Annotated in this window: 61 protein-coding genes and 1 pseudogene (2 of these 62 only partly in view); 24 read left to right on the forward strand and 38 right to left on the reverse strand. The window is 70.6% G+C overall.

Translation table 11 applies throughout. The features are described 5' to 3' along the window. The 3 genes from OHU35_RS19615 to OHU35_RS19625 form a co-directional block, all read left to right on the forward strand. Nucleotides 1–460, forward strand: partial view of a DUF2269 family protein gene (locus OHU35_RS19615; protein WP_405506181.1) — the 3' portion only. It extends 65 nt beyond the left edge of the window; the window shows 460 of its 525 coding nt (coding positions 66–525); the start codon falls outside the window, past its left edge; it ends in the stop codon at nt 458–460. 69 nt (nt 461–529) lie between these two features. Further along, nucleotides 530–1,117, forward strand: a complete 588-nt coding sequence (locus OHU35_RS19620) for a TetR/AcrR family transcriptional regulator (protein WP_405506182.1) — start codon at nt 530–532, stop codon at nt 1,115–1,117. Between the two features lie 4 nt (nt 1,118–1,121). After that, nucleotides 1,122–2,303: a GDSL-type esterase/lipase family protein gene (locus OHU35_RS19625; protein ID WP_359893152.1), complete on the forward strand. Its 1,182-nt coding sequence runs from the start codon at nt 1,122–1,124 to the stop codon at nt 2,301–2,303. A gap of 15 nt (nt 2,304–2,318) precedes the next feature. On the opposite strand, the pseudogene OHU35_RS19630 reads toward OHU35_RS19625, so the two are convergent. The 6 genes and pseudogenes from OHU35_RS19630 to OHU35_RS19655 form a co-directional block, all read right to left on the reverse strand. Then, nucleotides 2,319–2,570 (reverse strand): annotated as a pseudogene (locus tag OHU35_RS19630) (RraA family protein); the annotation flags it as partial. Between the two features lie 36 nt (nt 2,571–2,606). Then, complete coding sequence (locus OHU35_RS19635) at nt 2,607–4,628, reverse strand: HelD family protein (RefSeq protein WP_405506184.1); 2,022 nt, start codon at nt 4,626–4,628, stop codon at nt 2,607–2,609. Nucleotides 4,629–4,669: 41 nt separating this feature from the next. Then, nucleotides 4,670–5,293: a TetR family transcriptional regulator gene (locus OHU35_RS19640; RefSeq protein ID WP_189729468.1), complete on the reverse strand. Its 624-nt coding sequence runs from the start codon at nt 5,291–5,293 to the stop codon at nt 4,670–4,672. Between the two features lie 39 nt (nt 5,294–5,332). Continuing rightward, nucleotides 5,333–6,418 carry an aminoglycoside phosphotransferase family protein gene (locus OHU35_RS19645; protein ID WP_229873371.1) on the reverse strand — a complete coding sequence of 362 codons (1,086 nt, stop codon included), beginning with the start codon at nt 6,416–6,418 and terminating at the stop codon, nt 5,333–5,335. Between the two features lie 192 nt (nt 6,419–6,610). Beyond that, on the reverse strand, nt 6,611–7,324 hold the full coding sequence (locus OHU35_RS19650) for an HAD family hydrolase (RefSeq protein ID WP_189729470.1): 714 nt from the start codon (nt 7,322–7,324) through the stop codon (nt 6,611–6,613). Nucleotides 7,325–7,353: 29 nt separating this feature from the next. After that, nucleotides 7,354–8,232 carry a winged helix-turn-helix domain-containing protein gene (locus OHU35_RS19655; RefSeq protein ID WP_189729471.1) on the reverse strand — a complete coding sequence of 293 codons (879 nt, stop codon included), beginning with the start codon at nt 8,230–8,232 and terminating at the stop codon, nt 7,354–7,356. A 146-nt stretch (nt 8,233–8,378) separates the two neighbouring features. Between OHU35_RS19655 and OHU35_RS19660 the strand changes: the two genes are divergently transcribed. Further along, nucleotides 8,379–8,567 carry a hypothetical protein gene (locus OHU35_RS19660; protein ID WP_189729472.1) on the forward strand — a complete coding sequence of 63 codons (189 nt, stop codon included), beginning with the start codon at nt 8,379–8,381 and terminating at the stop codon, nt 8,565–8,567. Here the strand turns inward: OHU35_RS19660 and OHU35_RS19665 are convergent. The 3 genes from OHU35_RS19665 to OHU35_RS19675 all read right to left on the reverse strand — a co-directional run bounded on the left by OHU35_RS19665 (nt 8,562) and on the right by OHU35_RS19675 (nt 11,700). Then, nucleotides 8,562–9,473, reverse strand: coding sequence for a FadR/GntR family transcriptional regulator (locus tag OHU35_RS19665; RefSeq protein WP_189729474.1), 912 nt, complete (start codon nt 9,471–9,473; stop codon nt 8,562–8,564). The two genes, OHU35_RS19660 and OHU35_RS19665, sit on opposite strands and share 6 nt — an antisense overlap. 264 nt (nt 9,474–9,737) lie before the next feature. Beyond that, entirely contained in the window at nt 9,738–10,991 is a 1,254-nt protein-coding gene (locus tag OHU35_RS19670) for a GNAT family N-acetyltransferase (RefSeq protein ID WP_405506188.1), read from the reverse strand. A gap of 76 nt (nt 10,992–11,067) precedes the next feature. Next, a complete protein-coding gene (locus OHU35_RS19675) occupies nt 11,068–11,700 on the reverse strand; it encodes an aerial mycelium formation protein (protein ID WP_189729478.1) in 633 nt (210 codons plus the stop codon). A gap of 212 nt (nt 11,701–11,912) precedes the next feature. Here OHU35_RS19675 and dtd point away from each other — a divergent pair, with 212 nt between their 5' ends. Continuing rightward, on the forward strand, nt 11,913–12,338 hold the full coding sequence (dtd, locus tag OHU35_RS19680) for a D-aminoacyl-tRNA deacylase (protein ID WP_030242984.1): 426 nt from the start codon (nt 11,913–11,915) through the stop codon (nt 12,336–12,338). A gap of 19 nt (nt 12,339–12,357) precedes the next feature. Here the strand turns inward: dtd and OHU35_RS19685 are convergent, their stop codons facing one another. The 3 genes from OHU35_RS19685 to OHU35_RS19695 are packed head-to-tail and all read right to left on the reverse strand — an operon-like array spanning nt 12,358 to nt 14,362. Then, nucleotides 12,358–13,323, reverse strand: coding sequence for a folate-binding protein YgfZ (locus OHU35_RS19685; protein ID WP_189729479.1), 966 nt, complete (start codon nt 13,321–13,323; stop codon nt 12,358–12,360). A 10-nt stretch (nt 13,324–13,333) separates the two neighbouring features. Beyond that, a complete protein-coding gene (locus OHU35_RS19690) occupies nt 13,334–13,771 on the reverse strand; it encodes a Fur family transcriptional regulator (protein WP_184599315.1) in 438 nt (145 codons plus the stop codon). 15 nt (nt 13,772–13,786) lie between these two features. Then, on the reverse strand, nt 13,787–14,362 hold the full coding sequence (locus OHU35_RS19695; RefSeq protein ID WP_405506189.1) for an FABP family protein: 576 nt from the start codon (nt 14,360–14,362) through the stop codon (nt 13,787–13,789). 216 nt (nt 14,363–14,578) lie between these two features. Here OHU35_RS19695 and OHU35_RS19700 point away from each other — a divergent pair, with 216 nt between their 5' ends. Then, nucleotides 14,579–14,941 carry a DsrE family protein gene (locus OHU35_RS19700; RefSeq protein ID WP_189729483.1) on the forward strand — a complete coding sequence of 121 codons (363 nt, stop codon included), beginning with the start codon at nt 14,579–14,581 and terminating at the stop codon, nt 14,939–14,941. A gap of 13 nt (nt 14,942–14,954) precedes the next feature. Here the strand turns inward: OHU35_RS19700 and OHU35_RS19705 are convergent, their stop codons facing one another. The 8 genes from OHU35_RS19705 to OHU35_RS19740 all read right to left on the reverse strand — a co-directional run bounded on the left by OHU35_RS19705 (nt 14,955) and on the right by OHU35_RS19740 (nt 20,215). After that, a complete protein-coding gene (locus OHU35_RS19705; protein ID WP_189729485.1) occupies nt 14,955–15,212 on the reverse strand; it encodes a DUF3099 domain-containing protein in 258 nt (85 codons plus the stop codon). A gap of 85 nt (nt 15,213–15,297) precedes the next feature. After that, nucleotides 15,298–15,585 carry a DUF1416 domain-containing protein gene (locus OHU35_RS19710; protein WP_003991226.1) on the reverse strand — a complete coding sequence of 96 codons (288 nt, stop codon included), beginning with the start codon at nt 15,583–15,585 and terminating at the stop codon, nt 15,298–15,300. A 41-nt stretch (nt 15,586–15,626) separates the two neighbouring features. Then, nucleotides 15,627–16,472 (reverse strand): sulfurtransferase, encoded by an 846-nt coding sequence (locus tag OHU35_RS19715; protein WP_189729487.1) that lies wholly within the window; start codon nt 16,470–16,472, stop codon nt 15,627–15,629. 137 nt (nt 16,473–16,609) lie between these two features. After that, nucleotides 16,610–16,690, reverse strand: a complete 81-nt coding sequence (locus OHU35_RS19720) for a putative leader peptide (RefSeq protein ID WP_350310325.1) — start codon at nt 16,688–16,690, stop codon at nt 16,610–16,612. Nucleotides 16,691–16,894: 204 nt separating this feature from the next. Further along, a complete protein-coding gene (locus OHU35_RS19725; protein ID WP_189729489.1) occupies nt 16,895–17,632 on the reverse strand; it encodes a DUF2993 domain-containing protein in 738 nt (245 codons plus the stop codon). A gap of 384 nt (nt 17,633–18,016) precedes the next feature. Beyond that, the gene (locus OHU35_RS19730; protein ID WP_405506192.1) at nt 18,017–19,069 is read right to left on the reverse strand and encodes a hypothetical protein; all 1,053 of its coding nucleotides are present in this window, start codon (nt 19,067–19,069) and stop codon (nt 18,017–18,019) included. Between the two features lie 2 nt (nt 19,070–19,071). After that, nucleotides 19,072–19,326, reverse strand: a complete 255-nt coding sequence (locus OHU35_RS19735; RefSeq protein WP_189729493.1) for a MoaD/ThiS family protein — start codon at nt 19,324–19,326, stop codon at nt 19,072–19,074. A 37-nt stretch (nt 19,327–19,363) separates the two neighbouring features. Further along, on the reverse strand, nt 19,364–20,215 hold the full coding sequence (locus OHU35_RS19740; RefSeq protein ID WP_189729495.1) for an alpha/beta hydrolase: 852 nt from the start codon (nt 20,213–20,215) through the stop codon (nt 19,364–19,366). Between the two features lie 172 nt (nt 20,216–20,387). Between OHU35_RS19740 and OHU35_RS19745 the strand changes: the two genes are divergently transcribed. From OHU35_RS19745 to OHU35_RS19780, 8 genes are all read left to right on the forward strand, one after another. After that, nucleotides 20,388–21,167, forward strand: a complete 780-nt coding sequence (locus OHU35_RS19745) for a response regulator transcription factor (protein ID WP_189729497.1) — start codon at nt 20,388–20,390, stop codon at nt 21,165–21,167. 128 nt (nt 21,168–21,295) lie between these two features. Continuing rightward, entirely contained in the window at nt 21,296–22,318 is a 1,023-nt protein-coding gene (locus OHU35_RS19750) for a LacI family DNA-binding transcriptional regulator (protein ID WP_189729498.1), read from the forward strand. A 118-nt stretch (nt 22,319–22,436) separates the two neighbouring features. Next, the gene (locus OHU35_RS19755; RefSeq protein ID WP_189729500.1) at nt 22,437–23,444 is read left to right on the forward strand and encodes a S1C family serine protease; all 1,008 of its coding nucleotides are present in this window, start codon (nt 22,437–22,439) and stop codon (nt 23,442–23,444) included. 28 nt (nt 23,445–23,472) lie between these two features. After that, complete coding sequence (locus OHU35_RS19760) at nt 23,473–23,655, forward strand: hypothetical protein (RefSeq protein WP_359893127.1); 183 nt, start codon at nt 23,473–23,475, stop codon at nt 23,653–23,655. A gap of 105 nt (nt 23,656–23,760) precedes the next feature. Next, nucleotides 23,761–24,498, forward strand: a complete 738-nt coding sequence (locus OHU35_RS19765) for a response regulator transcription factor (RefSeq protein WP_189729503.1) — start codon at nt 23,761–23,763, stop codon at nt 24,496–24,498. Beyond that, nucleotides 24,495–25,952 carry a cell wall metabolism sensor histidine kinase WalK gene (locus OHU35_RS19770; RefSeq protein ID WP_189729505.1) on the forward strand — a complete coding sequence of 486 codons (1,458 nt, stop codon included), beginning with the start codon at nt 24,495–24,497 and terminating at the stop codon, nt 25,950–25,952. The genes OHU35_RS19765 and OHU35_RS19770 overlap by 4 nt, the downstream gene beginning before the upstream one ends. Nucleotides 25,953–26,079: 127 nt before the next feature. Then, entirely contained in the window at nt 26,080–26,298 is a 219-nt protein-coding gene (locus OHU35_RS19775) for a hypothetical protein (protein WP_189729507.1), read from the forward strand. Nucleotides 26,299–26,313: 15 nt separating this feature from the next. After that, a complete protein-coding gene (locus OHU35_RS19780; protein WP_405506196.1) occupies nt 26,314–28,191 on the forward strand; it encodes an HEXXH motif domain-containing protein in 1,878 nt (625 codons plus the stop codon). Here the strand turns inward: OHU35_RS19780 and OHU35_RS19785 are convergent. The 5 genes from OHU35_RS19785 to OHU35_RS19805 all read right to left on the reverse strand — a co-directional run bounded on the left by OHU35_RS19785 (nt 28,161) and on the right by OHU35_RS19805 (nt 31,068). Continuing rightward, entirely contained in the window at nt 28,161–29,075 is a 915-nt protein-coding gene (locus OHU35_RS19785) for a hypothetical protein (RefSeq protein ID WP_189729511.1), read from the reverse strand. The genes OHU35_RS19780 and OHU35_RS19785 overlap by 31 nt on opposite strands. Before the next feature lie 137 nt (nt 29,076–29,212). Further along, nucleotides 29,213–29,611: a hypothetical protein gene (locus tag OHU35_RS19790; RefSeq protein WP_359893117.1), complete on the reverse strand. Its 399-nt coding sequence runs from the start codon at nt 29,609–29,611 to the stop codon at nt 29,213–29,215. Next, entirely contained in the window at nt 29,608–29,895 is a 288-nt protein-coding gene (locus OHU35_RS19795) for a hypothetical protein (protein ID WP_359893114.1), read from the reverse strand. Before OHU35_RS19795 ends, OHU35_RS19790 begins: the two co-directional genes overlap by 4 nt. A gap of 52 nt (nt 29,896–29,947) precedes the next feature. Further along, nucleotides 29,948–30,148 carry a DUF397 domain-containing protein gene (locus OHU35_RS19800; RefSeq protein ID WP_405506198.1) on the reverse strand — a complete coding sequence of 67 codons (201 nt, stop codon included), beginning with the start codon at nt 30,146–30,148 and terminating at the stop codon, nt 29,948–29,950. Next, nucleotides 30,145–31,068, reverse strand: coding sequence for a helix-turn-helix domain-containing protein (locus OHU35_RS19805; RefSeq protein ID WP_405506200.1), 924 nt, complete (start codon nt 31,066–31,068; stop codon nt 30,145–30,147). The genes OHU35_RS19800 and OHU35_RS19805 overlap by 4 nt, the downstream gene beginning before the upstream one ends. A 167-nt stretch (nt 31,069–31,235) precedes the next feature. Here OHU35_RS19805 and OHU35_RS19810 point away from each other — a divergent pair, with 167 nt between their 5' ends. The 3 genes from OHU35_RS19810 (at nt 31,236) to OHU35_RS19820 (ending at nt 34,623) form a co-directional block, all read left to right on the forward strand. Further along, on the forward strand, nt 31,236–31,502 hold the full coding sequence (locus OHU35_RS19810) for a hypothetical protein (RefSeq protein WP_405506202.1): 267 nt from the start codon (nt 31,236–31,238) through the stop codon (nt 31,500–31,502). A gap of 125 nt (nt 31,503–31,627) precedes the next feature. Next, nucleotides 31,628–32,476 (forward strand): hypothetical protein, encoded by an 849-nt coding sequence (locus OHU35_RS19815; RefSeq protein ID WP_189729513.1) that lies wholly within the window; start codon nt 31,628–31,630, stop codon nt 32,474–32,476. An 83-nt stretch (nt 32,477–32,559) separates the two neighbouring features. Next, nucleotides 32,560–34,623, forward strand: coding sequence for a pectinesterase family protein (locus tag OHU35_RS19820; RefSeq protein WP_189729515.1), 2,064 nt, complete (start codon nt 32,560–32,562; stop codon nt 34,621–34,623). Between the two features lie 57 nt (nt 34,624–34,680). Here the strand turns inward: OHU35_RS19820 and OHU35_RS19825 are convergent, their stop codons facing one another. From OHU35_RS19825 to OHU35_RS19840, 4 genes are all read right to left on the reverse strand, one after another. Next, complete coding sequence (locus tag OHU35_RS19825) at nt 34,681–35,715, reverse strand: glycoside hydrolase family 5 protein (RefSeq protein ID WP_189729517.1); 1,035 nt, start codon at nt 35,713–35,715, stop codon at nt 34,681–34,683. Between the two features lie 147 nt (nt 35,716–35,862). Then, complete coding sequence (locus OHU35_RS19830) at nt 35,863–36,672, reverse strand: hypothetical protein (RefSeq protein ID WP_189729519.1); 810 nt, start codon at nt 36,670–36,672, stop codon at nt 35,863–35,865. Nucleotides 36,673–36,802: 130 nt separating this feature from the next. Beyond that, entirely contained in the window at nt 36,803–38,038 is a 1,236-nt protein-coding gene (locus OHU35_RS19835) for a DUF2993 domain-containing protein (RefSeq protein WP_189729521.1), read from the reverse strand. 58 nt (nt 38,039–38,096) lie between these two features. Next, entirely contained in the window at nt 38,097–39,920 is a 1,824-nt protein-coding gene (locus tag OHU35_RS19840; protein ID WP_189729523.1) for a bifunctional UDP-sugar hydrolase/5'-nucleotidase, read from the reverse strand. 155 nt (nt 39,921–40,075) lie between these two features. Here OHU35_RS19840 and mshD point away from each other — a divergent pair, with 155 nt between their 5' ends. Further along, nucleotides 40,076–41,002: a mycothiol synthase gene (gene mshD / locus OHU35_RS19845; protein ID WP_405506206.1), complete on the forward strand. Its 927-nt coding sequence runs from the start codon at nt 40,076–40,078 to the stop codon at nt 41,000–41,002. A gap of 37 nt (nt 41,003–41,039) precedes the next feature. Here the strand turns inward: mshD and OHU35_RS19850 are convergent, their stop codons facing one another. Both OHU35_RS19850 and OHU35_RS19855 read right to left on the reverse strand, forming a co-directional pair. Further along, nucleotides 41,040–41,795 (reverse strand): glucose 1-dehydrogenase, encoded by a 756-nt coding sequence (locus tag OHU35_RS19850; RefSeq protein WP_359893084.1) that lies wholly within the window; start codon nt 41,793–41,795, stop codon nt 41,040–41,042. Nucleotides 41,796–41,943: 148 nt separating this feature from the next. Next, nucleotides 41,944–42,714 carry an SDR family NAD(P)-dependent oxidoreductase gene (locus OHU35_RS19855; protein ID WP_405506208.1) on the reverse strand — a complete coding sequence of 257 codons (771 nt, stop codon included), beginning with the start codon at nt 42,712–42,714 and terminating at the stop codon, nt 41,944–41,946. Between the two features lie 158 nt (nt 42,715–42,872). Between OHU35_RS19855 and OHU35_RS19860 the strand changes: the two genes are divergently transcribed. Next, the gene (locus tag OHU35_RS19860; RefSeq protein WP_405506209.1) at nt 42,873–43,727 is read left to right on the forward strand and encodes a helix-turn-helix transcriptional regulator; all 855 of its coding nucleotides are present in this window, start codon (nt 42,873–42,875) and stop codon (nt 43,725–43,727) included. A gap of 7 nt (nt 43,728–43,734) precedes the next feature. Here the strand turns inward: OHU35_RS19860 and OHU35_RS19865 are convergent, their stop codons facing one another. Both OHU35_RS19865 and OHU35_RS19870 read right to left on the reverse strand, forming a co-directional pair. Next, entirely contained in the window at nt 43,735–44,673 is a 939-nt protein-coding gene (locus OHU35_RS19865) for a LysR family transcriptional regulator (protein WP_405506211.1), read from the reverse strand. Between the two features lie 37 nt (nt 44,674–44,710). Continuing rightward, the gene (locus OHU35_RS19870) at nt 44,711–44,974 is read right to left on the reverse strand and encodes a hypothetical protein (RefSeq protein WP_189729538.1); all 264 of its coding nucleotides are present in this window, start codon (nt 44,972–44,974) and stop codon (nt 44,711–44,713) included. A gap of 38 nt (nt 44,975–45,012) precedes the next feature. Between OHU35_RS19870 and OHU35_RS19875 the strand changes: the two genes are divergently transcribed. Continuing rightward, entirely contained in the window at nt 45,013–45,477 is a 465-nt protein-coding gene (locus OHU35_RS19875; protein WP_229873392.1) for a TIGR03086 family metal-binding protein, read from the forward strand. Beyond that, nucleotides 45,471–45,701, forward strand: a complete 231-nt coding sequence (locus OHU35_RS19880) for a hypothetical protein (protein ID WP_189729540.1) — start codon at nt 45,471–45,473, stop codon at nt 45,699–45,701. Before OHU35_RS19875 ends, OHU35_RS19880 begins: the two co-directional genes overlap by 7 nt. Nucleotides 45,702–46,075: 374 nt before the next feature. Here the strand turns inward: OHU35_RS19880 and OHU35_RS19885 are convergent, their stop codons facing one another. Genes OHU35_RS19885 through OHU35_RS19905 form a run of 5 tightly spaced genes read right to left on the reverse strand, consistent with a single transcriptional unit; the run spans nt 46,076 to nt 50,457 of the window. Beyond that, nucleotides 46,076–46,723, reverse strand: a complete 648-nt coding sequence (locus OHU35_RS19885) for an ABC transporter (RefSeq protein ID WP_229873378.1) — start codon at nt 46,721–46,723, stop codon at nt 46,076–46,078. Next, the gene (locus tag OHU35_RS19890) at nt 46,711–48,228 is read right to left on the reverse strand and encodes an ABC transporter permease (protein ID WP_405506213.1); all 1,518 of its coding nucleotides are present in this window, start codon (nt 48,226–48,228) and stop codon (nt 46,711–46,713) included. Before OHU35_RS19890 ends, OHU35_RS19885 begins: the two co-directional genes overlap by 13 nt. Continuing rightward, nucleotides 48,225–49,085 carry an ABC transporter ATP-binding protein gene (locus OHU35_RS19895; RefSeq protein ID WP_189729546.1) on the reverse strand — a complete coding sequence of 287 codons (861 nt, stop codon included), beginning with the start codon at nt 49,083–49,085 and terminating at the stop codon, nt 48,225–48,227. Before OHU35_RS19895 ends, OHU35_RS19890 begins: the two co-directional genes overlap by 4 nt. Next, nucleotides 49,082–49,918 (reverse strand): zf-HC2 domain-containing protein, encoded by an 837-nt coding sequence (locus tag OHU35_RS19900; protein ID WP_405506215.1) that lies wholly within the window; start codon nt 49,916–49,918, stop codon nt 49,082–49,084. Before OHU35_RS19900 ends, OHU35_RS19895 begins: the two co-directional genes overlap by 4 nt. After that, on the reverse strand, nt 49,915–50,457 hold the full coding sequence (locus OHU35_RS19905) for an RNA polymerase sigma factor (RefSeq protein WP_359893061.1): 543 nt from the start codon (nt 50,455–50,457) through the stop codon (nt 49,915–49,917). The genes OHU35_RS19900 and OHU35_RS19905 overlap by 4 nt, the downstream gene beginning before the upstream one ends. A gap of 441 nt (nt 50,458–50,898) precedes the next feature. On the opposite strand from OHU35_RS19905, the gene OHU35_RS19910 reads away from it, so the two are divergent. The 3 genes in view from OHU35_RS19910 to OHU35_RS19920 are tightly spaced (at most 28 nt apart) and all read left to right on the forward strand, a layout consistent with a single transcriptional unit that may run on beyond the window. Further along, on the forward strand, nt 50,899–53,268 hold the full coding sequence (locus tag OHU35_RS19910) for an RNA degradosome polyphosphate kinase (RefSeq protein ID WP_189729558.1): 2,370 nt from the start codon (nt 50,899–50,901) through the stop codon (nt 53,266–53,268). Beyond that, the gene (locus OHU35_RS19915; protein ID WP_189729560.1) at nt 53,249–54,325 is read left to right on the forward strand and encodes a CHAD domain-containing protein; all 1,077 of its coding nucleotides are present in this window, start codon (nt 53,249–53,251) and stop codon (nt 54,323–54,325) included. Before OHU35_RS19910 ends, OHU35_RS19915 begins: the two co-directional genes overlap by 20 nt. 28 nt (nt 54,326–54,353) lie before the next feature. Next, nucleotides 54,354–54,804 carry the 5' portion of an NUDIX hydrolase gene (locus OHU35_RS19920; RefSeq protein ID WP_405506217.1) on the forward strand. It continues 14 nt past the right edge of the window, so the window shows 451 of its 465 coding nt (coding positions 1–451); its start codon is at nt 54,354–54,356; the stop codon falls past the right edge of the window.

Below are 54,804 nucleotides of genomic sequence, written 5' to 3' on the forward strand. Positions count from 1 at the left end.
GAGCTGGCTCGGGCTCACGCTCGGGCTGCTCGCGCTCGGGACGACCGCGGCCACCACCGGGTCCGCCGTGACCGTGGAGGCGTCCGTCCGGGCCATGCGGCTCTTCGCCGACTGGCTGCTGCTCCCCGTCGCGCTCCTCACGCTCCTCACCGGTCTGGTGCTGTCGCTGGGGACCGCGTGGGGTCTGGCACGGCATCGGTGGGTCTACACGAAGTTCTGGCTGACGCTCGCCACGACCACCGCGACGGTGTTCGCCCTGCGCCCCGGGGTCAATGCCGCCGTCGCCGCCGTCGCCGCGGGCGGTCCGCTGCCCGACGCCGGGGACGTCCTGTTCGGGCCGGTCGTCTCGCTGTCCGCCTACGTCTTCATGACGGTGATCTCGGTCCTGAAGCCCTGGGGCCTGACCAGGCGGGGCAGGAGGCTGCGGGCACCCGCCCGGCGAACCCTTCAGGACGCCTAAGACCCAATCCAGTTTGCCTAAAGGTATTAGGTAGATGCACAATCCCTTCAGGCAGAAGGGAGGTGCCGTATGGCACGCGTGGGACTCACGCCGGAGCGCCTGACCGAGGCGGGCGCGGAACTCGCCGACGAGGTCGGCTTCGACGAGGTGACCGTCTCGGCGCTCGCCCGGCGGTTCGACGTCAAGGTCGCGAGCCTGTACTCGCACGTGAGGAACTCCCAGGACCTCCGGACCAGGATCGCCCTGCTCGCACTGGCGGAACTCGCCGACCGGGCCGCCGACGCCCTGGCCGGACGAGCAGGCAAGGACGCCCTGGGCGCCCTCGCCGACGTCTACCGCGACTACGCCCGGGAACACCCCGGCCGCTGGGCCGCGGCCCAGTTGCGGCTCGACCCGCAGACGGCGGCCGCGAGCGCGGGCGTCCGGCACGCGCAGATGACCCGGGCACTGCTGCGCGGCTACGACCTGACGGAACCGGACCAGACCCACGCGGTCCGGCTGCTGGGCAGCGTCTTCCACGGGTACGTCAGCCTGGAGCTGGGCGGCGGGTTCAGCCACAGCGCTCCCGGCACCGACGTCACCTGGGCCCGGATCATCGACGCCCTCGACACGCTGCTGCGCAACTGGCCCGCGCCCCCTACGGATCCCCGAGGCTGACACCATGCACACCGAGCACGACTGGATCACCACTCCGCTCACGGCGGACCTGCTGCGCGGCGCCCTCGACCTGGAGCGCACCGAGCACGGCCTGCTCCCGCACCGGCTGCCCGCCCGGGCCCGCGCCCAGAACACCAACGCCCAGCTGGCCATGGCCGAGGCCCAGCCCTCCGGCGTACGCCTGGTCCTCCGCACCGCCGCGACGGCCATCGAACTCGACACGCTGCGCACCAAGCGCGACTACGTCGGCCTCCCGTCCCGCCCGGACGGCCTCTACGACCTGCTCGTCGACGGCCGCCCGGCCGGCCAGGCCTCCGGGACCGGCGGCAACGTCCTCACGGTCGACATGGCCACCTGGGACGGCGAGGTCACGCCGGGCCCGGTGGGTACCGTCCGCTTCACCGGCCTGCCCGCCGGTGAGAAGGACGTCGAAATCTGGCTGCCGCACAACGAGACCACCGAGCTCGTCGCCCTGCGCACCGACGCGCCCGTGCAGCCCCTGCCGGACCGGGGCCGCAGGGTGTGGCTGCACCACGGCAGTTCGATCAGCCACGGCTCCGACGCCGCGAGCCCCACGGCCATCTGGCCCGCGATCGCCGCGTCCCTGGGCGGTGTGGAACTGGTCAACCTCGGTTTCGGCGGCAGCGCGATGCTCGACCCGTTCACCGCGCGTGCCATGCGGGACACCCCCGCCGACCTGATCAGCGTCAAGATGGGCATCAACATCGTCAACGGGGACGTGATGCGGCTGCGCGCCTTCGGCCCGGCCGTGCACGGTTTCCTCGACACGATCCGCGACCGGCACCCCGACACCCCGCTGCTGGTCGTCTCCCCCATCCACTGCGCGATCCACGAGGACACCCCCGGCCCCACCGCCCCGGACCTCAGCGAGATCGACAAGGGCCGGCTGCTGTTCGCCGCCATGGGCGACCCGGCGGAGAAGGCCGCCGGGAAGCTCACGCTCGGCGTCATCCGGGAGGAACTGGCCCGCATCGTGCGGCACCGCGCGGCCGACGACCCGAACCTCCACTACCTCGACGGCCTCGACCTCTACGGCGAGTCCGACGCCGCCGAACTCCCCCTCCCCGACCACGTCCACCCGGACGCCGCCACCCACCGCCGCATCGGCGAACGCTTCGGCGCACTGGCCTTCACGGAGGGCGGCCCCTTCGCGGCACAGGGGTGACTGTCAACAGCCGGCTCAGCCCGCGAAGCCCTGCTCCGCCAGGATCTTGTCGATGCGCGCCCGGTGGGCCGACTCCCAGTCGTCGAGAGTCTCCGCGGCCTCCTTCGCCAGCTTGGCGCGGGCCGCGGTGAGCACCTCCTCCCGGCGTGCCCCCGGCACCACCACGACGCCCTCCTCGTCGGCGACCTCCACGACGACGACCGAACCGGGCTCGGCCCGGTGGATCGCGGCGTGCAGCATCAGGTTGTCGCCGGGCGGGCACCGCACGGCCACGGACCCTAACCACCCTGCACGCGCCCGTGTCTAGAACGGCAGCGGCCTCCCGTGCACCACCTCCAGCCTCGTCACCGCCCGCGTCAGCACCACGTACAGCCGGTGGAGCCCCCGTTCCTCCGCCTCGGCGATCGCCGCAGGCTCGACGGCCACGACATGGTCGTACTCGAGCCCCTTGACCACGCTCGCCGGCACCAGGGACACCCGCGCGCCGAGTTCCCCGGGCCCCGCCGCCTCGATACCGGCCGCGTCCAGGGCCGCCCGCACCCGGGGCACCTCCGCGTCCGCCGCGACGACCCCGACGGAGCCCTCCTGCCCCAGCGCGTCCCGTACGGCGTCCACGACCGCCGCCGGCACCCCGTCCGGGGCCGACTCCCGCATCCGCAACTCCCCGTCCCCGCGCAGCGAACGGGCCGCCGGCACGTCCACGTCCAGCCGCTCCAGCAGCCGGTTGGCAAGGCCGACGACGGCACGCGGCACGCGGAAGCCGGTGGTCAACTCGACCACGGCCGCGTCCGGTTTCCCCAGGTGCGCCAGGACCGTCGGCCACGACCGTGCCGCCCACGGCGTCGTCCCCTGCGCCAGATCGCCCAGGACCGTCAGCGAGCCGAAGGGGGCCCGGCGGGCGATGGCCCGGCACTCCATCGGGGACAGGTCCTGCGCCTCGTCGACGACGACATGCCCGTACCCCTCCGGGTGCTCGATCAGCCCGGCCACCTCGTCGAGCAGCACCAGATCGGCGGCCGACCAGCGCGCCGACTTCCACGACCGAGGCGGCTTGCGCCACAGCAGCGCCCGCTGCTCGGCGCTGTCCAGCAGCCCGTCGGCCGCCCTCGCCAACACCTCCCGGTCGGTGAGCAGTTCGGCCACGACCTCCTCCGGCCGCACCCGGGGCCAGACGGCGTCGAGGTACTCGGACACCGGGCGCGCCCGCTCGACCCGGCGCACCCAGGCGTTCGTGGGCGGCCCGGCCCGCCGTTCCACCCGCTCGCGCAGACACCGCACGATCCGCGCCCGCACCCGCTCCCGCCCGACCCCGTACGGCGGTTCCTCCTCCCGTACGCCCGCGACGATCCGCGCCAGTTCCGCGTCGGGCACCCGCCAGCGGTACGACCCGTCCGGCACGGTGAGCGAGCCCGCCCCCGTGGTGCGCACGCGCGCGTACAGCGCCCGCCGCAGCACCTCCGCCATCCGGGCGTCGTGCTTGACGACGGCGGCGGAGTCGTCGTCGGTACCCCGGACCGGCCACCGGGCGATCTCCTCGGCGAGCGTCGACTGCCGCACCCCCGTCTCCCCGAGAGCCGGCAGCACCTCCGCGATGTACGACAGGAACGTGCGGTTGGGCCCGAGGATCAGCAGGCCGCCGCGCCGGATGCGCTGCGGGTGCGTGTAGAGCAGATACGCGGCCCGGTGCAGGCCGACGGCCGTCTTGCCGGTGCCCGGCGCGCCCTGCACGCACACCGACATCGCCAGGTCCCCGCGTACGAGGTCGTCCTGCTCGGGCTGGATGGTCGCGGCGATGTCCCGCATGGGCCCGACGCGAGGCCGTTCGATCTCCCGGGCGACGATCCGGCTGGCGCGGTTCTCCCCCTGCCCCAGGTGCTCGTCCTCCAGGCCGGTGAGGTCGCCGGAGTCCCCGCGGCTGCCGGGCGCCCACCCGAACCGCCGGCGTACGGAGACGTCCTGCGGCTCACGGGCGGAGGCCTGGTAGAAGGCACGCGAGACAGGTGCGCGCCAGTCGACGACGAGGGGCGGTTCGGCCGGGTGCTCGGAGATGCGCAGCCGCCCGATGTGCAGCCGCCCACCGGCCCCCTCGAACTCCAGGGCCCCGAAGAACAACGGCCCCTCGGGCAGTTCGCGCAAGGCCTTGGCATGGCTGCGCAGCCGGTACCCGAGCACCTCCGCGTCGGCACCGGACGCGGAGACGTCCTCCCCGATGACGACCTGTTCACCGGCGCCCTCGACCATCGCGGCGAGGGCGGCCCGGCAGCGCTCGTGGTGGGCGCGTTCACGGCTGAGGGCGTGCTGGAGGGCAGGTTCGGTCGACGTCATTCCACCGAGCGTACGGGAAAAACGTAACCGAGTTAAATTTATTACTCACCCTCACCTTGAAGCCGTGGCGGCAGCCCGGCCGCCAGCCGGCCGAACGCCCGCTCCGCCGCCGCCACCGCGTCCGCCCGCACGTCCGCCACCCGCTCCCCCGCCGCGATCCGCCGCCAGTTCTCCAGCGCCAGCACCCGCAGTACGGCCATGATCTGCCCGGCCGCCAGCCGCGCGTCCAGATCACCCCCGAGCACCTCGGCCAGCGCGGCCTCAGACCGCTCCTGGTGCGTGTGCGCACGGGCGACCAGGGAGGGCGTCCCGTAGAGCAGGGCATGGAAGGCGAGCACCTGAGGATGGTCATTGAGCCCGGTCACGGGGTCGGATCGCTCCAGCCCGTCCAGAAAATGCCGCCGCAGCGCCTCCACCGGCGGCCCCTCCCCCTCCGCCACGACCCGCGCGGCCTCCCCCTCGTGGTCGGCGATCCGGTACAGCACCAGATCCTCCTTGGCGGGGAAGTACCGGAACAGCGTCGGCTTGGAGATCTCGGCCGCCGCCGCCACCTCGGCGACGGACACCGCGTCGAACCCCTTCTCCAGGAAGAGCCGCACCGCGATGTCCGACACGACTTGGTACATCCGCTGCTTTTTGCGCTCACGCAGGCCGGGCTCGCTCATGGGGGGAGCCTACGCAGTACGGCGAGGTGGGAGTCCGCGTCAGGAAGCGCCCGACTCGGTGAGCACGGGCCGATCCTCCTGCGCCGCCCCCCGGTGTTCCTCAGCCGCCTCCCGTTCGCCGCGCCAGCGGATCAGCGCGGCCATGATCTGCGAACGGCTCGGCACCTGCGCGAGGCCCAGCGGTTGTGCGGCGGCGGTGAGGATCTTCTGCAGCTTGCCGGCGGCCACGGGCAGGGCCACCCAGTTGAAGCCCGCGTCCTCGCGCAGGGACAGCGACACCCGGATGACATCGGTGAAGACCGACTGCGCCCGCTTGAAGTCGAGGATCAGCGGCAGGTCCCGCTCCCACCCGGACGAGCTGCCCGGCCGGATCCTCTCGACCAGGTCGCACCATTCACGGACCATACGGCTCTCCTGATCGCCCGGGTAGCGCATCAGGTAGAGGTGGGTGGCCAGGTCGTAGAGCGGATCGCCCAGCATCGCCAGCTCCCAGTCGATGGCCCAGAGCCGGCCCTTCGGATCGAGGACGAAGTTCTCACGGTGCAGATCCGCGTGCAGGAGACAGAACGGGCGCTCCTGAAGCCCCAGCACGTGCTTCCTCAGAAGGGTGAACGATTCGTCCGAGACACCGAGCGCGCGGAACAGGCCGGCGAACGCCGTGTGGTTCTTCCTGTAGACCCGCTCCTCGACGAAGACGATCAGACGTTCCAGAAAGCCGGTGCTGTCCCCGTCCTCGGCGCGGTCCCGGCCCTCACAGCGCCGCTCCACACTCACCATGTCCGGCGTGACCCGCGCCATCTCCCGGAAGAGGTCGACGATCTGGTCGAACACCGCGTCGGGTACGCGCCGCCCCGGCCGCCGCTGCTCACCGAGTGTCCGCCCCTCGATGAAGCCCTGAAGCGCCATGCCGGCGACGTCGATGATGCCGGGGACACGGCTGATGTGCCCCTGGAGGGCGCGGAGCAGCTCCTCCTCCGACCTGAAGCACCTCCGGTCGAACCACAGGATCTCGGAGCGCGGCTCACGGACCTTGACGGTTCGTGTCCCACCGGGCAACGCGAGGACGTAGGTCTCGTGGTGGTACCCCTTGAGCGGCCCCTTGACCAGGTTCGGGTCGCCGCTCATCTCGACTGCTCGCTGCCGAGCACCGGAGACCGATGGGGGTGTCATTGGGTGGTTCAGCCTGCCCCGGTGGTACGGATGGTGTAAGGGGGAAGGCACGTTACTCCACCGGGCGCCGTGATCAGGGGAGAACCCGGCTATCGAGCCGAACTCGTCCCCTCCCGGGTGACCCGGGCGCCCGCCCGAACAGCGGGCCTAGCCGCGCAGCAACCCCAGTACGCTCTCCAGGGACTCGACCACGGTGTCGGCTCCCGCTTCCCTCAGGATCTTGGCTTTCCGGGGGTTGTTCGCGTACCCGAGGAACGGCACCCCGGCCCGTGCCGCCGCCTCGCGGTCCGAGGGGGTGTCGCCGATCATCAGGGCGTCGGCCGGGGCGGCACCCATGGCGTTCAGCGCCCGGTTGAGGCAGTGGGGGTCCGGCTTCAGGTGGCTGAGCTCCTGGGTGCGGCCGTAGATGTGAGGGGCGAAGCAGCCGACGAGGCCGCGGCTTTCGAGGTACTTGCGCACCACCCGCGGTGAGTTGTTGGTGGCGATGGCGAGGCGGGAGCCCACCGCCGACCAGGTGCGTATCAGCGGATCCGCGTACGGGGTCGGCATCGCCGAGGACGCGGCCCGCAGCTCCTCCTGGGTGAGACGTTCCTCCAGCTCGGCGGCGAGGTCGCTGCCGGGATGCCGGCGGTCCACGGCGCGCAGGACGACCTGCGGGTCGAGCGACTCGCGTTCCGTGTCCGTCAGCAGGCCCTGCAGTCCCCGGCCCTCCAGCCAGGACACCAGGTCGCTCGCCACGCCGTCCGCCGAGTGCCCGGCGAACAGACGGCAGACGGGCCCGTCGAAGTCCCAGAGCACGACACGGGCACGTTTGATCAGAGTCAGGAGATGGTGCTGATCGTTCTCGGTCTCGACTGTCACCGAACCAGTCTGCGTCGTATCAGAGGTCACTAGGAGAGTGTCAGGTCCGTCGTGATGGTTTCCCAGAGGGCGTCGAACCACTTCTGGGATTCCTGGACGAACGCCGCGTCCCGCTGGCCCGCTCGCTTCAGGAAGGAGAAGAGGAGGGACTGGGAGCCGAGGACGTCGTACATGTCCAGGGTTTTGCTGCCCCACTCCTCCTCGCGCCTGGTCAGCATGTAGTAGCCGATCAGCGCCTCCTCCTGGTTGAGGAGGTACAGCTTCACCGGCGGGGTGAAGGGCAGCGCGCGGAACGTGACGTGCACGTCGATGCCGTGCGTGGAGCGCAGGGCCAGGAAGTTGTGCTGGAGGACCTGCCCCTGGGCGTTGCGCATGACCAGCCAGCGCTGGTGGACGGGGTTGTCGTCGCCGTGGGCCTCCACGGGGACGGGGAAGGCCAGCTCGATGTCCCGGGACGGGACGAGGATGCGGACGTCGATCGACTCGGGGTGGATCCGGCCCTCGTGGATCAGGCGGAGTGGTTCGCCGATGGCGACCATCAGGGTCTCGGCGGTGTGGCAGACCACGTCCACGCGGACGCGGCGTGCCGAGAACGCCTCCGTCAGCCGTGGCGCCAGACCGACCATCGTCGGCTGGGGTTCGCCCCGGGCCGGAGCGGGCGCGGCGATCCGCGGGGGGCTGCCCTTGCTGACGTTGGTGAGGAGACCGTCCTCCTGGAGTGCTCGCAGGGCCTGGCGGACGGCGCCGCGTTCCACGCCGAACTCCTCCGCGAGGTCGGCCTGGGTGGGCAGGCGGTCCCCGGGCTTGAGCTCGCCCGTGCGGATGCGTTCCCGCAGGTTGTCGGCGATCTCCTGGGGCGAGAGCCTTCTGCTGCCGTTCACGGCCACGTTCTCCTGGGTCACGACCAAACGCTACAACTTTGATCCATCTGGCGGGAGTTGTTTGAAAGTTGTTTATACCTAGGGGCCAAGTGGGGACAACTTAATCAGAGTTGGTTGCCAACTCCTTTGAGTTGGCGGAAGTTTTGCCTCCGAACTTCCGAAGGGGGAAACCAATGCCCGCCCTCACTCTTCTCGCCGCCATCGCAGTCGTCGCCTTCGAGCAGTTCGTCCAGTGGAAGTACGGCCCGGTCGGCATCGTCGGCCTGCTCCTCCTCACCGTGGGGCTCAAGTCCAACAACTCGGCGGTCAGCTCCACAGGAGCCGTCGTGCTGGCGCTGCTGGTGCTGAGGACCGCCCTATGAGCTCGTGAGCACCAGCTCCGAACTGATCGTCTCCCACAGTGCGTTGAACCAGAGGTGCGACTGCTCGACGAAGGTCGTGTCGCGCAGGCCGGGGCCCTGCCGGAAGGAGAACAGCATCGACTGGGTACCCCGCGCGTCGTACATCTCCCTCTGTTCGTGGTCGATCTCGGCCTCCCCGCGTGTCAGCGTGTAGTACGCGAACAGCGCCTCCGAGCCGTTGAGCAGGTACAGCTTCACCGGCGGGGTGAAGGGCAGCGCCCGGAATGTGACGTGCACATCGATGCCGTGCGTGGCGCGCAGGGCCAGCAGACTGTGCTGGAGCACCTGCCCCTGGGCGTTGCGCATCGCCAGCCACCGCTCGTGCACCCAGTCGTCGCCGCGCCCCCCGACCGGCACCGGGAAGGCGAGGTCGATGTCCCGGCTGGGCAGCAGGACCCGGACGTCGACCTTGGCCGGTTTCAGCCGTCCGGCGTGGATCTGCCGCAGCGGTTCGCCGATCGCCAGCGTGAGGGAGATGGAGGTCAGGCACACGGCGTCGATCTCGACGTGCTCCGCCGCGAACGCCGTCGCGATCCGGGGCGCGAGACCCACCGTCGTGGGCAGCGGCGGGGCCTGTGGGCCGGTCAGCGCCCTGGCGAGGTCGGAGGCGACGGTCGCCGGACTTCCCTTGGACACGTTGGTGAGCAGCTGCTCGGACTGCAGGATGCGCAGCGCCTGGCGTACGGCACCGCGCTCGACGCCGAACTCGTCGGCGAGCTGCGCCTGCGTCGGCATGCGCTCACCGGACCGCAGCGCTCCTGACCTGATACGGGCGCGCAGTTCGTCGGCCACCTCTTGATGTGTTCTCTGTGGCCGTTGCGACCTCTTCCGTCCATTGACGGAGGTGTGTTCCGGGTCCACAACCAAACAGTACAACTTCCCGCCATCTTCCGGCAGTTCAGTGCTGGGTGGTTATGAGACGCTTCCAAGCGGAGATAAGTACAGTGAAGTTGGCCGCCAACTTAGGCAACATGGTCAGACTTTCAAGGGGTTGGCCATCCACCATCCACCTACGGGCCTCCCTTCCGGAGGGGAGCCGGGAGCCCGGTCGGTGAGCACCACCGCACAACAACCACAACCGAACAGCTCGCTACGGATGCGGGTCCCTGTACGTCGGCAGAAGGGAGCGGCTCAGAACATGTCCGGGCACCAAGGCCGCCTGGACGTACGCAGCAGGGCGTCGGCCTTCCGGGCGGCGCCCGCTCGTTCTTCCCGCACCCGCCCCAGCGCCGCCAGCCGCACCGCCGACTCGTCCCCCAGCCACAGCGACCCCAACTCGCCTATCTCCAGAGCGAGTTCCGCGCTCTCGGTGGTCGGCGTGCAGGACGCCCCGTCAGCGGAGGCCTCCAGCCGGTACCGCCCGCCGGTCAGACCGTCCACACCGGCGACCTCCAGCACCAGCGTCCCCTCCCCCTCGTACGTCCGCGCCTCCAGCGCCCGTACGACGTCCAGGATCCGCACCCACAGGAAGTCCGCCAGCGAGGTGATCCTGGCCGCCCGCGGATCCGGCAGGAAGTGCGGGAGCAGGTCGTCGGGCGCCCGCCAGCCGCTCTTCACCTTCACGACCCAGTCGATGGAGCAGAGGTACTGCCACAGGGCGCGCTCCGCGGCCGGGGTCACCCCGGTCAGCCAGCTCACGGTCGCCGTGTTCAACGGCTGCTTGGCCTCGCCCCAGTTGTCGTCCACCTCGTAGGCGGCCATGCCCTCGACCTCGCCGGACGCCGAGCGGTACACGGCGAAGAAGGGCCTCTTCCAGGCCGGGTCGAACGTGACGACGCCGGTGTTCAGCTTCCACCACAGCTCGTCGCGGTCGATGACGCCGGGCTGCGTGCGGCGCAGCCGCTCGTGCAGTTCGGGGCCGAGCTTGCGGACGTCGTCACCGTCCACCAGGTCGATCCGCCCGCCGTCCGCCGGGCCCGCCCAGCGGGCGTCGAGGCCGGTGCGCGGCACATCGACCGTCCACTCGGCCATCCAGGTCGCGGGCCCGAAGCCGTACCGGCCGTAGATCGGGTACTCGGCGGCGATCAGCGTCGCCACGACGTCCCCGCGGTCCTTCGCGGCCGCCAGGTCCCGCGCCATCATCCGGCTGAGCAGCCCGCGGCGGCGGTGGGTGGCGGTGACGGTGACCCCCGTGACGGCGTCGGCCGGCACGCTCGCCCCGCCCACGACCGTGAGCTGCTGCTCGAAGGACCGGAAGGTCGCCACGCACCGACCGCCGTCGAAGGCACCGAGGAAACGCCCCGGGACGAAGTTCCGGCGACGGCCCTCGATCTCCTCCGCGGAGACGACGGGCCCCCGCAGGAAGCCGGTGTGCACGGCACGCAGCCACTCGGCGTGTTCGGCTTCGTCGATGGGGCGTATGTCGATGTCGGCTTCGCGGGTCATGGCCTCACGCTAGGCGGAGGGCCGGTCGGTGTCGCGCGGATTTTCCGGGCACCGGCCCTCCCCTGTCCGGAGCGGCTCAGACCAGCAGGTCGTCGACCTGCGCCTCCCCTTCGCGGTAGCGGCGGGCGATCTCCGTGCTGCACTCGTCGGCCGTGCGCTGGAGCCGCTGGCGGCGTCGGGAGACCTGCTGCTCGTAGCGCACGAGCCGTCCCATCGCCGTGTTCAGCTCCAGGTCCGTGCGCGCGCCCAGGTCGGACAGCTCGACCTCGCCGAGCATCTCCGCGGCCAGCCGCCGGGACTCCTCGCCCTGCGGGGTGCCCAGGGTCACATGGCGGGCGGAGGAGCGGTGCCGGGCGGGGCCGTCCCGCAGGATCTCCGCCAGCCGCTCGACGACGGACGTCTCCGCGGGTGCGGCGACGGCGGCCACGTCCGCCGGTGTACGCCGTGCCAACTCCGCGCGCAGGATGTCGATCCGCCCCTGCAGCAGTCGCCGCACGTAGCTGAGGTCGGCCTCGTCGCGCTGGGCCTCGCGCCGCAGTGTGCGCAGCTCGGGCAGGCTCAGCGCGGTCTGATCGGACTCGGGAGCGTCCGAGGGCAGCCGCGGGCTGTCCGTGCGTTGTGTGGGCGGCCGGTGGTACTCCGTCGCCCCGATCCCCGTGTACGTCGACCAGACAGCCCCCGACTGCTGCCCGGTGCCAGATGTGCTCATGTGCCTCAACCGTCCCCTCGACCGGTGTGTGCAAGCATCGTGCCACCCCAAGTGGCCGCTATGGGAACGAGTGCCCCCGATAGACCCCAGATGGGCGGTTAAGCAGCAAAATACGGCCGTGCGCGGCCTGTTGGCGCCCGGCGCAAACCACCCGTTCGTGCCATGCGCGCACCACCCGCGGTCTCACGTTCACCGCCCTGCATGATGGACGTATGCGAGCAGTGGTGCAGAGGGTGGACGGCGCGAGCGTCGTCGTGGACGGCGAGACCGTGGGCGCGATCGAGGGCGAGGGGCTGTGCGTCCTGGTCGGCGTCACGCACGAGGACACCAAGGAGAAAGCGGCCCAGCTGGCCCGCAAACTGTGGTCGATCCGCATGCTGCACGACGAGAAGTCATGCAGCGACATCGACGCCCCGCTCCTGGTGATCAGCCAGTTCACCCTCTACGGAGACGCCCGCAAGGGCCGCCGCCCCACCTGGAACGCCGCCGCCCCCGGTGATGTCGCCGAGCCGCTCGTCGACGAGGTGGTCGCCCAGCTGCGCTCACTGGGCGCGACGGTGGCCACGGGCCGCTTCGGGGCGGCGATGCGCGTATCACTGACGAACGACGGCCCGTTCACCGTGCAGATCGAAATCTGACCCGAAAGGTCTACAAGTCCTACGGCGCGACGACGACTTCCTGGGCCGCGGCCGTGTCACCGGCCACCAGCCGGGCGTCCACGGCCACGTTCCGCTTCACCAGCGCGAGGGCGACCGGCCCGAGCTCGTGGTGGCGTGCGGAGGTCGTGATGAAGCCGATCTTCCGGCCGTCGGGGCCGTCGTCCGCGAGCCGGACCTCGGTGCCGGCCACCGGCAGATGGACCTCGCTGCCGTCGAGGTGCAGGAAGACCAGGCGGCGGGGCGGCTTGCCCAGGTTCTGCACGCGGGCGACCGTCTCCTGCCCCCGGTAGCAGCCCTTCTGCAGGTGCACCGCCGAGCCGATCCAGCCCAGCTCGTGCGGGATGGTGCGGTGGTCGGTCTCGAAACCGAGCCGGGGCCGGTGCTGCTCCACGCGCAGCGCCTCGTAGGCCAGGATCCCGGCCGGCGGACCGGCCTGCCCGGCGAACGCCTCCAGGTCGGCACGCGGCAGGAACAGGTCCCGGCCGTGCGGCGTCTCCCGTACGGCGACGCCCTGCGGCACCTCGGCGATGGAGCCGGCCGGCAGGTGCACCACGGCGATGTCGGCCGTGCGGTCGGCGACCTCGACCTTGTAGAAGAACTTCATCGACTCCAGGTACGCGATCAGCGCGTCCTGGGTGCCCGGCTCCACATGGGCCCAGACCGTCTCGCCGTCGTCGACGAGATACAGGGCGTGCTCGATGTGGCCGTTCGCGGAGAGGATCAGCGCCTCGGTGGCCCGGCCCACGGGCAGCTCGCTCATGTGCTGGGTGAGCAGCAGGTGCAGCCAAGCCAGCCGGTCCTCGCCGGTCACTCCGACGACCCCCCGGTGCGAGAGATCGACGAAACCGGTGCCGTCGGCGAGGGCACGCTGCTCGCGGAACAGGTCGCCGTAGTGGGCGGCGACGCCTTCGTCCACGCCCTCGGCGGGGACGGCGCCGGGCAGGGTCAGCAGGGGGCTCTTCATATACGTAAGCCTACGACTCGGTAGTTGAAGCCTTCAGCGCGCAGTCCTGACACCGGCCGAAGATCGCGAAGTGCTTCATGTCGGTGTCGAAGCCGAACGACTGCCGCAGCTTGTCGGTGAACTCGGCGGCCACGGAGACGTCCGCCTCGATGACGTTCTGGCAGTCACGGCAGACCAGGTGGAGGTGGTGGTGCCGGTCCGCGAGGTGGTACGTCGGCGCCCCGTGTCCCAGATGGGCGTGGCTGACCAGCCCTAGCTCCTCCAGGAGCTCCAGGGTCCGGTAGACGGTGGAGACGTTGACCCCCGACGCCGTTTTCCTCACTTCCACGAGGATGTCGTCGGGGGTCGCGTGCTCCAGGGTGTCCACGGCTTCGAGCACGAGTTGCCGCTGCGGGGTCAGCCGGTAGCCGCGCTGCCGCAGATCGCTCTTCCAGTCGGTGCTCACCACACCTCGAGTCTAGAACTACTTGAAGAAGGCGATGCCGTCGTCCGGCATGTCGTCGGGGAGGGCCTTGGCCCAGCGCTCGACCTCTTCCGGGGTGACGACCTTCTTCAGATGGGCGGACATGTAGGGACGCAGCTCGACCTCGGGGGTCCGCTTCTCGCCGACCCACATCAGGTCGCTCTTGACGTAGCCGTACAGCCGCTTGCCGCCGGTGTACGGCTGGGAGGCGGCCGTGCGGGCCACGGCGTCGGTGACCAGGTCGATCTGGGGCTTCTGGTCGGCCAGCTCGCCGTACCAGATCTCGATGACGCCGTCGTCGCGGGTCATCGTCACCTCGACCTTGCGGTGGGGGTCGATGCGCCAGAAGCCGTGCTCGGACTCCAGCGGACGGACCTTGTTGCCGTCGTTGTCCAGCACCCAGGAGTGCGAGTGGTACTCCAGGAAGTCCCGGCCGTCGTGGGTGAAGGTGACCTCCTGCCCGAAGTTGCACTTCTCGGAGCCGGGGAAGTCGTGCACACCGGCACCCGCCCAGTTTCCGAGCAGGAAGGCGAGCGGGACGAGGTCCTTGTGAAGGTCGGACGGGATCTCGATCATGGGAACTTCCTAGACGGGGGTCAGCGCTGGCCCTGGTACAGCTTCTTCACGGTCAGTCCGGCGAAGGCGAGGACGCCGACGGCGACCAGGACCAACAGGATTTCGAAGAAAAGCTCCACGGGGTGCTCCTTGAGCGAGGTGCGAATGGGTGCACAGGGCCGAGGCCAGCTTACGCGGGCGCCTTCGGCACTTCGATTCCGGACTACGCTTCCGGCTATGGCGAAGAAGCTGGTGATCAAGGTGACGGCGGGGGCCGACGCCCCCGAGCGGTGCTCGCAGGCGTTCACGGTGGCGGCGGTCGCCGTCGCCAGCGGTGTCGAGGTCTCCCTGTGGCTGACCGGCGAGTCCGCCTGGTTCGCCCTGCCCGGCCGGGCCGCCGACTTCGACCTCCCGCACGCGGCACCCCTGCCCGACCTGCTCGACTCGGTCCTCGCGGCCGGCCGCGTCACGCTGTGCACGCAGTGCGCCGCCCGACGCGAGATCACCGAGAAGGACGTCATCGAGGGGGTCCGCATCGCGGGCGCGCAGGTCTTCGTCCAGGAGGCCATGGCGGACGAGACGCAGGCGCTCGTCTACTGACCCGGACAACTCCCTAGCGGCGCTTCTTGCCGTCCAGCTCGTCCCACCACTCGTCGGACTGGGGATCCCCGGACGGGTCGTCCCACCAGCGGTCGTCGGGTCCACGCCGGTTCGCGACCATGGCCGCCACGGGCGGGATGACCATGGCCACGACGCACATGCCGACGGCCACGGGGACGGACCAGAGTCGCACGACGCCCCAGGCCAGCACGAAGAGGGCGATGCAGCCGCCCATCATCGCGAAGTACGTGCGCCGGCGTCGTGCGTACATACGTCCAGCGTAGATCCGGGCAGCTCGAAGGGCCGCACCCCAGGCGTCCAACCCGGGGGGTGCGGCCCTCGATGACCTGTCGCCGTCAGACGGCGATCGCGACCTCCGCCAGTCCGCCCTGCTGGGCGACGACCGTGCGGTCGGCGGTGGCGCCGGGCACGAGGGCACGAACGGTCCAGGTGCCCTCGGCCGCGTAGAAGCGGAACTGTCCGGTCGCCGAGGTCGGCACCTCGGCCGTGAACTCGCCGGTCGAGTCCAGCAGACGGACGTAGCCCACCACGGGCTCGCCGTCCTTGGTCACCTGACCCTGGATCGTGGTCTCACCGGGCTTGATCGTCGAGGCGTCGGGGCCGCCGGCCTTCGCACCACACATGTCGTACTCCTGAAGAGGTCTGGAAAGGTGGGTCCGGTTCTTTACTTGTTGGCGCCGAGCTCGATCGGCACGCCCACCAGGGAGCCGTACTCGGTCCAGGAGCCGTCGTAGTTCTTGACGTTCTCCACACCGAGCAGCTCGTGCAGCACGAACCAGGTCAGCGCGGAGCGCTCACCGATGCGGCAGTAGGCGATGGTGTCCTTGGCCAGGTCGACGCTCTCCTCGGCGTAGAGCTCCTTGAGCTCGTCGTCCGACTTGAAGGTGCCGTCGTCGTTGGCGTTCTTGGACCACGGGATGTTCCGGGCGCTCGGCACGTGGCCGGGGCGCTGGGACTGCTCCTGCGGCAGGTGGGCCGGGGCCAGCAGCTTGCCGGAGAACTCGTCGGGCGAGCGCACGTCGACCAGGTTCTGCGAACCGATGGCCGCCACGACGTCGTCGCGGAAGGCGCGGATGGACGTGTTCTGGGCCTTGGCCTTGTAGTCCGTCTTCGGACGCTCCGGCACCTCGTCGCCGGCGACGAGCTCACGGGCGTCGAGCTCCCACTTCTTGCGGCCGCCGTCGAGGAGCTTGACGTTGTCGTGGCCGTACAGCTTGAAGTACCAGTACGCGTACGAGGCGAACCAGTTGTTGTTGCCGCCGTACAGGACCACCGTGTGGTCGTTGCCGATGCCCTTCTCCGACAGGAGCTTCTCGAAGCCCTCCTGCGTGACGAAGTCACGGCGCACCGGGTCCTGGAGGTCCTTGGTCCAGTCGATGCGGATCGCGTTCTTGATGTGGTTCTTCTCGTAGGCGGACGTGTCCTCGTCCACCTCGACGATCGCGATGGTCGGGTCGTCCAGGTGCTCCTGAAGCCAGTCGGCGTCTACCAGGACGTCGCTGCGACTCATGCTCTTTCTCCTCCGGGGCAGTTACGGCGGGGCGTGCGAGGTATGCAGGGGCGCGCGCCCATGACGAGGGCGGCGCACGGGTGCCCTTGCTGCAGGGCGGCGGGGATGCGCGCGTCGGAGCAGGCCGACGCGGTCGCTCAGAAGGTGCGACAGAGCATGGCGGCGACGCGGCACAGGTCTACTGCCCGCCGCTTCGTGAGATCCGCCTGTCGCTTCATGCCGTCGATCGTAGGGACGGTCGGGCGCGCGTGTCACCGGTGTGTCGCATAGTGAGACGCGAAGATCCGCCATATGGGATCAGCGGCCTGTCCGTGCGTCTCCCGCACGGTTTCCGGCCGCCTGTATTCGCCATCACATCTGCGCTACGGACTCCGCCGTCTCGCCCACCGGACAGCCCTGGTCGGTGCCGCCTTGCGCCTTCCTTACCCGGCCAGCCGGACGTTGGAACCCTTCACCGTGATCTCCACGCCGTTCGGCGCCGCCTGGACGGAGTCCAGCTTGATGCCACCGGGCAGGCCGTCGATCTTCTGCTGGAAGTCGGTGATGGCCCGGACGCGGGACTCGGCGAGCTCGACGCCGCCGAACTTGGGCAGGCCGTCGGCCTTCACCCGCACCTCGCCGTCGACCACCGTCACCGTGCTGAGCACGGAGACCGGCTCGGGCAGCTTGGTGCCGAGGACGGTGGCCTCGACGGTGACCTTGATCTTGCCGTTGCCGCCGTCGGAGAGGCCGACGACGTTGGCGGTGACACCCGGGGCGACCTGGGTCGGCTCGGACTTCGCCGTCTTCAGCAGTTCGTCGTAGGCGATGGTCGCGGTGCCGGTGGCGCTGGTGGCGGTGGCGGAGCTGTAGTCGCCGGAGAACTCGACGCCCTGCATGTCTGCCTTCAGGTCGTCGATCCGGATCTTCTGGGCGCCGTTGCCCGCGGCGGCCTCGTAGTCCTGGATGCCGACCTCGATGTCGTCCAGGGAGCCGCCGGCGACCTGGGTGAGGAACGGGAAGCCCTTGATGGAGACATCGGGGGTAGCCGAGAGGTTCTCCGTCGTCTTCAGACGGTCGGCGGCCTCGTCCTCGGCGAAGTTCACCGCGACGCGGTCGGCGATCACGAAGAGCCCGCCCAGGATCACGACGACGATCAGCAGTATTCGCAGTGCGCGCATACGGTGTTTCCCCCACCTCGGCGGTTGGACGGCGGTCCGGTCCCTGACGACCGGGTGGCCGCCCAAGCGTGAGGGTAACTCCGTGAGATGTGAGCGCCCTGGATTTGTCGATCATCTGTGACAGGCAAGTGCTCGGCGTCGGTGCTGGGGCCGGTGGGTCCGCAGCCCGGCGGAGCGGGGTGCCGCTGCGCCCACCCGTGCCGCCCCTAGCGGCACGCATGCCCGCAGCGGCGGGGGGGGACTACGCAAGGGGACGTGTCGGGGGGTGTCCGCCCGCAGCTGGTTGGCGCGTCAACGCCAGTCAGTCGGCGTCCAACCCCATCGCGCCGTTCCGAGGACGGACACCCCCCGACACGGCCCCGACCCACCACCCGCGAGGAGGCGCTAGGCCAGGGCCCGCCCCAGCACGTACACCGCCGGAGCCGCCGCCGACAGGGGCAGGGCCACTCCCGCTGTGAAGTGGACGAAGCGGGACGGGTAGTCGTAGCTCGCGACCCGGTGGCCGATCAGGGCGCAGGCGGCCGCGCCCGCGCCCAGCAGGGCGCCCGGCGTCCCGAGGCCCGTCATCGCGCCGGCCGCGACGCCCGCGCCCGCCGCCGCGAGCAGCGCCACCACCACGGACGCCGGGGTCGGCAGCGGCAGGGCGCGGGCCAGGACCGCGACGGCCACCGCGATCGCACCCACCGTCACCGCGTCCGCGTCGGCCGCGAGATAGCCGCCCGCGACGATCGCCAGCGCCGCCGCCGCGACCGTCGCCATCAGGCCGTACATCCGCTCGTCCGGGTCGGCGTGCGAGCGCAGTTGCAGGACGAGGGAGAGCAGGACCCAGACGCCGAGCGTGCCCAGGATCGCCGAGGGCGAGCGGTCCGACACCAGCAGCGCCGCGTCGGCGGCCAGCGCCCCGGCGAAGCCCAGCGCGATGCCCTGCCGCGCCGGCCACATGCCGTTCAGCCGGAACCAGCCCGCCGCGGTGACGGCCTGGAGGGCGACGAGAGGCACCAGAAGCGCGTACGTGCCGACGGCCGCGGCGCCCGCCAGCAGCAGCCCGAGCAGTGCCGTCAGCGCGGCCGGCTGCATCCCCGGCTCGATGACCGGCGACCGCCCCTCCGCCCGCGCCCGCTGCGCGTCCGTGACGCGCGTGTTCCCGCCGACGGTGGCAGGGCCGTACCCGGCGTCGGGAGCCGGGGCCGGAGCCTCAGGGACCTCGTCGGGGGCCGGAGCCACGTACCCCTGCGGCGGCAGATACGCCGTGTCCGCCGCTGTCACCGGCGCGGACACCGGTTGGTGCGTCTGCGTCTCCCAGGTCTGTCCCTGCCACTGCTGCGTGTTCTGCGTGTACTGCTGAGCGGCGTACGGATCGTCGTACGGCTGCTGCCCGGGCCACGCCTGCGGCTGCTGCCCGTAAGGGTCGTAGCCCTCATGCGGCTGGTTGCTCATCGTCATCCTCCTGCGAACGGCGGGAGCACCTCGACCGTGCCGCCGTCGGCCAGCCGTACCGTCTCATGTCCGCGGGTGCCCACGGGGTCACCGTCGACGAGGAACGAGCATCGCCGCAGGACACGCTCGAGTTCGCCGGGGTGTCGCCCGCGCACCCCGTCGAGCGCCTCGGCGAGCGTGACCGCCTCGTACGGCTCCTCGGCCACCCCGGCCGCGGCCTTGGCGGCGGCCCAGTAGCGCACCGTGACCTTTGGCATCTGCTTCCTCAATCGCTCGTCGGTGAACAGCGTCAGGCTAGCCCGCCCGGCCGACGGCCCACTCCCCGATGCGTGCCAGCAACGCGTCGCTCGCCGCGTGCTCGGCATGCCCCATGTCCGGCTCCAGCCACAGTTCGCCCTGGTCACCGGCGGCCGCGGCCAGCATGCGGGGGTGGTCGAGCGGGAAGTAGCCGTCGGCGTCACCGTGCACGATCAGCAGGGGCGTGGGGGCGATCCTCGGCACCGCCTCCACCGGGGAGAGGGGGACCGGGTCCCAGTCCCGGTGGTGGATGCGCGTACCGAAGCCGTACCGGCTCACCGCCCGCCCCTCGGGCCGCGTCACCAGCCAGTGCAGCCGGCGCATGGGCGCCGTCCCCCGGTAGTACCAGCGGGCGGGCGCGCTGACGGACACCACCGCGTCCGTGCCCGCCTCGTACAGCGCCGCGTGCCGCAGCACCACCGACCCGCCCATGGAGAACCCCACCGTCGCCACGCGCGCGTGCCCGAGTTCCCGGGCCCACCGCACGGCCACCGCCAGGTCGAGCACCTCCCGGTCCCCCACCGTGGACCGCCCGCCGGACGCCCCGTGGCCCCGGAAGGAGAACGTGACGACGGCCCCGTGCCGGGCGAACGCCTGGGCCACCCGCCGCACGTGCGGCCGGTCCACGGCACCGGTGAAACCGTGGGCGACGACGAACGCGGGATGAGCGGAAAGCGTCCCGGAGGCGTCGTATACAGCGGTACCCGGGTCGTATACGGCGTCGATGGTCACACCGTCGTCCGTGCGCAGAAACGTCCGCAGTTGAGCCCGCACAGGCGTTCCCGCGGTCGTCTCGGAGTTCGGACAATCGGTGGAACGCGCCACATGACCTGCCGCACCAGAGCTCATGTGGGCTATTCTGCTGGGCAGAGGACTCGGGCAGCGTTGCCCCCGGGTCCTTTTGTGCTTTCGGAAGCGTTGTATACGACACGGGAAACCGCAGGTGTACGGGGCAGCCGGGATCGCAGAGCGGTGCTGTACCAACAAACGTCCTCGCAGGGACCGAGGAGGAACCAGACGTATGAGTTCTCTGCTGCTCCTGACCAACGCCCTCCAGCCGTCGACGGAGGTGCTCCCCGCCCTCGGCCTGCTTCTGCACAACGTGCGAGTGGCCCCCGCGGAGGGACCAGCCCTCGTCGACACCCCGGGCGCCGATGTCATCCTCGTCGACGGCCGGCGCGATCTGCCACAGGTCCGCAGCCTGTGCCAGCTGCTCCGGTCGACCGGCCCGGGCTGTCCACTGATCCTCGTCGTCACGGAGGGCGGTCTCGCCGCCGTCACCGCCGACTGGGGCATCGACGACGTCCTGCTCGACACCGCCGGCCCGGCGGAGGTCGAGGCACGGCTGCGGCTGTCCATGGGACGGCAGCAGATCGTCAGCGACGACTCCCCGATGGAGATCCGCAACGGCGACCTGTCGGTCGACGAGGCGACGTACTCGGCCAAGCTCAAGGGCCGCGTCCTCGACCTCACCTTCAAGGAGTTCGAGCTCCTGAAGTACCTCGCCCAGCACCCCGGCCGCGTCTTCACCCGCGCCCAGCTGCTGCAGGAGGTGTGGGGCTACGACTACTTCGGCGGTACGCGCACGGTCGACGTGCACGTACGGCGGCTGCGCGCCAAGCTCGGGCCGGAGCACGAGTCGCTGATCGGCACCGTCCGGAACGTCGGTTATCGATTCGTTACGCCGGAGAAGGTGGAGCGCGCCGCCGAGGAGGCGAAGGCGAAGGCCGCCAAGGCAAAGCAGGACAGCGCGGACAAGTCGGCCGCTCTGGATGCCGCCGAGGCGCGCGCCGAGGCGTAAAGAGGCGTATTGCGGTGCCCACCTGGGCATCGCTTTCCGCGAGGGGGTCTCCGGACGGCGGTCGGGATATCGTACGGAACCTCCTTTACGCCCTGCCCAGAGCCGGTATATCCGCGTAGACTCCGCGCGTGGCCAAGGTGACTCGGGATGATGTGGCGCGGCTGGCAGGGACTTCCACTGCCGTGGTCAGCTATGTCATCAACAACGGACCCCGGCCGGTCGCCCCGGCCACGCGCGAGCGTGTCCTCGCCGCGATCAAGGAACTGGGGTACCGGCCCGACCGGGTGGCCCAGGCCATGGCGTCCCGTCGTACGGATCTCATAGGCCTGATCGTGCCGGACGCGCGCCAGCCCTTCTTCGGGGAGATGGCGCACGCGGTCGAACAGGCCGCGTCCGAGCGCGGAAAGATGGTGCTCGTCGGGAACTCCGACTACATCGGCGAGCGCGAGGTCCACTATCTGCGGGCCTTCCTGGGCATGCGCGTCTCGGGGCTCATCCTCGTCAGCCACGCGCTCAACGACCTGGCAGCGGCCGAGATCGAGGCCTGGGACGCCCGGGTGGTGCTGCTGCACGAGCGGCCCGAGGCCATAGACGACGTCGCCGTCGTCACGGACGACCTGGGCGGCGCCCAGCTCGCCGTACGCCACCTGCTGGAGCACGGCTACGAGTACGTGGCCTGTATGGGCGGCATCGCGGAGACCCCCGCGGTCGGCGACCCGGTCTCCGACCACGTCGAGGGCTGGCGGCGCGCGATGGACGAGGCCGGCATCTCCACGGAGGGCCGCCTCTTCGAGGCCCTCTACAACCGCTACGACGCCTACCAGGCCGCCCTGAAGATCCTCTCCGGCCCCGAGCGCCCGCCTGCGATCTTCTGCTCCACCGACGACCAGGCGATCGGCCTGCTGCGAGCCGCGCGCGAGCTGCGGATCGACGTCCCCGGCGAGCTGGCGGTGGCCGGGTTCGACGACATCAAGGAGGCGGCGCTCACCGACCCGCCCATGACGACGATCGCCTCCGACCGCTCGGCGATGGCCCGCGCGGCGGTCGACCTCGTCCTCGACGACGGCCTGCGGGTCGCGGGGGCGCGGCGGGAGCGGCTGAAGGTGTTCCCGTCCCGGTTGGTGACACGGCGGTCCTGCGGCTGCGCGTAACCCTTCGGGGTCACGGTGGGGCGCCGGAAGGCGTCTTTATATCGGGCATACGAGGTTCTGTCGGGCTTCTCAGGGAGCACTCAGGAAGCTCTCATGGTCGGGCGACAAGCTCAGTTCCATGACCGAGAGCTTCCACCGCAGTGGCGAGTACCAGAACCCTTACGAGGGTCAGCAGCAGGCCCCGGTGAACCCCGAGTGGCCGCCCCCGCCGGCGCACGCCCCGGCTCAGGCTCCGCACGCTCCGAAGAAGCGCCGCCGTGGCCCCGTCGCCCTGCTGGCCGCCGTGGCGATCGTCGCCGCGGCGATAGGCGGCGGCACCGCCTACGGCATCCAGGAGCTGACCGGCAACGACACCGTCGCCTCCAGCTCCACCAGCACCAACGTGGTGCCGTCCAGCCAGAAGGGCACGGTCTCCGGGGTCGCCAAGGCGGTCAGCCCGAGCATCGTCGAGATCAGCGCCGACTCCAACGCCGGGTCCTCCACCGGCTCCGGCGTGATCATCACGGGTGACGGCGAGATCATCACCAACAACCACGTCGTCGCCGGTGCCTCGCAGATCAAGGTGACGACCAACGACGGCAAGTCCTACACCGCCAAGATCGTGGGCACCGACAGCAAGAAGGACCTGGCGCTGATCAAGCTGGAGAACGCCTCCGGCCTGAAGACCGCGACGCTCGGCGACTCGGCCGGGGTGGGGGTCGGCGACCAGGTCGTGGCGATCGGCTCCCCCGAGGGCCTGACCGGCACCGTCACCAGCGGCATCATCTCCGCCCTCGACCGGGACGTCACGGTCTCCACGGACGAGAGCCAGGGCCAGGAGCAGGGGCAGGGACAGCAGGGCGGCGAGTGGCCGTTCGAGTTCGGCGGCCGGGAGTTCAACGGCGACACCGGCTCGGACACGACGACGTACAAGGCGCTCCAGACCGACGCGTCCCTCAACCCGGGCAACTCCGGCGGCGCGCTGATCGACATGAACGGCAACATCATCGGGATCAACTCCGCGATGTACTCGGCGGCGGGCGCGTCCTCCTCCGCGGCCGCGGGCAGCGTGGGCCTGGGCTTCGCCATCCCGATCAACACCGTCAAGGCCGACCTCGCCACGCTGCGGGCCGGCTCCACGAACTGAGCTTGTGCACGGAATGAGGAGTAGGGCGATGATCCAGCAGGTCGAGCACACGGAATCCGGCGGCGATCCGGCCGGGGTCGGGCTGGCCCTGGCGGTGGCGTACGCACTGCACGCGCCGACGGGCCGGGCACCGGAGGTGGCGACCACGGGGGCCAAGGCCGCCCGGCGGGCGGGAAGGGCCGCCGCCCGACGCCGCACCGCACGGGCCTGACCCGCCTCCCGGCACCGCACGCGCCCGCGCTCGTACGTGCGCTCGTGCGAGGCTGAGAGCGTCAGACGCCCCGCCCCTCCCCTTCACCCCGAGGACCCCGAGCCCATGAGCCCCGCAGACGGCGACCGTGACCCCCAGCGCATCCTGATCGTCGACGACGAGCCGGCGGTACGCGAAGCACTTCAGCGCAGTCTCGCCTTCGAGGGGTACGGGACCGAGGTCGCCGTCGACGGCGCGGACGCGCTGGTGAAGGCCGCGGCGTACCGGCCCGACCTGGTCGTCCTCGACATCCAGATGCCCCGCATGGACGGCCTGACCGCAGCGCGCCGCATCCGCGCCACCGGCGACACGACGCCCATCCTGATGCTCACGGCCCGTGACACCGTCGGCGACCGGGTCACGGGCCTCGACGCGGGCGCCGACGACTACCTGGTCAAGCCCTTCGAACTGGACGAACTCTTCGCCCGCATCCGCGCCCTGCTGCGCCGCAGCTCCTACGCGGCGGCCGTGGGCGCGGGCGACCCGGCCGACGAGGACGCGCTCACCTTCGCCGATCTGCGCATGGACCTGGCGACGCGCGAGGTCACCCGGGCCGGCCGCCAGGTGGAGCTGACCCGCACGGAGTTCACGCTCCTGGAGATGTTCATGGCCCACCCGCGCCAGGTCCTCACGCGGGAGCAGATCCTGAAGGCGGTCTGGGGCTTCGACTTCGAGCCGTCGTCGAACTCCCTCGACGTCTACGTCATGTACCTGCGCCGCAAGACCGAGGCGGGCGGCGAACCGCGCCTCGTCCACACGGTGCGGGGTGTCGGATACGTACTGCGGGCGGGCGGCGCGGAGTGAACAAGGTCGTACGCCGGTTCCGCTCCCTGCCGATCCGCTCCCGACTGGCGCTGCTGGTGGCGGCGGCGGTGGCGTTCGCGGTGGCGGCGGTTTCGGTGACGTGCTGGTTCATCGTGCAGGGGAAGTTGTACGACCAGGTGGACGATGACCTGCAGTCGTCGTTCCGGACCATTCAGGCGGACGAGTTCGACGCGCTGACCAAGTCGTGTCCCCAGAACCCGTCGAACACGCTCGGCGGGGCGCCACGTCCGCAGACCTACGCGCAGGTGGTCAGGACCGACGGCAAGGTCTGCCGCTTCAGCAGCCTCATGCCCCAGGTGAATGTGACGAGCGGCGACAAGGACGTGGCCAGGAATCCCGACTACAGGACGGCCGTCCTGCGCAACGGCACCGACAGCGACGGCAATTCGGTGCGCGTGCTGACCACGGCGGTGGTCGTGAAGGACGGTCCGTTCCAGCAGGGCGTGGCCGCCGACTACGCGCTGGTCATCGCCGTCCCGCTCAAGGGAACGGAGTCCACGCTCAACGAACTGGCGCTGATCCTGTTGCTGGTCTCGGGCGTGGGGGTGTTCGGCGCGGGGGCGGCCGGCCTCACGGTCGCCAGGGCGGGCCTCCGCCCCGTCGACAAACTCACGGAAGCGGTCGAGCACGTGGCCCGCACGGAGGACCTGGACGTCCGCATCCCGGTGGACGAGGACAGCGAGGACGAGGTGGCCCGCCTCTCCCGCTCGTTCAACTCGATGACCTCGGCCCTGGCCAGCTCGCGAGAACTCCAGCAACAGCTCATCGCCGACGCGGGCCACGAGTTGCGTACGCCGCTGACGTCCCTCCGCACGAACATCGAACTCCTCACCCGCAGCGAGGAGACGGGCCGCCCCATCCCCGAGGCGGACCGCAAGGCCCTGCTCGCCTCGGTGAAGGCACAGATGACGGAACTGGCCGCACTCATCGGCGACCTGCAGGAACTCTCCCGCCCGGACACGGGCCAGCACGCGGGCCGTACTCAGATCCTCGCCTGGCACGACACGGTCGAGTCGGCGCTACGGCGAGCGCGACTACGCGGACCCGAACTGACGATCACGGCGGACATCCAGCCCTGGTTCGTCCGGGCGGAACCCTCAGCCCTGGAGCGGGCGGTGGTCAACATCCTCGACAACGCGGTGAAGTTCAGCCCGGAGGCCGGCACGATCGAGGTCCGCCTCGCCGCAGGCACCCTCACGGTCCGCGACCACGGCCCGGGCATCCCCGCCGACGAACTCCCCCACGTCTTCGACCGCTTCTGGCGCTCCCCGAGCGCACGGGCGTTGCCGGGCTCGGGGCTGGGCCTGTCGATCGTGGCCCGTACGGTCCAACAGGCGGGCGGCGAGGTGTCCCTGTCCCACGCCGAGGGAGGCGGCACGGTGGCGACGGTACGACTGCCGGGAGCGGCTGTGCCTCCGCCTGAGGTGCCTTGACGGACGCCAGGGGTGGCGTTTTCGGCTCACGCAAGACTTCCGAGAGCAGATGCCCTTGTTCATACTCGGTATGGATAACTGGAGACTCCAGTGTGACTCTGTCTACGCGGAAGAAAGTGGATCTTTCATGACCGCACAGATGAACGCACCGCTGGGTGCACCGCAGGACGCCGTGCAAACGGACCTTCCCGATCTCAGCACGTTCACATTCTCGGAGTTGCGCGACCGCACTGGAGAGGACATGGATCGCGCCCTGGAAGTGATCACCGCCCAGGCCGACCGCGCACCCGCCGTGTTCAGAGGCGGCGGTGAACCGGGCGGTGGTCCTGCGGCCCGATTCGACTGACCCCGGGAGTCCGGCTTGCACTGGGCACGCCATGAACTCACCTGGGACGCCATCGACGCACTCGCTCGTGGATCCGCAGGACCCGAGGTAGTGCGCCTTCTTCGGCGCTCCGAACGCAGCCGCACCCTTCTGGTGCTGCGCGCCATCCTGGACGAAGCCGAGCGGAATCCGGAGACCCAAGGGGATCTCACATCACTGCATGCGGCATGGGATCTGCTGGACCGTGTTCAGCGAACGGCGCCAGGAGTGCTCGATGCGGTGCTGGCCTATCCCTACGTCAGCAGCTGGGCCGGGCACACTTTGCGCCGGCTGCGGGGACGAGCCGCGGAGCCTTCGCCGCTGTGGGCACATCTGGGGCACCTCGGCAGCGTTGCTGCCGCCGCAGCGATACGTGCCGGGCTGGACATACGCCTGTCTGTGCCTGCGCGAATGGGCATGGTCTCGTTGCCGACGCTCGGTACGGCGTACATCCCCGACACGTCCGGGATGCCTACGACACCGTGGTCCCTCGCCGGGATCTATTCATCTGCAGGGCGCACCGAGATCAGCGTCGGCCAGGCCACCGTGGTGCTGCCCGACGACCCCACCGAGGACGCTCCGGGCTGGTGGGGTCTGCGCCGCGTAGACATTCGCACTCGCCCGGGGCAGCAGGCCCTCTCCCTGCACCTCGACGACCTTGACCCTTACCGCGGCCTCAACAGCCCCCTTCCGCCCGACCGAGTCGGCACCGTCCAGGTGCGACGCTGGAAGCACTTGCTGACAGAGGCATGGAGCATTGTCTGCGCCCATCTTCCCGAGCAGGCGGGCACCCTGAGCGCTGCATTGGACGCCCTCGTGCCGCTGCCTCCTCAAGGCCGTTTCCTTGTTTCCAGTGCTTCCAGCGGAGAGGCGTTCGGGGCTGTGCTCATGTCTCTGCCCAGGGATCCTGCCGCCCTGGCCGCCACCCTGGTCCACGAGTCCCAGCACATCCTGCTGGGGGGACTCATTCACCTCGTCGCGCTACACGACAACGCACCGGAGCCACGCTTCTATGCTCCGTGGCGTGACGACCCCCGGCCCATCTCCGGCATCATCCAGGGCATCTACGCCTTCTTTGGCGTGGCCCGCTTCTGGCGCGCTCTGGCCGGCACCTCTGATGAACGGCTGCGCCGCACCGCGGCCTTCGAGTACACACGGTGGCACACCCCTACCTGCCGGGCGCTGGACATGCTTTTGAAGGATCCGGGACTTACGGACGCGGGGAGACGGTTCTTCGAGGGAATGGGAACGCAACTCCTCTCCTGGCAGGACGAACCATTGCCCTCGGACGTCACCTTGGCTGCCACGACTGTGGCAAAGGATCACGAAACGCACTGGCGGTTGGCCTATCTGCGGCCCGATTCGGAGCTGGTGAAAGGGATCGCCCGCACTTTTCAGACTGATCTCGACGGATTACAGGAATCCTCTCTCAGCCCGGGCCGTTCGCGGGCGGACACCACTCTCACGGAACCGACCATTCCTTGGCCTCAGACACGCGCCGACCTGATCCGCTGCTCGGTTGGAGAAGGCATGACCGACGCGGACTTCCGGACACTGGAAGCCGAAGCAAGCCCCGGGGATCTGGCACTTGCCGCAGGCCGACACTTCGCCAGCCAACACGCCTACCGTGCCGAACTGGCAGCCTCTCCGAACTCCGCCTCGGCCTGGGTCGGTTTCGCCCTCGCCTGGGCGTCCGCTCACCCCGGCCCGGGACCGGCTCTGCTACTGCGGCGACCGGCGCTCGTCCAGGCTGTGTACCGGCTGCTGCGCGAGGCCGGAGAACAGCCGGAGCCGGACGTACTGGCCACCTGGATGGCCACGCGATGGCCAGGCCTCGCGAGCATTCATCCCTGCCCCCGTACGGCAATGGCGTAGCGGTAGCCAAGCTTGGCGTTGCCGGTGGTCCATCGGACACCGTCAACCGACTGGCAATAGGCAGACTGCAACTGCGACTCCGGCAGGTCGGGCATCTCCATGCCGAGATGAGACGCCTGGACCCGGTACTGGGAGTACGGCGAACAGGAGACTCTGAGCCCGTCCTTGCCCTTGATCGTGACCCTGAGCTCATCGGTCACATGAAGGACGTCCGTGTAGCACTTCTCCTCGCTGTCGATAAAGGCAAAGGCCCCGATCAGGTCGAGCTCGACTTCGAAAGAGCACCGCGTTCGTCCCAAGCCGAGAGACACCGGCACGCGTACAGCTCCCACCTCGACCGCCCGCCCGTTGATGCTGGAGCTGTCGACGAGAATCTGTCTGTGCCGCTTGACGAAGGCCACCGTCGGATCGGACTCCACCCCGTCCACGCATACGCGCCGCACCACGATGCTCGACCACTGCGGTCGCCCCTCGGGCACCTCTGCGATCATCGTGAACAACAACCAGGGGACAACGGCCGCGTCGGGTGACTCCACCTCGCACACCATGTGAACCGACGCGTCACCTCCGGAATCGATGACGAAGGTGTCATGCCTGCGGCGAAACCGTATGAGCTGTGGGACATAGGCTTCGAGCTCCCGCAGGTGGGCCAACGCACGCACCTGCTTCCGAACCGAGTCCGCCAGCAACCACAGCGCGACCCCGCCTGTAGCGATGGACGTGACGATCAGCACCCAGGTCAGGACAAGGAAAACGGCGCTCTTGGAGGCGTCGGAACTCAGGCCGACCAGTGTTCCCGCGATAGTGAGAACCACGGAGAGCACGGCCGAAACAAATGCGGCGAGCGCCGCGCTGACCCCCTCTGGACGCTGTGGTCTGCTCACCGCGAATACCCCCCGAGGCCGTGGCCGCCCACGCGACAGTTCCTTCGAGAGGCTGCCCCGTGGCCTGGAGGACATCACGGGGCGCTTCGAGGCATGCCGTGCGATGACGTGCGCCCCCAGCCAGGGGGGGACCGGCGTCAGTGGAGGCCGAGCATGCCCGGTGAGTCGATGTCGACGGTCAGGATGCCGGGGGGATAGTCGCCCTTTCGTCCGGTCAAGATGATCGACATACCGCCGGTTTCGACGTGCGGGGTCGCGACGTAAAGGGTGTGGCAGACGTCGGGCCCGCCCCAGCCATCCCGGACCATCGCGCCGACCGTTGCCGCCGCTGTCTGATGGAGCGGGTCAACCATGACTCCCGGGAGCGCGATCACATCGCCTGCAGTCCCCTTCTCCATGGACTCCGCTTGCATCAGACACAGCGCAGGGATGTGCAGCCAGTCCCCGGGCGTGTGAGCGACGTTGTCGACGAGGCGGTGGAGGGCTTCGCGCCCTTGAGCGAGTGCGACCACCGCACTGGTGTCGAGAATGATCACGCTGCGTTGCCTCGCAGGGTGTGCATCTTCTCGGCGGCCATCGCGTACACATTGGCCAGGACGTCCGGCCCTTGGTCGAACTCCTCGTCGGTCAACGTGCAGCCCATCCGCTCACGCAGCACCTTCCGTGTGGCAGCGACACGTTCCGCGATCTGTTCTGCGGTCAGCTGCTCGGCAGCCAACTCCTCGACGAGCTGCCCCAAAGTCACCCCCCGCTCTTTGGCGACCTGCGCGAGATGGTCGCGGGTTTGTCGGGACACCTGGATGGTCGTGTGCTCTGCCATAGCTCCACCATAGCGACACCACAACCCTAGGGCTGCCCGTCTGTGTCCGTTTTCATCGGTTGGTGTGGACAGGCCTCCCGCCCTTGACGCGGGCGAGGAACGACGCCCAGGGGCTCGCGCCGAACACAAGTATCGGGCTGTGCGGCAGCTTGCTGTCGCGGACGGGAACTATGCCGGGGCAGTTGTCGGCGACCTCGAGGCAGTTGTTGGCTCCCCCGTCGCTGTAGCTCGACTTACGCCAAGTGGGCTTCATGATCTGCGCTCCTCCAGTACGTCCCGGATGAACGTCAGCGAGTCCGACGGGGACAGCGCCAGATCCCGCAGCAGATCGTAGGACAAACGGTGGCGCAGGACAGCCTCCGGCTCATCCGTCAGCAGACCGCTGCTGTCGCCTTCCGTGTAGGCCGCGGCGCTTCCGTCCTCCTGCCAGAGCAGGGTCAGAGACCCCTTCCCCATGAAGGGATGCACCCCAGCGGAGAACGGCAGTACCTGCACGGCGACATCGGGCCACTGGGCCACGGCCTCGATGTGCAACAACTGGCCGTCCCAGATCTCCGCGGTAGCCGAGGGGCGACGGAATGCGGGCTCGTCGATGATGAATCGGGCACTGGGTGCCGGCTCCTTCCGCAGCAGAAGCTGCCGCCCCAGGCGTGCGGCCACCTGTTCTTCGACGTCATCGCTGTTGTCTGCCGTTGTCTGGGGCCCAGACAACACCTCTCGGGCGAACTCCTCTGTCTGCAACAGCCCAGGCACGTCCGGCGTGTATACGCGCAGGATCCGAGCTGTCTCCTCCAGCTCCATGTACCTCTTGTACTTGTTCTTGAAGGCGTCGAGCTGGGCCATCCTCCAGAGGGTCACCAGCAGATCACCGGACCCGTAGTAGCTGTCCAGGTCCTCCATGACCGCCCGCTTGGAGAGCCGTTCTCCCTTCTCCAGGCGGCTCAGGTAGCTCTTGTCGTACCCGGTGTCGTCGGCCAGGTATCCCAGCGATTTCCCCGCCTGCTCCCGCAGGAACTTCAGCGTCCGGCCGAGCACACCCCGCCCCGACTCCCGCTCCCCGTCAACCACTTCGCCCACGTCACCCCTCACCGTTGCCTGGAGCGCCAGGCAACACCTGACCCCTTCCGCAGCGTACGGGCGGCACGTAACCATCGAGACACGAACGGTAATCACCGCTCGTCAACCCACCTGCCTGCCCCGGAAGGGACACCCATGCGCCTACGCCTCCGCGCCGCCGAACTATGCGAGTCCCTGCTCCTGACCCTCGTACGACTCCTCCTCCCCACCCAAGGCCGCCACCGAGCCACTCCCGATCGACGCCGCGACCTGGAGGTCTACGCATGAGACTGCTCCCCTGGACCGGCGCCGACGGCAAGGCCTGCTACCTCTCCACCGACAACCCCGACAGCGTCCTCTCGCAGCTCGCCGACGACGTCGAAGCCGCGCAGCTCACCTCCGCCGAGCAGGTGCTCGCGGGTGCCAGAGCCGTACTCGGTGACCCCAAGGCCGGTGAACGCGCCGTGCGTTTCGCGCTGACACGGGCCGTGGAGTCCCTGGGAGACGTGCTGCGGGTCGCGGTCAGTCGTGGGGGTGGCGGCGCCCGATAAAGCGGGACATGACAACCGGCCAGCTGTCAATGTCCTGTCGTACCCACCAGTACCGCAAACACCTGCGCCCGTTCTGACATCTTCACTGCCGTCACAGAACGACAAGCAGGAGTGAGCCAACCCCCATGCGTCTCATTCGCACATCGACTCTCAGGAAATGCGGCGCTGTTGCCGCAACCACCGTCCTCGCCATAACCGGCCTGCTCACCGGCGCGGGGACCGCGACCGCCGGGCCCGCCGGGGCGACCAACATCCGGGGCGTCGACCCCGGTGACACCGACCGGATGATCGAGCGGCTGTGCGGTCAGGAGACGAGCCTGACGGGCGTCTACGGCGCCCTCAACGTCGACACCGGTGAGTTCAAGACCCAGGACGAGTACCTGCGGGACGTCTTCGGGCTGTGGAAGCCCGCCGGGCCGTGGGAGCTGTTCCGAGGCTGGTGCGGGTACGCCGAGGCCTCGACCTGGTCCATCAAGGGCGACACCGTCCGCACGTCCCGGTGGATCGGCAACAAGGGCTCCGCCGACGACAAGGAGACCTTCGTCAGCAGCTACAGCACCAAGACGTTCGCGAAGAAGAGCGTCGGCGGCACCATCAGCCTCTCCCTCGCCAAGAGCATTTTCAGCGGAACCGTGGGCGGCAGCGCCGGGTACGAGTGGGGCTGGGAGAAGGAGTCCAAGTTCGAGACCCGCAGCGAGAAGACCATTCCGCCCTGCCGGCAGGTCGCCGTGACCTGGACGCCGTATCAGCGCGTGGTGCGCGTGAACCCCGTCTTCCACGTCGAGGACTATCAGTGGAACAAGGGCGACGGCGACCGGACCGTGCACAGCTGGCGTGACCGGGGGTACCAGACCGTCTACTCGCACGGTTACTACATCGACGGCATCTCCGACAAGCTCCTCCCCAGCGGCCAGCCCGACGGCCGTGAGGACAAGATCGAGGAGAAGCTCGACCCCGCGTCCTGCACGAAGTAAGGCAGACAGCGCGAGGCGGCAACCTTTCCGTGTGGGGCGACGACTGATCAGCGGTCATTCCCCCACACGGAACGGATCGCCGTATGAGTGAGCCGCGCAGCAAGGCCCGTCATCGTCACCGCAGAAACCGCACCGCCCTGGCCGTCACGGTCCCCCTGGCCCTGACCGCCGCCGGCACCCTCGCCTACGGCACCGACCTCGGCGTCCTCGGCGGTACCGGCCGGCAGGCCTCCGCCGCCGCCCCGGCGTGGGCCGCCGACACCGCCGACGGGTTCGCCTCCGTCAACTCCCTCGGGCAGAACGGGACGTACGGCGGGCGGGACGGCAAGACCGTCACCGTCAAGACGCAGGCCGAGCTGGAGAAGTACGCCACCGCCGCCGAGCCGTACGTCATCGTCGTCGCCGGAACCATCGCCATGAACCCGGTCGGCAAAGAGATCAAGGTGCAGTCCGACAAGACCATCGTGGGCCAGGGGACCTCCGGGCACATCGTCGGCGGCGGGTTCTTCCTCGGGTCCGGCGTGCACAACGTGATCATCCGGAATCTGACCATCCGGGACGCGTACCAGGGCGTGTGGAACGACAAGGACCATGACTTCGACGCCATCCAGATGGACGGTGCTCATCACGTCTGGATCGACCACAACGATCTGCGGCACATGGCCGACGGGCTCATCGACGTCCGCAAGGACTCGACGAACGTCACCGTCTCGTGGAACAAGCTGAGCGACAACAACAAGACCTTCGGCATCGGCTGGACCGAGAACGTCAAGACCGACATCACGATCCACCACAACTGGATCCGCGAGACCGAGCAGCGCAACCCCTCCACCGACAACGCCGCCCACGCCCACCTCTACAACAACTTCCTCGAGGACGCCGCCGGCACCGACATCAAGTCGTCGTACGGCAACTACTCGCGCGGCGCGACGAAGATGGTCCTGGAGAACTCCTACTTCCAGGGCATCAAGAACCCCGTCATCAAGGACAGCGGCGCCGCGATCGTGCAGCGGGGCAGCGTCTTCTCCGGGACCAGCGGAAGGAACGAGAGCGGCGGGAGCGCCTTCGATCCGAAGGCCTACTACCCGTACACCCTCGACCAGGCCGCCGATCTTCCGTCCATCCTCAGGTCCGGTGTCGGGCCCCGTTCCAACCTCGGTACGACGGCCGCCTCCACCAAGGCCGCCGCCGCGACCACCCTCACCGTCGCCGCCGACGGCAGCGGTCAGTACAGGACCGTGCAGGCCGCCGTGAACGCCGTACCGGCGAACAACCCCGCCCGTGTGGTCATCGCCGTGAAGCCGGGGACGTACCGGGAACTCGTCAAGGTGCCGTCCAACAAGCCGCACGTCACCATCCAGGGCACCGGCGGCAGCCGCAAGGACACGACGATCGTCTACAACAACGCGGCCGGTACGCCCAAGCCCGGCGGCGGTACGTACGGCACCGGCGGGAGCGCCACCGTCGCCGTCGAGGCCGACGACTTCCAGGCCCGGAACCTGACCATCTCCAACGACTTCGACGAGAAGGCCAACCAGAGCCTCAGCGGGCATCAGGCCGTCGCGCTGCGGACCGCCGCCGACAAGGTGTTCCTGGACGGGATCATCGTCAGCGGCGACCAGGACACGCTGCTCGTCGACACCGCCGCCAAGGACCGGCTCGGGCGGGTCTACGTCAGCAACTCCTACGTCGTCGGCAACGTCGACTTCATCTTCGGGCGGGCCACGGCCGTCGTCGACAAGTCCGTCATCACGCTGAAGAAGCGGTGGGACGGCACCTCGGCCGGTTACGTCACGGCGCCCAGCACGGCCGCCAACCGCAAGGGCATCCTGATCGCCAACTCCACGGTGAACGGCGATGTGTCGAACGGCAGCTTCTACCTCGGCCGGCCCTGGCACGCGGGCGGGGACGCCTCGCTCGACCCGCAGACCACGGTCCGCAACACCAGCCTCAGTGGCGCGGTGAAGTCCACGCCGTGGACCGACATGAGCGGCTTCTCGTGGAAGGACGACCGGTTCGCCGAGTACAAGAACTCCGGTGCCGGTGCCGGGTCGGCCAACTCCAACCGGCCGCATCTGAGCGACGCGCAGGCCGCCGACCAGGAGGTCGCGGACTGGCTCGCGGGCTGGACGCCTTCGGCGTCCTGACGGCTCCCTTCCGGGTCCGGCTGACAAGCGGCGCCGGACCCGGAAGGGTCACCACCCTTACTGCTTCCAGGCGTAGTGCAGCCGGTCCAGGCCGCTCTGGTTGTTCAGCTTCAGGCTGAGCTTCGTGCCCGTGCCCTGGAGCGTCGCGAGGGAGTAGGTGTCACCGTTGCGCAGACCGGGCCAGTAGACGGAGCCCAGGCCCAGCTCCCGGATGGTGTCGGTCGCGGCCTGTATGTACGCGACCTCGTTGGAGGTGCCCACCGGGCCGTTGTAGTCCAGGCCGGTGGTCATGGAAGCGCCGAACTCGTCGAGGATCGTGCGCGAGGCGCAGTCGCCGATGCGCGCCTTGAAGTCCGCCTTCCACTGGTCGACGCTGGTCCAGTCGGTGTGCCAGAAGCCGTAGTTGTGCAGGGCCAGGCGCGTGCCCTTGAGGCGCGGGTCGGCGCAGACCGGCTTGACGTCCTCGCTGTACTTGTAGCCGCCGATCAGCATCCGGTCGCGTGGCACCTTGCGGTAGGTGCTCACCCACTGCGCGGCGACGTCGGTCCACTCCTGGGCGGTGTAGCCGAACGGCTCGTTCATCGGCTCGAAGTACACCTTGGAGTTGTGGGCGTAGGCGGAGGTGATCCGCGCCCACATCTGGTTCCAGGTGGCCTGGTCGTCGATCTTGCCGTCCTTGGCGTTGTCGGCCTCCCAGTAGCCCAGGATGACCTTGAAGCCCTTGGCGGTGGCGGCGTCGATCGCGCCCCGGTACGACTTCCAGAAGGGGCCGTTCACCGAGGTCGGGTTGACCGGGAGCCGGACGGTGTTGGCGCCGAGCTCGGAGAACCCGGTGATGATCGCCTTGGACTTGGCGTAGGTGGTGGCGTAGTTGTCGGTGGTGGACAGGCCCGAGGGCACGACCGCGTCGTCGGCGTAATTGTCGCGCGGGTCGGCCCAGTTGACGCCCTTGAAGTCGCTGACGGGCGGCGGTGTGGCGGGACGGGAGGCTGGCGAGGCGGCAGCGGGGGAAGCGAGCGCTCCGCCGAATGCCGTGACGCAGGCCAGCAGTGCCCCCACGCAAGCTGTCCCGCGATGGTTCCTTTGAGACACGACATCCCCTTCTGAGCATGTGCGAAGGTGAGCAGCCCGCAATCGGACCGCTCAGTGGAGCACGAAACTAGAAGGGGACTCGAACAGAGGTCAACACTTCTGCACACAAAGTTTCACCCAGGGAGCGACCCCGGGCGGTGGTCGACCTCAGGAGGACTTCTCTCCGTCCGAGGACGACGAGGACATGTCCTCCAGGTTCTTGCGGGCTTTGTCCGAGAGCTGCTTCTTCCCGGCCAGCACCTCCCGGTAGTACTGCGCGCCCTTCTCCTTGGCCATCGGGAAGTCCTCGTCGAACTCCTCCGCCTCGTGGTACGGGTCGCCCTGCTTCGTCAGGGCACCGCGCATGGCCTTGCCCGCCCCGGGGAACCTGCGCTCCTCGGACTCCTTCATGACCCCGTAGAGCATGGCGGCGGCCCGTCGCTGCGTCGCACTCATGGTGCCGACGATGTCCTGGTCCGGTTCCTCGCCGCGCGCCGCCGCCGAGACCACCGGCAGGTGCTCGGCGTCGAGCGCCCTGACCAGCTCGTTGTACGTGGTTCCGAGGTCCTCGCTGCCCGGGTGCTGGGTCTTCTTGTTCGACGTGATGTACGGGCCGGCCCCTCGGCCCTTGTTCACCGTGTACGGGCCGAAGGGGCTCTGCCCGGGTCCGTACACGGGCGCCGTCTGACCACGTTTCCCCGCCCGCTCGTTGGCCCTGCGCAACCGGCTCAGCCCGTCCATGGGCTTCTCCTCGGCCGGGCCTTCGCCGTTGCCGCCCTGGGGCATGCGCTGAACGGCCACGAAGGCGGCGTTTCCGGCGGTGCGCTGGAGGGACATCGCCGCGTCCGGTGTCAGCTGCCCCCCGGCTGCCAGCCGGGCCGCCTGGGGGCCGTCCTCGTGCGGTCGGAGGAGGGGCCGGTGGGGGTGTCCGGCCCGCGCGTCCGCCTCCGACTCCGGGGACCTACCGTGCCTGTGCATCCGCATCATCCTCGTCTCGGTCCGGTGCGCCCGCCCCAGTCTCCGGAGGATCACACGGTGCGGGCAGCGTCCGGAGGCCAGACTTCCGGGCACATTCCCCTGCGCGAAAAGCCCTCGGAACCGCTGTGGCTCAGCCGCCCACCGACAGCCCCGAGCCGGACAGCCGCACCCGGATGCCGTCCTCCTCGACCCGTACGTCGTCCAGCTGTACGTTCCCCTGCTCCGGCTTCGGCAGCTCGAACGCCAGCGCGAGACGGTCGGCCAGGACCGGGCGGGTCAGGCCCGACAACTCGGTGAGGAGACCGGGGTCGAGGCCCAGGCGCTTGAGCACCTCGGGGTTGTTCAGGGCCAGGTCGATCAGGTTGAGGCGCTCGGCCTGGCGGGCGAAGCGCGGGGAGCCGGTCAGCTCGGCGAGCTTGCCGTCGTCGGCCAGGGCCTGGTTCACGGTCGCCTCGGGCACGCCCATGCGCTGCACGATGGCCGGGACCGAAAGCAGCGCCTTGGCCTTCTGTGTCTCCCGGGCCAGGTCGGCGGACGCCTTGGGCGTCAGATGCAGTCCCTCCGAGGCGCGCTTGCCGGGGCGGTAGGTGGCGAGGTCCCCGATGTCCAGGCGCATGCCGCCGATCTCCGTGGCGATGCCCCGCTCCCCCTGCCGCTGGATCCGGGCCTCGGCCCGCAGCTTCAGGTTGTGCCCGGCGACCGGCAGGGTGCCGCGCGCCCGCACCCGGTCCCGGCCCTCGCCGGTGAACGTCACCTGGGAGGCGCCGAGTTCGCGGTTGAGGTCCTCGAAGGACAGCATGACGTCCCCGTCGAACCGGGGGACATCGGCGCCGCGCACGGAGGTCAGGCCGTCGGCGTTCAGCCGTACGTCATGGGCCGTGGCCGACACCTTCGCCAGCGAGACCCGGTCGGCGGCGACGTCCGGGACGGTCAGCTTCACCGACTCCAGCCGCTTGTCGGCGAGCTGGGTGAGGAAGGGGAAGCCGCCGATCTCCACCTCGGGCGCGGCGGCCAGGTCCAGGCGGTCCTTGAGGGTGTCCGCGGCCTTGTGCTCGGCGTACAGCACCGCCCAGCGGTCACCGAGGGCGGCGAACGAGGCGAGGACGACCAGGCCCACCACCGCCTTCACCGCGAGCGGCAGCCCGGCGAAACGATTCTTTCGACGTCGGCCGCCGCGACGGTGGTCGGGCGGCGACCACTCCGGTTCCTGCTCGTCCCGCTGCTCCGCGTCCTCGCCGAGGAAGTCCTGCAGAGGGGTCGCCTCCAGAGGCCCGTCGTCGAGGGCGCCGAGTTCGTCGTAGGGGTTGTTGGGCTGTTCGGAGCGGTCGTCGGAATGGTGCGTGTCCATGCGGTGGGGGGTGCGCATCGTCTCATCCGACCATGCGCACCGCCCCACCTCGCAACCTGAACCCCACCTATGCGATTTACTTCACGATCGTGATGCGGTCCGCATTGGGCGGCGCGATCGGGTTACCGGCCGACGAGTTGGCCGTCAGGTACTGCTCCAGAGCGGCCAGGTCGTCGAGGCCGACGACGTCGTTCGTGCCCTGGCCCAGCGTCGGGAATCCGTCGCCGCCGCCCGCGAGGAAGCTGTTCGTCGCGACGCGGTAGGTGGCCGCCGGGTCGATGGCCTTGCCGTCCAGCTTGACCGAGTCGGTGACCACCCGGTCGGCACCGGACTTGGTGAGGTCCAGCGTGTAGGTCAGGCCGGACGACACCTGGAGAACCTTCGGCGCCGCCGCGTTCGGGCCGGTCACCTGCTCCTTGAGGACCTGGATCAGCTGGGCGCCCGTGAAGTCCTGGAGGTTCACGGTGTTGGCGAACGGCTGGACCGTGAAGCCCTCCGCGTAGGTCACGACACCGTCGCCCTCACCGGCTTTGGCCGCATACGTCAGGGGTGCCCGGACACCGCCCGGGTTCATCAGCGCCAGGTCGGTCTCCGGGTCGAGCTGCTTGCCGTGGGCGAGCTGGGCGTCGGCGATCAGGTCGCCGAGCGGGGACTCGCTGCCGGTGTTGCCGATGTCGCCGGAGATGTAGCCGATCGCGCGGTTGCCGATGGGCGCGGCCAGGGTGTTCCACTTGCTGATCAGCTGCGTCATGTCGGGCGCCTTGGGGACGTCCCGGGTGACCACGCGGTTCGCCGACTTCACGGCCGTACGGGCGATGTCGCCGGTCCTGCGGTCGTACGTCAGCGTGGTGTCGGTGTAGAGGCGGCCGAAGGACGCGGCCGAGGTGACCATGCGGGGCTTGCCCGCCGGGTCGTCGATGCTGCACACGTACGCGTTGTGGGTGTGGCCGGTGACCAGCGCGTCCACCTGCGGCGTGACGTTCTTGGCGATGTCGACGATCGGCCCGGAGATGCCGTCGCCGGCACCCGGGGAGTCACAGTCGTAGTTGTACGACGTCGACGCCGGGAAACCGCCCTCGTGGATGAGGGCGACGATCGACTTCACGCCCTTCTTCCGCAGCTCCTTGGCGTACTTGTTGATCGTCTCGACCTCGTCCTTGAACGAGAGGCCCTTGACGCCCTCGGCGGAGACGATGTCCGGAGTGCCCTCCAGGGTCACGCCGATGAAGCCGACCTTGACGTCCTTCTTCTTCCACACCCAGTAGGGCTTGAGGATCGGCTTCTTCGTCTTCTCGTCGAGGACGTTGGCGGCCAGGTAGGGGAAGTCGGCGCCCTTGAACTTCTTGTCCGTGTAGCAGCCGTCCTTCGGGTGACAGCCGCCGTTCTGCAGACGGCCCAGCTCCTTGGCGCCCTCGTCGAACTCGTGGTTGCCGACGGACGTGACGTCGAGGTCGAGCTTGTTCAGCGCCTCGATGGTCGGCTCGTCGTGGAAGAGCCCGGAGATCAGCGGGGAGGCGCCGACCATGTCGCCGCCGGCGGCGGTGACGGAGTACTTCTCGCCCTTGCGGGCCTCGCGCAGATGCGTGGCCAGGTACTCGACGCCACCAGCGTCGATGGTCTTCGTCGTACCGTCCGCCTGCTGCTCGGTGACCCGGCCGGAAGAACCGGCCGGCGGCTCCAGGTTGCCGTGCAGGTCGTTGAACGACAGAAGCTGGACATCCTGGTAGCGGCCGGGCCAGTGACCGCCCTTGCGGTGGTCCTCGCCGGCGGTCGCCGACCCCGGCAGCCCCGCGGCGGCCAGCGCGCCGACGGTGACGACACCGGCGGCGAGAGCGGCGAAACGGTTCGTACGACGTCTACGGCGCTCCCGGTGCACCGGTGCCGGTGAAGTGGCTGGCATACGCCCCCCTGTGGGTCTGCTGCTGCTTGCTTGGACAGTGATGTCGTCCGGCGCAGCCTAGAGTCAACGCGCGTAGCGCGACAGGGCTTTCGTGGTTACGACCTGGTTGCTTCTTTGCCGCCGTTTTGCCGGTGGGTCCCCGTACCCTCGTACGCATGACCAGCGACGACACCGTACGGCCCGGCCGCCCCCGCTCGATCGAGACCCTTGCCGCGCTCTCCCCCGAGCAGACCGAGGCCGTGCTCGGGCTGCTCGCCGAGGCCGCCGGTACCGACGGGCAGCAGGCGGTGTCCGAACAGGGCCGGTTGCAGTTGCGGGGCGGCGAGCGGGAGGGCGTGGCGCATCTGCTGCTCACCGTCGACGGCGAACTCGTCGGCTATGCCCAGCTGGAGGACACCGACCCGGTGGAGCCGCCGGCCGCCGAGCTGGTCGTCCACCCCGGGTATCGCGGGCACGGGCACGGACGGGCGCTCGGATCCGCCCTGCTGGCCGCCTCCGGCAAGCGGCTGCGGGTCTGGGCGCACGGCGGCCACTCCGCCGCCCGGCATCTCGCGCAGGTCCTGGGCCTGACCCTGTTCCGCGAACTGCGTCAGATGCGACGCCCGTTGACCGGCTTCGACGAGCCCTACCCGACGCTCCCCGCGGGCGTCACCGTCCGCCCCTTCGTCCCCGGCCGGGACGACGCGGCCTGGCTCGCCGTGAACGCCGCCGCCTTCGCCCACCACCCCGAGCAGGGCTCCCTCACGCAGCGGGACCTCGACGACCGCAAGGCCGAGCCGTGGTTCGACCCCGCCGGTTTCTTCCTCGCCTTCCGCGGCGACGAACTCGTCGGCTTCCACTGGACCAAGGTCCACGCCCAGGAGGGCCTCGGCGAGGTCTACGTCCTCGGCGTCGGCCCCGGCGCCCAGGGCGGCGGCCTCGGCAAGTCCCTCACCACGATCGGCCTGCGGCATCTGGCGCATCAGGGCCTGCCCACGGCGATGCTCTACGTCGACGCCGACAACAAGGCGGCGGTGACCGTGTACGAGCGGCTGGGGTTCGAGACGCACGAGGTGGATCTGATGTACCGGACGGAGACCTGAGGGAGCCGGGCGAGGCCGGGACCGGTGAGCCGGCGGATCAGTGAGCGGTGAGTCCGCCGTCGACGACGAACTCCGCCCCGGTGACGAACGAGGACTCGTCGCCGGCCAGGAACAGCATCGTGGGAGCGATCTCCTCGGGGCGGCCGGCCCGCCGCATCGGGGTCCGCGCGACATCGGGCTGCTGATCCCCCTCCGCGTCGAGGATCTCCTGGATCATCGGGGTGGCGATGACGCCCGGGTGCACGGAGTTCACGCGAACACCCCGCGTCGCGTACTCCACCGCGGCGGTCTTGGTGAGCAGGCGTACCGCTCCCTTGGACGCCTGGTACGCGGCGGCTGCCCCGCTGCCGATCAGCCCCAGGACGGACGAGGTGTTGATCACCGAGCCGTTGCCACTCGCGCGCAGCAACGGCATGGCCGCCTTCATGCCCAGCCAGGTCCCTGTCTGGTTGACCGCGATCACCCGGTCCCACGCCTGGCGATCGGTGTCCTCGACACCGGGCCAGTCCACGACGCCCGCGATGTTCACCAGCACGTCCAGCCGCCCGAAGTGCTGCTCGACCCGGGTGATGGCCTCTCCCCATTGCTGTGCCGAGGACACGTCCAGGCCGATGCCCACCGCCTCGGCGCCGCCGCTCCGCAGCCGTGCCGCGAGGTCCGCCGCGGCGTCGGCGGCGGCGTCGGTGACCAGGAGACGCGCTCCCTCCCGGGCGAACAACTCCGCGGTGGCCCGGCCGATGCCACCTGTCGCGCCGGTGATCAGCGCTGTCTTGCCTGCCAGTCGTCCCGTCATGGCGGTGCTCATTTCGCGTCCCTGTCTCGTGTGCCGGACATCCCGGGTGCTGGGTGTTCCGGGTGCTGGGTGTCCCGGGTGCTGGGTGTCCCGGGTGCTGGATGTCCTACGTGCTGGTGTGTCGTGCGCTGGTGTGTCATGTGCTGGTTCAGAGCGCGGTGAAGCCGCCGTCCGCGGCAACCACGGCTCCCGTGACGAAGCTCGAGCGCGGTGACGCGAGGAAGCACAGGACCTCGGCGATCTCCGCGGGTTGTGCCACCCGTCCCAAGGGCTGCGCATCGGCGAAGGAAGCCAGATACGCCCGGCTGTCGGAGCGGAACGTGTCGAGAAAGTCGGTCTCGACGACGCCCGCGGCGACGAGGTTGGCGCGGATGCCCAGGGGCCCGCCCTCGACGGCGAGCACCTTGGTCAGTTGGGCCAGAGCGCCCTTGGACGCGCTGTAGGCGGCGCCTTCGGGCAAGGCGACCGTGCACGTGTAGGAGCCGGTGCCGACGATGGCTCCACCGCCCCGGACCTTCATGGCCCGGAAGGCTTCGCGGGCGAAGAAGAAGGAACCGCGGGCGTTGACCGCCATCACCGCGTCCCAGTCCTCGGCGGTGGTGTCGGTGACGGGCTTGTTCAGGGTGAGCCCGGCGTTGTTCACCAGGATGTCCAGCCCGCCGAAGGCGTCCACGGCGGTCTGCACCGCCCGGACGGCGGTCTCCTCACGCGTCACGTCGCCGGTCACCGTCAGGACGCCGGGAAACTCTTCCGGCAGGTTCTCGTTCTCGGGACGCAGGTCGATGGCGACGACATGGGCGCCGCGCTCGCTCAGCAGCGCCACCGTCTCCCTGCCCACGCCCCGCGCGCTCCCGGTGACGAGAGCGACCTTCCCGGCGAATTCGGCGCTCTGCCGGTCGCCGTCGGCGGTCCCGGTCATGGCGGGCTCCTCTCCTCGGTTCCTTCGATCAGCGCGCTTCTTCGCGTCTGTCGTTCTTCCACCGAGAGTGGGCAGGTCAAGGGCCATCGCCCAGGCCGCACGCTGCCTGGGTGCGGCACACCCAGGCAGCGCCAGGACCCCACGCCTAGCCTGGACGCATGGCTGACAACCACCTGGGCGACTTCCTCCGCGCACGCCGCGCCGATCAGCGGCCGGAGGACGTCGGCATGGCGAGTTACGGGACCCGCAGGGTCGCCGGACTGCGGCGTGAGGAGGTCGCCGTCCTGGCCGGAGTGAACGCCGACTACTACACGCGCCTGGAACAGGGGCGCGAACGCAACCCCTCACCCCAGGTGCTCGACGCCCTCGGCCGCGCGCTGCGGCTCGACCCGGATGCCCGCGCGCACCTGTACCGGTTGGCCGGGGCCGCTCCGGGCGACCATGTCGCCGTACACACCGCCGACTCGGTCAGCCCCGCGCTGCGGCAGCTGATGGACGGCTACCCGAACACCCCCGCCTTCGTCGTCGACCGGACCCTGGACATCCTCGCCACCAACGCCCTGGCCGACGCCCTCTACGCGCCGTTCGACCCGGCGGACAACCTGGCGCGGATGACGTTTCTCGACCCCGCGGGCCGGCACTTCTACACGGACTGGGACCGGGCTTGCCAGGCCACCGTCGCCAACCTGCGCCACGCGGCAGGCTTCGACCCGAACGACTCCCGGCTACGGGCACTGGTCCGCACCCTCACCGAGCACAGCACGGAGTTCACCCGCCTGTGGAACGCCCACACCGTGCGCGGCAAGACCCGGGACGCCAAGCACCTCCTCCACCCGGAGGTCGGCGCCCTCACCCTCACCTACCAGGCGTTCGACGTACGGGACGCGCCCGGCCAGCAGCTCGTCATCTACCACGCCGAGCCGGGCAGCTCCAGCGCCCAGGCCCTGGGCCTCCTCGGCTCCCTCCACGCCACCCGGCGCCCGTCCGAGGCCCGCCGCCAGGGTCGGGGCTAGCCTCCGCTCACCGCACAGGCTCAGCCCACGACGGGCGCCAGGTCTCCCCCTCGGTCGGGCGGGGGCGCGTCGCCAGCAGGTGGTCGCGGAGGGCGGCGAGGCCGGGGTGCGGGTTGTCCGTGCGCCAGAGCAGTGCGTGCGGGTAGACCGGCATCGGGTCACGCACGGGGACGAGGCGCAGGTCGTGGCCGGTCGGCCAGACGAGCGGGGTGCGTTCGCTGAGGAAGGTCGCCAGGGCAGGGGAGGCCGCGATGGTGTCGAGGAGGGCCTCGATGCCGAAGTTGGGGCCGATGGTGTCGATGGTAGGGCCGAAGGTCTCGGCGAGTTCGTCGTAGTACGCGGCCCACTCCGTGCCGGGCTCGTTGCCCGGCATCCAGATCCGGTGCCCGGCCAGCTGAGCGGGCGTCACCGAGGCGGCCCGGGCGAACGCGTGGCCGGGGCCGACGCACAGCCGCAGCGGCTCGTCGAGGACCGGGACGGCTTCGACGCCGTCGGGGAGCCGGTGCCCGGGCATCGTGACGGCACGGAACGTGGCGTCGACGGCCCCGTCCCGCACGGCGGCCAGCGCCGTGTCCGCGCCGAACAGCGTGACGACGTCCAGGGTGATCTCCGGATGCGCCCGGTGGAAGTCCCGTACCAGTCCGGCCGTGGCGACCCGGCGCCCCACGACGTCGACCCGTAGCGCACGGTCCCCGGGGCTCACGGCGGCCACCGCCCGCTCCTCGGCCCGGAGCAGGGCCCGGGCGTGCGGCAGGAGCGCCTGCCCGTCGATGGTGAGCTCCGCTCCCCGGGCGGTGCGCACCAGCAGTCGCACCCCGAGGTCCTTCTCCAGCGCGGCGATCCGTTTGGAGACGGCCTGCTGAGTGAGGGACAGATCCACGGCGGCCTTCTGGAACTGCCCGGAGTCGGCGATCGCGACGAAGGCTCGTACGGCTTTGAGGTCCACGCCGGAGACTGTAGATACACAACTCGTGGTTGAGTGCTCAGCGGTCCTGAGGCGGGCCGAGCAGGCGGTGCAGGCCGGGCTTGATGTCCGGGGCGCTGATCGAGCCGTAGCCGAGGACGAAGCCCGGGCGCGCGGAGCGGTTGGCGGCCACTTCCGCCAGGGTGTAGACCGCCACGCCGGTCGCCCGGGCTCGGCCGGCCCGCTGTGCGAGAGCGTCGGGGTCGGCGAGCCGGCCCCGGGTGAACGTGGTCACGTGCAGGCCCGCGGCCGACGGCACCAGTTCGGCCAGGTCTGGCGACACCTTGCGCGGACTGGACCCTGTACGGCCTCCTACGCCATCTGGTCAGCCAGAACGAGGGGTTCACCGCCTCCGCGCGCGGCGCGGGTGAGCCATGGGCCGTGTGGCGCGACGGCGACCTCGGTGATGATCCGGCCGGAGCGTACGAGGCGTCGGTGGACGAGGTCACCGCGGCGTTCGCGGAAGACGACGCACTGGAACGGCGGTTCGCGCTGCCGGAGGTGGGCGAGGGCTTCGCTGTCCCCGGACGGACGGCGATCGGCTTCCATCTGCTCGACTACGTGGTGCACGCCTGGGACATCGCGGTGACGATCGGCGCCCCGTGGGAGCCCGCCGACGAACTCATCACCGCCGCGCTGCGCGTCGCATCCCTCGTCCCGGAGGAGGGCCGCGGTGCCGGTGCCGCGTTCCGCCGGCGGATCGCCGTCCCCGACGACGCCCCGCCGGGCGACCGGTTGCTCGCGCTGCTCGGCCGTGACTCGTCCTGGACGCCGGGGCCATGCTGAGGAGCCGCTGGTGCCGGGGCCCGGCCGGGGACTTCCTGGGCGGCAGCGCCGCGGCGAACGGCGTCGACAGCGGTGTGCGTGGTCGCCGGAGCGGCTCGCTGACGGTCAGCGTCACCGAGTTCACCAGCGACGCGTACCGGGACCTGCCCGGCATCGCGCGTCACGGCTTCGCGCTGCGGCGCCGCTGGCCGGATCTCGACGGCGCGGTCGGCATGTGGTTATAGGTCGCGCCCTTGGCCCGGCGATGCGGATCGGTCTCGGTGTGGACCGAGCGGCGAGCCCTGGCGGCGTTCGTACGCCTGCCGGAGCATGTCGCGATCATGGACGAGTACCGCGAGCGAGGCACGATCAGGTCGGTGATCCGGGAGTACGAGAGCTGCGACGCGGCGCGGATCCGGCGGGACGCGGAGGCATGGCTGATGTCGGACGATCGCCGACGTGCCGCGCGGGGGGGGCGGCACGACGACAGAGCGGCTGACAACGGCGTCTTCTCTCCCCGCCCAGATGATGAGGCCGCGCCCGCTGGAGCACGGCGGCTGCTCTTCGAACCGTTCCTGAACTCCGAGCCGCATAGCGGGCCGGTGCCTCGCAGGGCCCGTCACCGCCCCCGCACCACCGGCCACGACCAGCGCCGCACCGGCTCCCCCGCCCCCAGCACCCCCACAAGAAGGGCCGCGACCGCCACCACCGCCCACCGATCATGCGCCGCCGCCCACCGCTCGTCCTGCACCGGCACGAACAGCGCCCACCGCCCGGGCCAGAACAGCAGGGCCAGCATCGCCGAGGTCAACAGGCCGGCCGCGAGCCGCGGCCCGGGCCGTGCGATGTCGCTGCGGCGCACCGCGACCACCGCGGCGGCCACCGCCAGCGCGAAGGCCGACCCGGCCTCCAGCGTGATGTCGGCGACCGGCGGCCGTAGGTCCCGCGGCACCAGCAGCAGCGCTGCCGTCCACCAGGCGGCCACGACCGGCGCGACGAGCCCCACCCGCAGCGCGATACGGACCGGGCGCGGGGTCGGCACGGTGGCCGTGGTGTGCCGGGCCGGATCGTCCAGAAGGAACACCAGGCCCATCGCGAAGGCCAGGATCGCCACTCGGAGCAGAGGCAGCGCAAGCCACTCCCCCGCCTCGCCGGTCGTCCGCGACAGCGCGGCCATCAGCAGCCCCGTTCCGCCGGCCGCCGCCACCAGACCCAACGGCAGGGTCCGGCAGGCGGCAACGATCAGATCCCCGCTCAGTCGAGGCACTTGTCGTCTCCCTCGGGTGCGGCCACGCCCAGCAGGTCCGCGGCCCGGGCCGCCGTCACCTTGGGCTCGGTCAGCTCGGCCCAGTGGTCCTTCACCCGCGCGGTGGCCTCGCCCCGGGGCTGTTCGAGCAGCGCGCGCAGCACCTCCGTCTGGGCGTCGGTCATGTACAGCCCGTGCGTCGGCTGGAGCACGAGGGCCGAGCCGGTGTCGCTGTCGTCGAGCCGGACCCGGCGCAGCGCGGCCACCGGGTCGGACTCCCAGCCCAGGGCCAGCCACATGACGGTGACGATGCGGCCGTCGCACATCGAGGTCGAGGCCTTCTCATTGCCCGCGACCAGCACTCCGGCGACGGCGGCCGAGAACTCGGGGACGCGGTTGCCGCCCCACTGGGTGCCCACCGTCACCTCGTGCGGCCGCTCCAGCGGCATCAGCGCACCATCGCCGGAGGTCCCGTAGCGGGCCTCCACCCGCTGGCGTACGACGACCTCCTGATCCTGCGCGCCACCCCCGGCCAGGGACCGCACCCGGTCCACCACCCCGGCCCAGTCCGCGACCCGCGGCCCCCACTCGGGGAACGAGCAGTACGTCGACCCGTCCCGCCGGACACAGGACCGCACCTGCTCGGGGTTGGTCGTGGCCCGTTCACGGGCCCGGACCAGTTCAGGCGAGTCGCCGCCCGTCTGGGCCACCCCGCCCACCAGCGTCATGGCCAGCGCCCCGGCGACACCCGCCACGACCACCGGCTTGCGGCCGCCGGCGACCAGCACCGCCACCAAGCCCACGCTCAGCGCCAGCCCGGCCAGGTACAGGGCGTGCCAGCCGGCGGGCCGGCCCAGCAGGTCGGAGGGCAGGGTGTTGGCGCTCGCCTCGGCGACCACCGGCAGCAGCCACCGCCTCCCGCCGTCGCTCATGCCCGAGAAGAAGAGGAACACGAACAGGAGGAACACGACCAGCAACGGCGCGCCGAGAGCGGACCGCACCAGCCCTGCCACGAGCAGCCCGACCAGCCCGAACAGCAGCACGGTCAGCGGCCCCACGAGCAGTTCGCCCACCGAACCGTGCCCGATCGCGCCGGGCCGGAGCGCCTCCCGGCCGAACTGCACGGCCACACACACGCCGGTGACCAGGGCCGCGGCGACGACCGACAGCGCATGGGCGGCCGTACGCCGCCACGGCAGGAGGACCAGCACCGCGAAGTGATGCTCGGTCCCGTGCCGCCGCGAGCGCAGCGCCGCGCGATTGACGCACAGCAGCACCGCGAGCCCGACGAGCATCGGCGCGCTCTGGGTGGCGCGGTCGGCGTCTTGGAGGGCCGGATAGCCTCCCCAGTCCCTCCCGGAGCGCCAAACGGTCCAGCCGCCGTAGGCGGCGAAGGCGATCAGCACCGGCAGCCTCGTCAGCAGCCGACGCGTCTCGAACACGGCCAGGGCGACCACGGCGGCCCACGGCCCACCCCGCTCGGCCCGCTCGTCGGACGCGACCGGCTTCTCCATCACCGCGGTCATGCCGCCACCTCCACGGCGTCACCGTCGAGGGTGAGCAGATAGCCGTCCTCCAGGGTGGGTTCGAGAAGCTCGGCGCCGTCCGGCGGATCCCCCACGTTCCGGAAGGAGCCGGTCCCCGTGCGCCATCCCGCCTTCGCGCCCGGGTCCCGCTCGGTGCTGCTCCACACCCGCCCCGCGGCCCGCGCGGTCAGCTCGGCCGGAGTGCCCTCGAACCGCACCCGGCCACCGGCCATGACCAACACACGGTGGCAGAGCATCGCCACGTCCTCCGTCTGATGGGTGGACAGCAGCACCGTGCGCCCCTCCCCGGCCCCCGCGATCAACTCCCGGAACCGCATGCGCTGTTCGGGATCGAGCCCGACGGTGGGCTCGTCGAGGACCAGGAACCCGGGGTCACCGACCAGGGCGGCTCCGAGTCCGACCCGCTGCCGCATCCCGCCCGACAACTTCCGGATCCGCTTCCCGCGTACGTCGGCCAGCCCCACCTCCTCCAGCACCCGCCGCACCTCCCGATGCCGGTCGGCTCGACCGGTCATCTCCTTCAGGATCGCCACGTAGTCGACGAACTCGAAGGCCGTGAAGTCCGGATGGAACCCCGGCGTCTGCGGCAGGTAACCCAGCCTGCGCCGCACCTCCTGCCGGCCCCGCGCGGTGCCCGGGTCATGTCCGAGCACGGTGAAGGCGCCCTGGTCGGCGGGCAGGGCCGTGGCGAGGACGCGCAGCAGCGTGGTCTTGCCGGCGCCGTTGGGCCCGAGCAGTCCGGTGACGCCGGCGGACAGCCGCAGCGACACGTCGTCGAGGGCGCGGGTGCCTCCGTAGCGGAGGCCGAGCCCGGAGGCGGACACGGTGACGGTCATACGGCACGTCCCTGAAAGAGGTCGAATCGGTCACGGAGCAGAAAGAGCAGCCCGGCGGCGAGCGCGGCGACCACCGCCGACACGCCCTGCCCGGCCACGGTGAACGGCGCGAGCGGCGTCTGCGCGCCCGCTCGCAGGGCATCGGCCAGCAACAGCAGCCCGACCCACGCCCCGCCGACCAGCGACGGCGCGAGCACCGGCCCCAGCCGCGGCGTCAGCGCGAGCCCCGTCGCGGTGAGCGCCAGCGCGGGCAGCAGCCAGGCCAGCGCACCCAGCCCGTACGCGGGCAGCGCGAGGGTCGCCAGCCCGTTCAGGCCCAGCACCACGCCCAGCACGGCCACCGTCCGGATCATCAGCAGCCGGAACCCGTGCATCGGGGCGACGACGGCCATCTCGTACGTCGGATCCAGCGCGGGCCCGTACGACAACGCCACCCCGGCGAGCGGCAGCAGCGGCGCGAGCGCGAGGAACAGCGTGGGGGACTCCCCGCCCCGTACGACATGCCCCGCCACCACACTCAGCAGCAGCACGGCGACGACGGCTCCCAGCCAGGACCGCCGCAGCACCGGTGCCGCCGCCAGCAGCCGCGCGATGTGCCCGGGCACCCCGAGCCGCACGAGCAGCGACTCCAGCACCCCCGTCCGGGGCGCGTCCAGCTCGGCGTCGAGCCGCTCCCACCCCGCGTCGAGGGCGACCGGGTCACTGACCTCGCCCAGCGCCTCCCGGCACCGGGCACAGGCTCCCAGGTGCGCATCGGCGGACCACAGAGCCGGCGCCGCCAACTCCCCCCGCGCATAGGCGCGCAGGTCCTCTTCCGGCACATGCCAACTCATGCCAACGCCTCCCGCAACTGCTTGCGAGCCCGCATCGCCCGCGTCTTGACCGTCCCCGGCGGAATTCCGAGCAGTACGGCCGCTTCCCGGGTGGTGAGCCCGTCGATGACCGTCGCCTGCAGCACCGCCCGCAGCTCCGGCGACAGCCGGACGAGGGCGCCGGCGAGGTCCCCGTGCTCCACCCCCGCGAGCACGCGTTCCTCCGCCGAGACCTCGTCCCGGTGCCGCAGCCGCGCCAGGGCCTGTCGCACCCGCCCCCGTGCCCCGTCACCGCGCAGCGCGTCCACCAGCCGCCGCGACCCGATGCGCCACAGCCACCCCGCCACATCGACGTCCTCCCGATAGCGGGCCTTGCCCCGCCACACCGCGAGGAACGTCTCCTGTACGACGTCGTCGACGACCCCCGGATCGGCGCACCGCCCCCGCAACCGGGCCCGGAGCCATGGCGCGTACCGCCGGTACAGCTCCTCGAAGGCACGCCGGTCGGCATCCGCGGCAATGGCCCGCAGCAGCTCCCCGTCGCTTCTCGTTTCGCTCACGTCTCCTCATCGGACCACCCGGTGCGAACGGTTCACGAAACCACGCACGACTTTCCGGCCCTCCTGGACGGGCGACGCCCGTCGGGCACCCGCAACCGATGCCCGCCCCCTGGCCGTGCCCGCCCCCGAGCACCGGCGGGCCAACGGTGCCCCGGCCCCGGCCGTCCCCCTTCTGGCCCCCTCCGTACCTGGAAATCGGCCGCTTCCGTACTGGAAACCGGCCGCCGCCTGCCCCGCCGCCTCCCCCTGAGCCGCCCCCCGCCTCCTCCCGCGAGGAGTGGACGCGCGGCCCGCCTCTCGGAGACACTCCGGACAGGCCGGGGCACCAGGGACCATCCACAGGCTGTGGGCAAGGTCCGGACCCCCGCGAGCCGCCCCCCGCTATCCCGCACGTCATGTCTCCGTAACCATCGATTCAGACGAGCTTGCGACGCTCGGGCAATGAATCCCGCCGTGCCAGAGCCTTCGCCACCCCGAGAGGGGCCTGCGGGGAACGGGAACACTCATGTGACGCCCCCGCTCCCGCCCGCGCTGTCCGACGCGCCCGTGATGCTCGCGGCGCGGAAGAATGGGTCCATGAGCCAGCCGAACACCCAGGCACAGGTCCAGCACGCGCAGCCCTCCGTGGGCTCCATCGCGGCCCACCGCCCGCACACCATCGCGGCGGCCGTCTCCGACCTCGAACCCGACATCGACGCCGACCTCGACGCGTACGAGGAGTCGCAGGCCGACGGCGCCCCCGCGCTGCCGCAGGGCAGGTTCCTCGACCGGGAACGCAGCTGGCTCGCGTTCAACGAGCGCGTTCTCGAACTCGCCGAGGACCCGAACACCCCCTTGCTGGAGCGGGCCAACTTCCTCGCGATCTTCGCCAGCAACCTGGACGAGTTCTTCATGGTCCGGGTGGCCGGTCTGAAGCGCCGTATCGCCACCGGCGTGGCCACCCTCTCCGCCTCCGGCCTCCAGCCCCGCGAGGTGCTGGAGATGATCTGGGCCCGCTCCCGCGAGCTCATGGCCCGGCACGCCGCCTGCTACCACGAGGACGTCGCCCCCGCCCTCGCGGAGGAGGGCATCCACCTGGTCCGCTGGAACGAACTGCAGGAGAAGGAGCAGGCCCGCCTGTTCACCCTGTTCCGGCACCAGATCTTCCCCGTGCTGACCCCGCTGGCGGTCGACCCGGCGCACCCCTTCCCGTACATCTCCGGCCTGTCCCTGAACCTGGCCGTCGTCGTACGGAACCCGGTCACGGGCCACAAGCACTTCGCCCGCGTGAAGGTGCCGCCGCTGCTGTCGAGGTTCCTGGAGAGCTCCCCGGGCCGCTACGTCCCCATCGAGGACGTCATCGCCGCCCACCTGGAGGAGCTGTTCCCGGGCATGGAGGTCCTGGAGCACCACGCCTTCCGCCTGACCAGGAACGAGGACCTGGAGGTCGAGGAGGACGACGCGGAGAACCTGCTCCAGGCCCTGGAGAAGGAGCTCATGCGGCGCCGCTTCGGGCCGCCGGTGCGCCTGGAGGTCGAGGAGTCCATCGACCGCGAGGTCCTGGACCTGCTCGTCCGCGAGCTGAAGATCAGCGAGGCCGAGGTGTACCCGCTGCCGGGCCCGCTGGACCTCACGGGCCTGTTCCGGATCGCCACCCTGGAACGCCCGGAGCTGAAGTACCGCAAGTTCGTCGCCGGCACCCATCGCGACCTCGCCGAGGTCGAGTCGGCGTCCGCGCCGGACATCTTCGCCGCGCTCCGGGAGCGGGACGTCCTGCTGCACCACCCGTACGACTCGTTCTCCACCTCCGTCCAGGCCTTCCTGGAGCAGGCGGCCGGCGACCCGGACGTCCTCGCGATCAAGCAGACCCTGTACCGGACCTCGGGCGACTCCCCCATAGTCGACGCCCTCATCGAGGCCGCCGAGTCCGGCAAGCAGGTCCTGGTCCTGGTCGAGATCAAGGCCCGCTTCGACGAGCACGCCAACATCAAGTGGGCGCGCAAGCTCGAGGAGTCCGGCTGCCACGTGGTCTACGGCCTGGTCGGTCTGAAGACCCACTGCAAGCTTTCGCTGGTGGTCCGCCAGGAGGGCGAGACGCTCCGCCGCTACAGCCACGTCGGCACCGGCAACTACCACCCGAAGACGGCCCGCCTCTACGAGGACCTCGGTCTGCTCACGGCCGACCCCCAGGTCGGCGCGGACCTCTCGGACCTCTTCAACCGTCTCTCCGGCTACTCCCGCCGCGAGACCTACCGCCGTCTCCTGGTCGCCCCCAAGTCGCTGCGCGACGGCCTGGTCGCGCGGATCACCAAGGAGATACAGCACCACCGCGCGGGACGGCCCGCGCACGTCCGTATCAAGGTCAACTCGATGGTCGACGAGGCCGTCATCGACGCCTGCTACCGCGCGGCCCAGGCGGGCGTGCCGGTGGACGTGTGGGTGCGCGGCATCTGCGCGCTGCGCCCGGGCGTGGCGGGCCTGTCGGAGAACATCCGGGTCCGCTCGATCCTCGGCCGCTTCCTGGAGCACTCCCGGGTGTTCGGCTTCGGCAACGGCGGCGAGCCCGAGGTGTGGATCGGCAGCGCCGACATGATGCACCGCAACCTCGACCGCCGGATAGAGGCCCTGGTCAGGGTCACCGACCCGGCCCACCGGGCAGCCCTGAACCGGCTGCTGGAGACCGGCATGTCCGACGGCACCGCCTCCTGGCATCTCGGTCCGGACGGCGACTGGACGCGGCATGCGACCGACGCGGACGGCCAGCCTCTGCGCAACGTCCAGGAGATGCTCATAGACGCGCGGAGGCGCCGGCGTGGCACAGCGACACCTTGACCCGACGACCCCCCTGACCGGGCCCGCCCCCACCGGGGACGCCCTCGCGGGCTACCTGCGGGCCCAGGCCACGGAGTTCCTCCGAGCGCTGCGCCTGCACCGCGAGACGGGGCCGGGCGCCGGCGCCTCGGACGGGTCCGCCGACGCGGCGCGCGCCCTGCGCCGCTCGGCCCGCCGTATCAGCGCCAGCCTGCACACGTTCCAGTCCCTCCTGGACACGGACTGGTGCGAGGGCATGCGCCCGGAACTGGCCTGGGTCTCGGGAACCCTGGCCATGGAACACGCGTACACCTCCCGCCTGGAACGCCTGCTGAACGCCCTGCACCGCCTGTCGGGCTCCACGGCGCTCCCAGGGCAAACGGCAGCCGCGGCGGCACCCACCAAGGCCAGTGCCCCGGCCCACCAGACCTCCGCGCCGGAACGCGGCAACCTCACAGTCGGCGCGGCCAAAGCGGGCGCCCTGCTCGACCGCCAGCTCAACCTCGCCCGCACCCGAGCCCACTCCACGGCCCTGCAGGCCCTGGGCAGCAGCCGCTTCCACGCCATCGCGGACAAGGTCGCGGTCCTGGCCAGCGAGGTCCCCCTCACCAAGACCGCCGTCACCACCGACCTCCGCCCCCTCGCCACGTCGGCCGAGGGCCGCCTCACGGACGCCGTGGCCGCCCTCCCCCTCGTCACCGCGGGAAACCCGTACAACGCCTCGGCCCTCGTCCACGGCCTGTCCCCGGACACGGTCCCGCACCCGCAGGACGCCCCCTGGCACCAGGTCCGCCTGCTGCTGCGCCTGCACCGCTACGCCCGCGAGGCCCTGCGCGGCGAGACCGACGGCAACGCCGTCGTCGACCTGCGTCTGCTCTCCGCCGGCCAGGCCCTGAACCGCCACCGCGACGCCTCGGAGGCGGCGGCAGCGGCGGCCCAGGCGGCCCGCACCCCCCGCATCGCCCCCGCGACGGCGTACGCGCTCGGCGTGCTCCACGCCGACCAGCGGCACGAGGTGGAAGCGGCCCGATTCGCGTTTCAGCAGTGCTGGCAGAAGGAAACCGTCAGCACGTCATGACCGGCCACGCCACCGAGGAGGCGGTCAGGTGAGCTCCCCCGACGACACCACTGTTCAGGCGGCGGGCTGCGTCCTGTGGCGCAGTTCCCCCGTCACGGGCGAGCTGGAGGTCTGCCTCGTCCACCGGCCGAAATACGACGACTGGTCCTGGCCGAAGGGCAAGCTCAAACGCGGCGAGGAGGCGCTCACCGGTGCCCTGCGCGAGGTGGCGGAGGAGACGGGCTGCCGGGCCGTGCCGGGCGCCGAGCTGCCCACCCAGCGCTACCTGGCGAACGGCCGCCCCAAGCAGGTCCGCTACTGGGCGGCCGAGGCTATGACCTGCGAGTTCTCCCCGTCGGACGAGGTCGACCGGGTCCTGTGGCTGACCCCCGCCGCCGCCCGCGCCCGTCTCACACAGCCCCACGACCGCCCCCTGGTCGACGCGCTGCTCGCGTTACCCGCGCCGGAAAGCGGAACCCGCACGTGCTCTCCCCGTAAGC

Origin of the sequence: Streptomyces purpurascens, from assembly GCF_045040895.1 — a bacterium.
Lineage (GTDB): Bacteria > Actinomycetota > Actinomycetes > Streptomycetales > Streptomycetaceae > Streptomyces > Streptomyces purpurascens.

Coding starts and splice junctions, on each gene's coding strand:
- OHU35_RS19730 (WP_405506192.1), bottom strand. CDS start 19,069: ATGAGCAACCAGCCGCATGAGGGCTACGACCCTTACGGGCAGCAGCCG.
- OHU35_RS19895 (WP_189729546.1), bottom strand. CDS start 49,085: ATGACCGTCACCGTGTCCGCCTCCGGGCTCGGCCTCCGCTACGGAGGC.
- OHU35_RS19695 (WP_405506189.1), bottom strand. CDS start 14,362: ATGATCGAGATCCCGTCCGACCTTCACAAGGACCTCGTCCCGCTCGCC.
- OHU35_RS19755 (WP_189729500.1), top strand. CDS start 22,437: ATGACCGAGAGCTTCCACCGCAGTGGCGAGTACCAGAACCCTTACGAG.
- OHU35_RS19880 (WP_189729540.1), top strand. CDS start 45,471: ATGCTGAGGAGCCGCTGGTGCCGGGGCCCGGCCGGGGACTTCCTGGGC.
- OHU35_RS19700 (WP_189729483.1), top strand. CDS start 14,579: ATGGCGAAGAAGCTGGTGATCAAGGTGACGGCGGGGGCCGACGCCCCC.
- OHU35_RS19840 (WP_189729523.1), bottom strand. CDS start 39,920: ATGCCAGCCACTTCACCGGCACCGGTGCACCGGGAGCGCCGTAGACGT.
- OHU35_RS19775 (WP_189729507.1), top strand. CDS start 26,080: ATGACCGCACAGATGAACGCACCGCTGGGTGCACCGCAGGACGCCGTG.
- OHU35_RS19685 (WP_189729479.1), bottom strand. CDS start 13,323: ATGAAGAGCCCCCTGCTGACCCTGCCCGGCGCCGTCCCCGCCGAGGGC.
- OHU35_RS19910 (WP_189729558.1), top strand. CDS start 50,899: ATGAATCCCGCCGTGCCAGAGCCTTCGCCACCCCGAGAGGGGCCTGCG.
- OHU35_RS19890 (WP_405506213.1), bottom strand. CDS start 48,228: ATGACCGCGGTGATGGAGAAGCCGGTCGCGTCCGACGAGCGGGCCGAG.
- OHU35_RS19795 (WP_359893114.1), bottom strand. CDS start 29,895: ATGGCAGAGCACACGACCATCCAGGTGTCCCGACAAACCCGCGACCAT.
- OHU35_RS19765 (WP_189729503.1), top strand. CDS start 23,761: ATGAGCCCCGCAGACGGCGACCGTGACCCCCAGCGCATCCTGATCGTC.
- OHU35_RS19670 (WP_405506188.1), bottom strand. CDS start 10,991: ATGACCCGCGAAGCCGACATCGACATACGCCCCATCGACGAAGCCGAA.
- OHU35_RS19660 (WP_189729472.1), top strand. CDS start 8,379: ATGCCCGCCCTCACTCTTCTCGCCGCCATCGCAGTCGTCGCCTTCGAG.
- OHU35_RS19830 (WP_189729519.1), bottom strand. CDS start 36,672: ATGCACAGGCACGGTAGGTCCCCGGAGTCGGAGGCGGACGCGCGGGCC.
- OHU35_RS19675 (WP_189729478.1), bottom strand. CDS start 11,700: ATGAGCACATCTGGCACCGGGCAGCAGTCGGGGGCTGTCTGGTCGACG.
- OHU35_RS19710 (WP_003991226.1), bottom strand. CDS start 15,585: ATGTGTGGTGCGAAGGCCGGCGGCCCCGACGCCTCGACGATCAAGCCC.
- OHU35_RS19815 (WP_189729513.1), top strand. CDS start 31,628: ATGCGTCTCATTCGCACATCGACTCTCAGGAAATGCGGCGCTGTTGCC.
- mshD (WP_405506206.1), top strand. CDS start 40,076: ATGACCAGCGACGACACCGTACGGCCCGGCCGCCCCCGCTCGATCGAG.
- OHU35_RS19640 (WP_189729468.1), bottom strand. CDS start 5,293: ATGAGCGAGCCCGGCCTGCGTGAGCGCAAAAAGCAGCGGATGTACCAA.
- OHU35_RS19855 (WP_405506208.1), bottom strand. CDS start 42,714: ATGACCGGGACCGCCGACGGCGACCGGCAGAGCGCCGAATTCGCCGGG.
- OHU35_RS19705 (WP_189729485.1), bottom strand. CDS start 15,212: ATGTACGCACGACGCCGGCGCACGTACTTCGCGATGATGGGCGGCTGC.
- OHU35_RS19720 (WP_350310325.1), bottom strand. CDS start 16,690: ATGAAGCGACAGGCGGATCTCACGAAGCGGCGGGCAGTAGACCTGTGC.
- OHU35_RS19735 (WP_189729493.1), bottom strand. CDS start 19,326: ATGCCAAAGGTCACGGTGCGCTACTGGGCCGCCGCCAAGGCCGCGGCC.
- OHU35_RS19645 (WP_229873371.1), bottom strand. CDS start 6,418: ATGAGCGGCGACCCGAACCTGGTCAAGGGGCCGCTCAAGGGGTACCAC.
- OHU35_RS19900 (WP_405506215.1), bottom strand. CDS start 49,918: ATGAGTTGGCATGTGCCGGAAGAGGACCTGCGCGCCTATGCGCGGGGG.
- OHU35_RS19850 (WP_359893084.1), bottom strand. CDS start 41,795: ATGACGGGACGACTGGCAGGCAAGACAGCGCTGATCACCGGCGCGACA.
- OHU35_RS19835 (WP_189729521.1), bottom strand. CDS start 38,038: ATGCGCACCCCCCACCGCATGGACACGCACCATTCCGACGACCGCTCC.
- OHU35_RS19635 (WP_405506184.1), bottom strand. CDS start 4,628: ATGACGTCGACCGAACCTGCCCTCCAGCACGCCCTCAGCCGTGAACGC.
- dtd (WP_030242984.1), top strand. CDS start 11,913: ATGCGAGCAGTGGTGCAGAGGGTGGACGGCGCGAGCGTCGTCGTGGAC.
- OHU35_RS19800 (WP_405506198.1), bottom strand. CDS start 30,148: ATGAAGCCCACTTGGCGTAAGTCGAGCTACAGCGACGGGGGAGCCAAC.
- OHU35_RS19725 (WP_189729489.1), bottom strand. CDS start 17,632: ATGCGCGCACTGCGAATACTGCTGATCGTCGTCGTGATCCTGGGCGGG.
- OHU35_RS19820 (WP_189729515.1), top strand. CDS start 32,560: ATGAGTGAGCCGCGCAGCAAGGCCCGTCATCGTCACCGCAGAAACCGC.
- OHU35_RS19740 (WP_189729495.1), bottom strand. CDS start 20,215: ATGAGCTCTGGTGCGGCAGGTCATGTGGCGCGTTCCACCGATTGTCCG.
- OHU35_RS19745 (WP_189729497.1), top strand. CDS start 20,388: ATGAGTTCTCTGCTGCTCCTGACCAACGCCCTCCAGCCGTCGACGGAG.
- OHU35_RS19620 (WP_405506182.1), top strand. CDS start 530: ATGGCACGCGTGGGACTCACGCCGGAGCGCCTGACCGAGGCGGGCGCG.
- OHU35_RS19715 (WP_189729487.1), bottom strand. CDS start 16,472: ATGAGTCGCAGCGACGTCCTGGTAGACGCCGACTGGCTTCAGGAGCAC.
- OHU35_RS19860 (WP_405506209.1), top strand. CDS start 42,873: ATGGCTGACAACCACCTGGGCGACTTCCTCCGCGCACGCCGCGCCGAT.
- OHU35_RS19760 (WP_359893127.1), top strand. CDS start 23,473: ATGATCCAGCAGGTCGAGCACACGGAATCCGGCGGCGATCCGGCCGGG.
- OHU35_RS19625 (WP_359893152.1), top strand. CDS start 1,122: ATGCACACCGAGCACGACTGGATCACCACTCCGCTCACGGCGGACCTG.
- OHU35_RS19810 (WP_405506202.1), top strand. CDS start 31,236: ATGAGACTGCTCCCCTGGACCGGCGCCGACGGCAAGGCCTGCTACCTC.